The sequence below is a fragment of the Alkalimonas mucilaginosa genome, assembly GCF_036327005.1.
Lineage (GTDB): Bacteria > Pseudomonadota > Gammaproteobacteria > Enterobacterales > Alteromonadaceae > Alkalimonas > Alkalimonas mucilaginosa.
On the sequence record NZ_JAUGZK010000012.1, the window covers coordinates 57,672 to 115,342 of the forward strand.

54 protein-coding genes (2 of these 54 cut by a window edge) are annotated in these 57,671 nt (G+C 53.7%); 14 read left to right on the top strand and 40 right to left on the bottom strand.

Annotated elements, in window-relative coordinates; genetic code table 11:
* Together QWF21_RS14250 and QWF21_RS14255 are read left to right on the top strand one after the other, a co-directional pair.
* Positions 1-1,061, top strand: partial view of an ABC transporter permease gene (locus QWF21_RS14250; protein WP_330088711.1) — the end only. Its footprint begins 1,360 nt before the window's first position; only the last 1,061 of its 2,421 coding nucleotides appear in the window; its start codon lies beyond the left edge, outside the window; its stop codon occupies positions 1,059-1,061.
* 44 nt (positions 1,062-1,105) lie between these two features.
* Positions 1,106-2,203: an MBL fold metallo-hydrolase gene (locus QWF21_RS14255; RefSeq protein WP_330088712.1), complete on the top strand. Its 1,098-nt coding sequence runs from the start codon at positions 1,106-1,108 to the stop codon at positions 2,201-2,203.
* Between the two features lie 61 nt (positions 2,204-2,264).
* Here QWF21_RS14255 and QWF21_RS14260 read toward each other — a convergent pair whose 3' ends face one another.
* On the bottom strand, positions 2,265-2,531 hold the full coding sequence (locus QWF21_RS14260) for a superinfection immunity protein (RefSeq protein ID WP_330088713.1): 267 nt from the start codon (positions 2,529-2,531) through the stop codon (positions 2,265-2,267).
* 68 nt (positions 2,532-2,599) lie between these two features.
* Positions 2,600-4,033, bottom strand: coding sequence for an amidohydrolase family protein (locus QWF21_RS14265; RefSeq protein WP_330088714.1), 1,434 nt, complete (start codon positions 4,031-4,033; stop codon positions 2,600-2,602).
* A gap of 181 nt (positions 4,034-4,214) precedes the next feature.
* On the opposite strand from QWF21_RS14265, the gene QWF21_RS14270 reads away from it, so the two are divergent.
* Together QWF21_RS14270 and QWF21_RS14275 are read left to right on the top strand one after the other, a co-directional pair.
* The gene (locus QWF21_RS14270) at positions 4,215-4,739 is read left to right on the top strand and encodes an RNA polymerase sigma factor (protein WP_330088715.1); all 525 of its coding nucleotides are present in this window, start codon (positions 4,215-4,217) and stop codon (positions 4,737-4,739) included.
* Positions 4,729-5,328: a hypothetical protein gene (locus tag QWF21_RS14275; protein WP_330088716.1), complete on the top strand. Its 600-nt coding sequence runs from the start codon at positions 4,729-4,731 to the stop codon at positions 5,326-5,328. The genes QWF21_RS14270 and QWF21_RS14275 overlap by 11 nt, the downstream gene beginning before the upstream one ends.
* A gap of 19 nt (positions 5,329-5,347) precedes the next feature.
* Here the strand turns inward: QWF21_RS14275 and QWF21_RS14280 are convergent, their stop codons facing one another.
* The 4 genes from QWF21_RS14280 to QWF21_RS14295 form a co-directional block, all read right to left on the bottom strand.
* On the bottom strand, positions 5,348-6,667 hold the full coding sequence (locus tag QWF21_RS14280; RefSeq protein ID WP_330088717.1) for a sensor histidine kinase: 1,320 nt from the start codon (positions 6,665-6,667) through the stop codon (positions 5,348-5,350).
* Positions 6,668-6,770: 103 nt separating this feature from the next.
* A complete protein-coding gene (locus QWF21_RS14285) occupies positions 6,771-7,241 on the bottom strand; it encodes a Dps family protein (protein WP_330088718.1) in 471 nt (156 codons plus the stop codon).
* 289 nt (positions 7,242-7,530) lie between these two features.
* Entirely contained in the window at positions 7,531-8,322 is a 792-nt protein-coding gene (gene cysE, locus QWF21_RS14290; protein WP_330088719.1) for a serine O-acetyltransferase, read from the bottom strand.
* A gap of 147 nt (positions 8,323-8,469) precedes the next feature.
* The gene (locus QWF21_RS14295) at positions 8,470-9,717 is read right to left on the bottom strand and encodes a glycerophosphodiester phosphodiesterase family protein (RefSeq protein WP_407935299.1); all 1,248 of its coding nucleotides are present in this window, start codon (positions 9,715-9,717) and stop codon (positions 8,470-8,472) included.
* A gap of 238 nt (positions 9,718-9,955) precedes the next feature.
* Here QWF21_RS14295 and QWF21_RS14300 point away from each other — a divergent pair, with 238 nt between their 5' ends.
* Positions 9,956-12,295, top strand: coding sequence for a TonB-dependent receptor (locus tag QWF21_RS14300; protein ID WP_330088720.1), 2,340 nt, complete (start codon positions 9,956-9,958; stop codon positions 12,293-12,295).
* Positions 12,296-12,438: 143 nt separating this feature from the next.
* Here QWF21_RS14300 and QWF21_RS14305 read toward each other — a convergent pair whose 3' ends face one another.
* From QWF21_RS14305 to gspC, 13 genes are all read right to left on the bottom strand, one after another.
* Positions 12,439-13,572, bottom strand: coding sequence for a pyridoxal-phosphate-dependent aminotransferase family protein (locus tag QWF21_RS14305; RefSeq protein ID WP_330088721.1), 1,134 nt, complete (start codon positions 13,570-13,572; stop codon positions 12,439-12,441).
* A gap of 100 nt (positions 13,573-13,672) precedes the next feature.
* The gene (locus tag QWF21_RS14310) at positions 13,673-14,416 is read right to left on the bottom strand and encodes a type II secretion system protein N (RefSeq protein ID WP_330088722.1); all 744 of its coding nucleotides are present in this window, start codon (positions 14,414-14,416) and stop codon (positions 13,673-13,675) included.
* A 4-nt stretch (positions 14,417-14,420) separates the two neighbouring features.
* Positions 14,421-14,903 (bottom strand): type II secretion system protein M, encoded by a 483-nt coding sequence (locus QWF21_RS14315; protein ID WP_330088723.1) that lies wholly within the window; start codon positions 14,901-14,903, stop codon positions 14,421-14,423.
* Positions 14,900-16,090: a type II secretion system protein GspL gene (gene gspL / locus QWF21_RS14320; protein ID WP_330088724.1), complete on the bottom strand. Its 1,191-nt coding sequence runs from the start codon at positions 16,088-16,090 to the stop codon at positions 14,900-14,902. The genes QWF21_RS14315 and gspL overlap by 4 nt, the downstream gene beginning before the upstream one ends.
* On the bottom strand, positions 16,087-17,079 hold the full coding sequence (gspK, locus tag QWF21_RS14325; protein ID WP_330088725.1) for a type II secretion system minor pseudopilin GspK: 993 nt from the start codon (positions 17,077-17,079) through the stop codon (positions 16,087-16,089). The genes gspL and gspK overlap by 4 nt, the downstream gene beginning before the upstream one ends.
* Positions 17,076-17,729, bottom strand: a complete 654-nt coding sequence (gene gspJ, locus QWF21_RS14330; protein WP_330088726.1) for a type II secretion system minor pseudopilin GspJ — start codon at positions 17,727-17,729, stop codon at positions 17,076-17,078. Before gspJ ends, gspK begins: the two co-directional genes overlap by 4 nt.
* Positions 17,719-18,090 (bottom strand): type II secretion system minor pseudopilin GspI, encoded by a 372-nt coding sequence (gspI, locus tag QWF21_RS14335; protein ID WP_330088727.1) that lies wholly within the window; start codon positions 18,088-18,090, stop codon positions 17,719-17,721. Before gspI ends, gspJ begins: the two co-directional genes overlap by 11 nt.
* Positions 18,087-18,677 carry a type II secretion system minor pseudopilin GspH gene (gene gspH / locus QWF21_RS14340; protein WP_330088728.1) on the bottom strand — a complete coding sequence of 197 codons (591 nt, stop codon included), beginning with the start codon at positions 18,675-18,677 and terminating at the stop codon, positions 18,087-18,089. The genes gspI and gspH overlap by 4 nt, the downstream gene beginning before the upstream one ends.
* Before the next feature lie 15 nt (positions 18,678-18,692).
* A complete protein-coding gene (gene gspG, locus QWF21_RS14345; RefSeq protein ID WP_330088729.1) occupies positions 18,693-19,115 on the bottom strand; it encodes a type II secretion system major pseudopilin GspG in 423 nt (140 codons plus the stop codon).
* Position 19,116: 1 nt separating this feature from the next.
* Positions 19,117-20,337, bottom strand: coding sequence for a type II secretion system inner membrane protein GspF (gspF, locus tag QWF21_RS14350; protein WP_330088730.1), 1,221 nt, complete (start codon positions 20,335-20,337; stop codon positions 19,117-19,119).
* Positions 20,337-21,842 carry a type II secretion system ATPase GspE gene (gene gspE / locus QWF21_RS14355; protein WP_330088765.1) on the bottom strand — a complete coding sequence of 502 codons (1,506 nt, stop codon included), beginning with the start codon at positions 21,840-21,842 and terminating at the stop codon, positions 20,337-20,339. Before gspE ends, gspF begins: the two co-directional genes overlap by 1 nt.
* A 35-nt stretch (positions 21,843-21,877) precedes the next feature.
* Complete coding sequence (gene gspD, locus QWF21_RS14360; RefSeq protein ID WP_330088731.1) at positions 21,878-23,950, bottom strand: type II secretion system secretin GspD; 2,073 nt, start codon at positions 23,948-23,950, stop codon at positions 21,878-21,880.
* A gap of 29 nt (positions 23,951-23,979) precedes the next feature.
* On the bottom strand, positions 23,980-24,903 hold the full coding sequence (gene gspC, locus QWF21_RS14365) for a type II secretion system protein GspC (RefSeq protein WP_330088732.1): 924 nt from the start codon (positions 24,901-24,903) through the stop codon (positions 23,980-23,982).
* Positions 24,904-25,055: 152 nt separating this feature from the next.
* On the opposite strand from gspC, the gene hslR reads away from it, so the two are divergent.
* Together hslR and hslO are read left to right on the top strand one after the other, a co-directional pair.
* The gene (gene hslR, locus QWF21_RS14370; RefSeq protein WP_330088733.1) at positions 25,056-25,460 is read left to right on the top strand and encodes a ribosome-associated heat shock protein Hsp15; all 405 of its coding nucleotides are present in this window, start codon (positions 25,056-25,058) and stop codon (positions 25,458-25,460) included.
* A gap of 7 nt (positions 25,461-25,467) precedes the next feature.
* Entirely contained in the window at positions 25,468-26,319 is an 852-nt protein-coding gene (hslO, locus tag QWF21_RS14375) for an Hsp33 family molecular chaperone HslO (protein WP_330088734.1), read from the top strand.
* 8 nt (positions 26,320-26,327) lie between these two features.
* Here hslO and envZ read toward each other — a convergent pair whose 3' ends face one another.
* From envZ to QWF21_RS14390, 3 genes are all read right to left on the bottom strand, one after another.
* A complete protein-coding gene (gene envZ, locus QWF21_RS14380) occupies positions 26,328-27,644 on the bottom strand; it encodes a two-component system sensor histidine kinase EnvZ (RefSeq protein ID WP_330088735.1) in 1,317 nt (438 codons plus the stop codon).
* Positions 27,641-28,366, bottom strand: a complete 726-nt coding sequence (ompR, locus tag QWF21_RS14385) for an osmolarity response regulator transcription factor OmpR (RefSeq protein WP_330088736.1) — start codon at positions 28,364-28,366, stop codon at positions 27,641-27,643. The genes envZ and ompR overlap by 4 nt, the downstream gene beginning before the upstream one ends.
* Before the next feature lie 101 nt (positions 28,367-28,467).
* On the bottom strand, positions 28,468-28,683 hold the full coding sequence (locus QWF21_RS14390; protein ID WP_330088737.1) for a hypothetical protein: 216 nt from the start codon (positions 28,681-28,683) through the stop codon (positions 28,468-28,470).
* A 181-nt stretch (positions 28,684-28,864) separates the two neighbouring features.
* Between QWF21_RS14390 and greB the strand changes: the two genes are divergently transcribed.
* A complete protein-coding gene (greB, locus tag QWF21_RS14395; RefSeq protein WP_330088738.1) occupies positions 28,865-29,347 on the top strand; it encodes a transcription elongation factor GreB in 483 nt (160 codons plus the stop codon).
* A gap of 128 nt (positions 29,348-29,475) precedes the next feature.
* Entirely contained in the window at positions 29,476-31,791 is a 2,316-nt protein-coding gene (locus QWF21_RS14400; protein WP_330088739.1) for a Tex family protein, read from the top strand.
* 36 nt (positions 31,792-31,827) lie between these two features.
* Here QWF21_RS14400 and QWF21_RS14405 read toward each other — a convergent pair whose 3' ends face one another.
* The 9 genes from QWF21_RS14405 to bioH all read right to left on the bottom strand — a co-directional run bounded on the left by QWF21_RS14405 (position 31,828) and on the right by bioH (position 44,408).
* Positions 31,828-33,990, bottom strand: coding sequence for a winged helix-turn-helix domain-containing protein (locus QWF21_RS14405; RefSeq protein WP_330088740.1), 2,163 nt, complete (start codon positions 33,988-33,990; stop codon positions 31,828-31,830).
* Between the two features lie 91 nt (positions 33,991-34,081).
* A complete protein-coding gene (locus QWF21_RS14410; RefSeq protein WP_330088741.1) occupies positions 34,082-36,838 on the bottom strand; it encodes a TonB-dependent receptor in 2,757 nt (918 codons plus the stop codon).
* A 211-nt stretch (positions 36,839-37,049) separates the two neighbouring features.
* The gene (locus QWF21_RS14415) at positions 37,050-38,435 is read right to left on the bottom strand and encodes an alkaline phosphatase (RefSeq protein WP_330088742.1); all 1,386 of its coding nucleotides are present in this window, start codon (positions 38,433-38,435) and stop codon (positions 37,050-37,052) included.
* A 39-nt stretch (positions 38,436-38,474) separates the two neighbouring features.
* Positions 38,475-39,740: a M43 family zinc metalloprotease gene (locus tag QWF21_RS14420; protein WP_330088743.1), complete on the bottom strand. Its 1,266-nt coding sequence runs from the start codon at positions 39,738-39,740 to the stop codon at positions 38,475-38,477.
* A gap of 18 nt (positions 39,741-39,758) precedes the next feature.
* Positions 39,759-41,123 (bottom strand): L-serine ammonia-lyase, encoded by a 1,365-nt coding sequence (locus QWF21_RS14425; RefSeq protein ID WP_330088744.1) that lies wholly within the window; start codon positions 41,121-41,123, stop codon positions 39,759-39,761.
* Positions 41,120-42,283 carry a metallophosphoesterase gene (locus QWF21_RS14430; RefSeq protein WP_330088745.1) on the bottom strand — a complete coding sequence of 388 codons (1,164 nt, stop codon included), beginning with the start codon at positions 42,281-42,283 and terminating at the stop codon, positions 41,120-41,122. Before QWF21_RS14430 ends, QWF21_RS14425 begins: the two co-directional genes overlap by 4 nt.
* A 146-nt stretch (positions 42,284-42,429) precedes the next feature.
* On the bottom strand, positions 42,430-43,269 hold the full coding sequence (locus tag QWF21_RS14435; protein ID WP_330088746.1) for a putative metalloprotease CJM1_0395 family protein: 840 nt from the start codon (positions 43,267-43,269) through the stop codon (positions 42,430-42,432).
* A gap of 5 nt (positions 43,270-43,274) precedes the next feature.
* Complete coding sequence (locus QWF21_RS14440) at positions 43,275-43,556, bottom strand: excinuclease ATPase subunit (RefSeq protein ID WP_330088747.1); 282 nt, start codon at positions 43,554-43,556, stop codon at positions 43,275-43,277.
* A gap of 84 nt (positions 43,557-43,640) precedes the next feature.
* Complete coding sequence (gene bioH / locus QWF21_RS14445) at positions 43,641-44,408, bottom strand: pimeloyl-ACP methyl ester esterase BioH (RefSeq protein ID WP_407935298.1); 768 nt, start codon at positions 44,406-44,408, stop codon at positions 43,641-43,643.
* A 27-nt stretch (positions 44,409-44,435) separates the two neighbouring features.
* Here bioH and QWF21_RS14450 point away from each other — a divergent pair, with 27 nt between their 5' ends.
* Positions 44,436-45,152, top strand: a complete 717-nt coding sequence (locus QWF21_RS14450; RefSeq protein WP_330088749.1) for a ComF family protein — start codon at positions 44,436-44,438, stop codon at positions 45,150-45,152.
* A gap of 43 nt (positions 45,153-45,195) precedes the next feature.
* Here QWF21_RS14450 and QWF21_RS14455 read toward each other — a convergent pair whose 3' ends face one another.
* A complete protein-coding gene (locus tag QWF21_RS14455) occupies positions 45,196-47,742 on the bottom strand; it encodes a M14 family zinc carboxypeptidase (protein WP_330088750.1) in 2,547 nt (848 codons plus the stop codon).
* A gap of 127 nt (positions 47,743-47,869) precedes the next feature.
* On the opposite strand from QWF21_RS14455, the gene nfuA reads away from it, so the two are divergent.
* Genes nfuA through QWF21_RS14470 form a run of 3 tightly spaced genes read left to right on the top strand, consistent with a single transcriptional unit; the run spans position 47,870 to position 50,608 of the window.
* Positions 47,870-48,448, top strand: a complete 579-nt coding sequence (gene nfuA / locus QWF21_RS14460; RefSeq protein ID WP_330088751.1) for a Fe-S biogenesis protein NfuA — start codon at positions 47,870-47,872, stop codon at positions 48,446-48,448.
* 21 nt (positions 48,449-48,469) lie between these two features.
* Positions 48,470-49,510, top strand: coding sequence for a polysaccharide deacetylase family protein (locus QWF21_RS14465; RefSeq protein ID WP_330088752.1), 1,041 nt, complete (start codon positions 48,470-48,472; stop codon positions 49,508-49,510).
* 33 nt (positions 49,511-49,543) lie between these two features.
* Complete coding sequence (locus QWF21_RS14470) at positions 49,544-50,608, top strand: hypothetical protein (protein ID WP_330088753.1); 1,065 nt, start codon at positions 49,544-49,546, stop codon at positions 50,606-50,608.
* Here QWF21_RS14470 and QWF21_RS14475 read toward each other — a convergent pair.
* Genes QWF21_RS14475 through QWF21_RS14495 form a run of 5 tightly spaced genes read right to left on the bottom strand, consistent with a single transcriptional unit; the run spans position 50,605 to position 54,402 of the window.
* Positions 50,605-51,246, bottom strand: coding sequence for an SCO family protein (locus QWF21_RS14475; RefSeq protein WP_330088754.1), 642 nt, complete (start codon positions 51,244-51,246; stop codon positions 50,605-50,607). The two genes, QWF21_RS14470 and QWF21_RS14475, sit on opposite strands and share 4 nt — an antisense overlap.
* Positions 51,236-52,150, bottom strand: coding sequence for a heme o synthase (gene cyoE, locus QWF21_RS14480; RefSeq protein WP_330088755.1), 915 nt, complete (start codon positions 52,148-52,150; stop codon positions 51,236-51,238). The genes QWF21_RS14475 and cyoE overlap by 11 nt, the downstream gene beginning before the upstream one ends.
* 2 nt (positions 52,151-52,152) lie before the next feature.
* Entirely contained in the window at positions 52,153-53,160 is a 1,008-nt protein-coding gene (locus tag QWF21_RS14485; RefSeq protein ID WP_330088756.1) for a COX15/CtaA family protein, read from the bottom strand.
* Positions 53,157-53,681, bottom strand: coding sequence for a hypothetical protein (locus QWF21_RS14490; RefSeq protein ID WP_330088757.1), 525 nt, complete (start codon positions 53,679-53,681; stop codon positions 53,157-53,159). Before QWF21_RS14490 ends, QWF21_RS14485 begins: the two co-directional genes overlap by 4 nt.
* Complete coding sequence (locus QWF21_RS14495) at positions 53,674-54,402, bottom strand: SURF1 family protein (protein ID WP_330088758.1); 729 nt, start codon at positions 54,400-54,402, stop codon at positions 53,674-53,676. The genes QWF21_RS14490 and QWF21_RS14495 overlap by 8 nt, the downstream gene beginning before the upstream one ends.
* Positions 54,403-54,428: 26 nt before the next feature.
* Here QWF21_RS14495 and QWF21_RS14500 point away from each other — a divergent pair, with 26 nt between their 5' ends.
* Positions 54,429-54,638 (top strand): DUF2909 domain-containing protein, encoded by a 210-nt coding sequence (locus tag QWF21_RS14500; protein ID WP_330088759.1) that lies wholly within the window; start codon positions 54,429-54,431, stop codon positions 54,636-54,638.
* A gap of 33 nt (positions 54,639-54,671) precedes the next feature.
* On the opposite strand, the gene QWF21_RS14505 is transcribed toward QWF21_RS14500, so the two are convergent.
* The 3 genes in view from QWF21_RS14505 to ctaD are tightly spaced (at most 9 nt apart) and all read right to left on the bottom strand, a layout consistent with a single transcriptional unit that may run on beyond the window.
* Complete coding sequence (locus QWF21_RS14505; RefSeq protein WP_330088760.1) at positions 54,672-55,550, bottom strand: cytochrome c oxidase subunit 3; 879 nt, start codon at positions 55,548-55,550, stop codon at positions 54,672-54,674.
* 2 nt (positions 55,551-55,552) lie between these two features.
* The gene (locus QWF21_RS14510; RefSeq protein WP_330088761.1) at positions 55,553-56,116 is read right to left on the bottom strand and encodes a cytochrome c oxidase assembly protein; all 564 of its coding nucleotides are present in this window, start codon (positions 56,114-56,116) and stop codon (positions 55,553-55,555) included.
* Positions 56,117-56,125: 9 nt separating this feature from the next.
* Positions 56,126-57,671 carry the 3' portion of a cytochrome c oxidase subunit I gene (ctaD, locus tag QWF21_RS14515; protein ID WP_330088762.1) on the bottom strand. The gene runs 41 nt beyond the window's last position, so the window shows 1,546 of its 1,587 coding nt (coding positions 42-1,587); its start codon lies off the right edge, out of view — the gene reads right to left on this strand; it ends in the stop codon at positions 56,126-56,128.

Sequence of the window (57,671 nt, forward strand, 5' to 3'; positions counted from 1 at the left end):
AACGCGACGCACGCCTGCTGGTGCACAGCATTGCCAACGAGCACTTGTTTTGGGCCGAGCAACAAAGCCTGCTAAGCAGCCTGCAACGCATTGAGGGGGTGCAAAGTACCAGCCTGCTGGATATGCAGCTGACCGACACCATTTCGCAAGCGATGTCGATTCAGTTACCTGGCCAGACCGCGGATACCAGTTTGCCGCCCATTCCCCAGCTGGGCACCGGTTTTAATATCGTGCAAACTGCCGGCTTTACGCTGCTGGCAGGACGGGATTTTAGCAGCGACTACCAAAGCGATTGGTACCAGCAACACGACGACCAGGCCACCGCTGCCGGTATCATTACCGAGACCCTGGCCCGCCGGGCCGGCTTTAACAACCCTGCCGATGCCATTGGCCAGCAGTGGCTGTTGCAGAACCATCTGGCACTCACCGTTACAGTCGTCGGCGTTATTGCCGATGTCCAGGTGGGTGCAGCCACCCGCCAGCCCGAACCCTTGTTGCTGATATGTGGCCGCTCGCCGATGCACATCGGCCATATTCTGCTGCAACTGGACCCACTGCAGGCCATGCAAAGCCGGCTGCAGATTGAGCAGCTGCTGACCGAGCGCTTGCAGCGCCAGGATATCCGCTTAAGCTGGCTGGATGATGATTACACGGCGTTATACCAAAACCAGCAGCGCCAGGGCACCGTCATCGCTATCTTCGCTGCCTTGGCCATAGCACTGACCTGCGTTGGCTTGTTTGGCCTGGCTGCCTTTAGCGCCGAGCAGCGCTCACGTGAAGTGGCCATGCGCAAAGTGCTGGGTGCAGGCTCCTTCAATCTGGTCAATCTGCTGGCCAATGAATACCTGAAGCTAATGGCCATCAGCGCTATGCTGGCCATCCCGGCCACCTATCTGGCACTGGATGCCTGGCTGGCCGGTTTTAGTGTACGGGTAACCCAAAGCCCCTGGCTTTACCTGCTGGCAGCAGCCATTACCTTCGCCATTTGTTGGTGCACAGTGGCGACTTTGGCCTGGCAGGTTGCCAGCCGCAAGCCTGCCATGGTATTACGACAGTACTAAACGGAACCTATGCCCCGATGAAAATGAACTTAAAAGGACGATGGATGAAACTGACACTCGGCTCACTGGGGTTGCTGCTTGGCAGCGCCCTGCTCCTCCAGGCCTGCAGCACCCCCAATACCGTGCAGCAACTGATCAGCGAACAAGCGGTGATTGTGCAGGTGAAAGAAGGCAAATACCAGGGGCGTTACCGCAACCAGTACCGCATACGCCTGGGTGAGCGAGAGTATCCGGTGAGCTGCGAGGAAGATTGCTACCCGGCCCATCCGGCGGTTGCCTGCCAAAGCCATGGTGAAAACTGCCAGTACAACGGCGAGCAACCTGTGCCTGAGCTTGGCAGTGGTTTTGCGGTGCACTGGCTGGGCCATGCCAGCTTTCTGGTGAAAACACCGGACGGCCAGCAACTGCTGTTTGACCCGGTATTCGGCCAGTTCGATTGGCCGGTTAATTGGGCCTCGCATTTGGTCGGCATTATCAAAAGGCCTTATACGCCAAGCCTTTCTGCCGAGCAGTTGGCCGCCACCGATGCTGTGCTCTACTCGCATTTGCACTACGACCATTTTAGCCATGCTGCCATTCGCCAGATTGGCACAGAGGCGCGCTACTATGTGCCGCTGGGTATGGCCGATTACCTACCAAAAGGTGGCTATCAGGTGCTGGAAAAAGCCTGGTACACCGGCAGCGAGCTGGGTGAGCTAACTCTGCATCTGGTGCCGGCGCATCACTTTAACAGCCGTAGGCTCTTTAATGATGACGACCGGGCTAAATGGGGTGGCTGGGTGGTGGAGCATCAGGGCCATACCTTGTTTTTTGCCGGCGATACCGGCTACTCCGAGCATTTTCGCGACATTCAGCAGCGCTATGGCGATATCGATATCTGCCTGCTGCCGATAGCCTCTTACCATCACGAGGAGCACAGCGACTGGTATCGCAATGTCCATACTACGCCGGAAGACGCGCTGGTCGCTGCCGAAGAGCTGGGGTGCAAGGTGATGATCCCCTGGGGTTATGGCAATGCCAGCTGGCAGATGGGTGATATCAGCTCGCACTCACCGCTGCTACGCCTGCTGCATATGCAGCAGCAGATGCAAAGCACGGTGCCACTGCATATTCTTAATGAAGGGGAAAGCGTTGCTTTGTAGCTAAGTGCTTCCCTGGCCCTACCTTATCCCGGCTGAACGCTTCGCTCCGCCGGGATAGTTGTTAAGCAACTGGCTTGAAGCGGGCCTTGGCAGCCAGCTTGTCGCCAAGTTTACCGGTAACGGCCCAAACGCAAAGGGCTACCCAGGCAATCCAGGAGAAACCGGCCGGGATATTCAGCAAAGCGATTTTTCCAGCATGCTGGCGGTTAAATAGCAAGGCCAGCAGGCTGGGTAAAAACCACACCAGCAGAAAAAATAAGCCAAACAGTAGCAAGGTAACAGCATTCATTTGTTGGATGGTCGCAAAAAAGTTTTCAATCGTACCCATGGGTCTCTCCTCGTTTCATTGCAGTGCATTGTCAGATTTATAAATAGTTATCCAATAGCATTCAGTGTTCACAACTCAAGGCTGCTCAAGGTGGTTAGTTTTTCTTTCAATGCCTCCACCTGCCAGCGCTTGCCTTGTTGCACCACAGTGTGCACTGTACTCAATGCGTTCAGATCGGTGACAGGGTTGGCACTAACCACAATAAAATCGGCCAGATACCCTTCAGCCAGCTGACCGGTATCAGCAAGACCCAAGTGGTGAGCACCACCAACGGTAGCAAGCTGCAAAACCTGCCAGTTGCTCAGGCCGGCAGCCTGGCTGAGTTGCAATTCACGCAGGAAGAAAGGACCGCTGCTGACGCTGTCGCTGCCAATGGCCAGCGGCACACCAGCATCGTACAAGCGTTTAAAAAACTCTTTTACTTTAGGCAGTTGTTGCTGTGCAATGGCAAAGTCTGCTGCGCTCCAGTCATAGCTGGGTCCCGCCATCAAAGCTCGCCAGCGTCGGCGGGTTTCGGGGTGGAACACCCACATCGCATCCTCAGGGTAGAGCGCGTCCAGCTCACGGGCAAAGTAAAACAGCTCATTCACCACCAGAGTTAAATCGACCCGGGTTTGCTGCTGTGCCAGCGTCTGGATCAAACGCTGCATCGGCTCACTGTCGTAGTCGACATGCTGGAACCAGCTGTAGATAAATCGTTGGTTAAACGGATTTTTCCGCTCAGCCAGATACGCCGCCCTGCCTGCGCCGGTTAATAACTCTGCACTGGTGGGCAGGGCATGCGTTAATACATCAATTCCGAGATCTGCCGCATATTGCCAACTGACACCATCCAGGTGCGCCACTGTTTTTAACCCGGCCTCGCGCGCCAGCCGTACCCCCATGGCTACTTCACCCGGCGTCAGTCCGGTATACAGCTTGATGTAATCCACTCCCATGGCTTGTTGGCTGGCAATCTCCGCCCGCCAACTGGCCTCATCGGTTGGGTGAACCGAGCCTCCCAGAATAGGCGTTGGCTCAAACACATAGCCAGCGTAATGCAGCCTCGGCCCAGGCCAATACCCCGCTTGCTGCTGCTGGACATAGTCGGCATTGGCGACAGGATCACCGGCCGGGCTAAAGGCTGTGGTTACTCCGGTTGCCAGGGTGCTAAGCGCATGATAGCGGGTGATTTCGCTATGACCTTTCATGGTAATTACTGGCGTGCCATCCCGCATTTCAACCCGGTGTGGCCCGGCCGTTAAGTGCAGGTGCACATCAATCAGACCTGGCAGCACATAGTGTTTCTGCAAATCAATTTGCCTGTTGGCTGCAGGTAAGCCGTCTGCCTGCGCCTGCCCCATCTTGACGATTCGACCATCTTGCACCAACAGCCAGCCATGGTTTAATTGCTGCTCAGTAGCAGGATTGATTAACGTCGCATTGTGATACAACACTGTTTCCGCATCGAGCTGCGCCATCGACAAAGCAGCCAGCAAACAAACTAATACTGATTTTTTCATCCTGAGGTTCCTGTAGTTGAATCTAGTTGGGTGTATTTTCTTGTGAAGTCGTGCGGTAGCTGCGAAGCGTTACAACATTTTTTTTATTTTTTTATGTAACACTTCGCCGTATCAGGCAGACTGACTAGCTAACAACTGAGTCGTTACAAAGAACAACAAAAGCGTGGGCAACGGGGATTTTTTGAACAGAACCGATAACAACGAATGGACGCCAGAGCAGTTTTTACTGCAACTGTGGCAAGACAATCAGGGTGCTATCAGCCGCACCTTGCTGGCTTCTGAAGCCAATGCTGCCGCCAGAGAGGATCTGAAACAGGATATTTTTCTGGCACTGCATCAGTCGATGACCCGACTGCAAGCTGCAGAAAAGCCGCGCGCTTACCTGTTCCGGATTGTGCACAATGTCACCGTCGATCACATTGCCCGGGCGCAGCGCAGCAAATGGCAGCCATTGGATGCAGACACGGAACAGCTGTTGCTGCAGGACTGCCCGTCCAACGAGGTGAGTACCAGCCAGCAAAGCCAGCAACTGATGCAGGCAGTACGCCGTTTATCACCGGCCAACCGGCAGGTGATCCTGCTGGCGATGGAGGATATGGATGCGCCGGAGATTGCAGACATTCTGCAGCTGAATCCAGGCACAGTCCGGGTACGGCTGAACCGCGCTAAAACTGAATTGATGGAGTTGATGCAACATGACCGATGATAGTGATTTCATGGCCCTCAAAGCGAGCTGGCAACAACAGCCGGCCACAGCCGTTCCCCCACCGAACGCCGCCGACTTAGCCAAGGCCAGCCAGCGCCAGCACCAGCAACGGGTGCTGATGATCGGGGAGTGCCTGGCTGCGCTGGTGATGGCTGCCAGCGCTTGTTGGTTGCTGCTTAGCATGCCGAATTGGCTGGGCTATATAGCAGCCACTTTTCTTGGGCTGGGTGCCATCGGTGCGGTTTACATCAGTTGGCAGGTGCACCGGCCAATCCTGGCGTACGACAACTGGAGCAGCCACGGCTTGCTGCAGTTCCGGCTTCGCAGCTGTCAGCTTAGCTTGCGCTACTACCGTTACAACCAGTATTGCTGCGCTGCGCTGCTGCTATTTACCGCGCTGCTCTGGCTGTTATCGGCCTGGCAACCGGCGTTAACCCCGATGGACTTACTGCTGTTTTACAGCCTGGTGGCGTCCCCGCTGTGCCTGTATGGGATCTACCTTTTGCAGCAAAAAGTACAGCAGAAAACCCTGGAACTGCAGCAACTCACCGATTTAACGCGGCAGTTTGCGTCGGATGACTCAGTTTGAGATCAGCGGGTAGTGGAGCTTATGGCTGCAAATCGCAAAAACTGTAATCCAATGCAAAGCCCCGCTTAGTAGCCGGTAGCTGGACTTTACCACCCAGTTGCCCAGTGACCAGATTGTACAAAATGGATAGTCCCAGCCCGCTGGCACCTTGCGCCCGGGCTGTGGTGTAAAAAGGCTCAAACAGATGGCGTCGGACTTCGTCACTGATGCCACACCCATTATCCCGGTACTGCACCCAATAGCCATCGTCCTGCTGCCGTACCTTAATGGTAATTTTATGCGGGCCAGGCTGACCGGCAAAACCATGTTGCAGGCTGTTGAACACCAGATTGGAGAGCACTTGCACATGGCTGCCAGGTACCGTGGTCACCCGCCAGGCAGGATCTGCCTCAAGCAGGATTTCAACACCAGCCTGGTCCGTAATACCTGTTAAGGTGGCTAAAATCTGCCGGTAGTAATGCGCAATGCCGATTTGATGCTGCTCGGATGAATGTTGATCGGCCGAAGTCCGTTTAAAGTTTTGGATAAGATCCGCCGCCCGCTGCAAGTTACTGGTGAGCAATGGCAACGTTTGCTCCATCGCAAGGCAATACTGCTGCACCGCCTTTTTACTGAGCTGGTTGCTACGCACTGCCAATGCAAAGGACTGGAACTTTTGTTCCACAATGCCCTGAGCTGTCACGGCCACGCCAAGCGGGGTATTGACCTCATGCGCTATGCCCGATACCAACTGCCCCAGTGCCGCCAGTTTTTCCGACTCCACCAGTTGCTGCTGCATGGTTTGGATATCCGCCAGGGCCTGCTCCAAATCAGCTGTGCGCAGTTTGATTTTCTGCTCCAATTGCTGATTCAACTGCTGCAACTGCCGCTCAAAGTCCAGTCGCTCCATTTCGGCTTCTATACGACCACTGAAAATGGTAAAGAGGGTAGTGACCTGCTCCGGCTCAGACACCGGCTGGCGGTACATGGCCACTACGATGCCCATCACCTTGCCCTGCAAATCATGCAATGGCGTGCCAACATAAGCTTCAACGCCAAGATCAACCAACAACTGATCTTGCGGGAACAGCTGCTGAATACCACTGGAGTAGATGCAATAACTGTCATCCGCGGCATTGGCACAGGGGGTGTGTTCGAGTGAGTACTCCATATTATCGACCAACTGGCCATCCACCACCAGGGCCAGGGTCTGTGAGCTGTAGGCCGCATGATCCAAACGGGCAATAAAGACAAAATCGGCCTTGATCACCTGGCTTAACTGCAAAGTCATGGCCTGAAAGAAAGCCTCGCCCCTGGTGTTGGCGACTCCTTCAATAATTTGCCGTAGCTGGTTGTCCATGCAATAAGGCCTCTTGTCAGCCGTTCAAGCCATGCCTGCTGACCTGGCTAGTTGGAGTATAGCCAAAATCAGCGACGGCAACGGCAGCTGCAGCGCTGCTGGCTTATTTATTCAGCACCCGCAACATCCAGGCGGTTTTTTCATGCACCCGCATCCGATCGGAAGCCAGCGCAGCGGTGGATTCATCATCCCCGGCCTGGGCATGTTTTAATACCTCACGGCAGGTACGCACTATGGTCTCATGGCCTTGAGTCAAAAGAGCAACCATCTCTTTGGCAGCCGGTACTCCATCCACTTCTTTGATGTTGCTTAAACGGACAAACTCTTTGTAAGTACCAGGCGCAGCGACATCCAGCGTACGAATACGCTCGGCGATATCATCCACCGCTACCGCCAGCTCGGTGTAGTGCTCTTCAAACATCAGGTGCAGTTCACGAAACTGTGGGCCTGTGACATTCCAGTGGAAGTTGTGGGTTTGCAAATACAGGGTGTAGGTATCCGCCAGCAGGTGTTTCAGGCTCTCGGCAATGGTCTCACGATCCGCCTTGGTGATACCGATATCCATTTGTGTCATAAGGCATTCTCCTTCAGATTGGGGGAATTAGCCATGCCGGCCTGGCGCCGGCATGGCACTGGTTTGCTGATTAGCCTAGCATTTCGAAAGCATTTAGGCCATGACTCAGGTCATAACTCAGCTTGAAAGGCCGTTAGAAACGCCAGCAGGAACAACAGCTCAGCATGCCTGGCTAAACCAATCCTCATGTTCATGGTGCATACGGATGATAGAAATGCTGTGGTCGGGGAGTTGCTGGTAAATCACCAGATACTGGCCGATGGGGTGTATGCCACAGAACGCTGTGCTGCTATTTTGAAATGACGGTACTGTGCAAAAAGTTCTGATCCATCGACTCGGCCGGGCACTCGCAACTGCTGCCAATGATTTTAGCAGGCACCCCAACGGCTGTGGTATGCGGCGGGACCGCATCCAACACCACCGAGCCGGCACCAATACGGGCGCCTTCGCCAATTTCAATATTGCCAAGGATCTTGGCACCCGCCCCTATCATCACGCCAGGACGGATTTTTGGGTGGCGATCGCCTTGCTGATTGCCGGTACCGCCTAAGGTGACGCCCTGCAGAATCGACACATTGTTGCCAATTTCGGCCGTCTCCCCGATCACAATGCCGGTGGCATGGTCGAACATCAGGCCGTGGCCAATGCGGCAGGCCGGGTGGATATCGACACCAAACACTTCCGAGCAGCGGCTTTGCAGAAAGCGCGCCAGCTCTTTGCGATTTTGCCGCCATAAGCAATGCGCCAGCCGGTGGGTTTGAATGGCGTGGAAGCCTTTTAAATGCAACAGCACATTGAGGTAGGTGTCGGCTGCCGGATCACGGTCCAACACCGCTTTGATATCATGAGCGACATGGGTCAGCATCTCGTCGCAATTGACAAAGGCCTGATCGAACAGCTCCCGGATGGTAAAAGCAGACACCACCGCATCGGACAACTTGTTGGCGACAATAAAACTAAGCGCCGAACCCAGGCAATCGTGATTCAGCACACTGGAATAGACATGACTGGCGAGCAAAGGCTCTTTGGTAACCAGCTCAAAAGCTTCCTGTTTTAACTGTTGCCAGATCTCATGCCGCATACGCTTGCCTCGTTGTGTTGCAACCGCTGCCAACCCAGACTGGCAGCGGCTTTTAGGGCTGATACGATACCGGATCCGCGACAAACTGGCAATGGTTCAGCTATAAAAAGACATCCAGACATCTATTTATCTCTGCCATCTACAACCCTACAGCATGCAATTGGCATACAAGGTGGTGGTAGCCGGCCAATCGGAGAACACGCCGATGACACCGACCTCCTGCGCCAACACATGCAACAGTTGCAAGGCGACGCTGTCATCGGTGGTGAGATCCGCAATGCTCTGATAGTACCAGCCGCCGCCTTCATCCAGCCGGCCGGAACGCTCCAGCGTCCAACTGATGATCTCCAAACCAGCAGCGCGCGCCGCTTTGGCATAAGCCGAGGGCCGGATCTGCCCATCTTGGCTGGTAACCAGTACCCAAAGTGGTGGCGCGATAATGTTCAGCCCAGCGGCTTTAAGCTCTGCCATAGCGGGTTGCCAGCTGTCAGGCTGCATCGGATCAAAGGCCGGGTCTTCATAGCGGCCATCCAGCCAGACTGCTTGCCTGGCGTATTCAGGCTCTGCCTGCAGCCAATACAGAATGTCCTGCCAGTCGAACGATTGCAAAAACACCTGCTCCGGCGGTACGCCGGCGGCTTTGTACTCATTCACTAACTGTTGGGCATACTGCTGCTGGCTGTACTGCCCCTGAAACGGCATCGGCACTTCGGCGGCTTTGAGTTCCGGCGTCATTTTTCGGCCCAGTTGCTGAAACAATGCAATACTTTGCTGATGCGACAACACCGCCGGACAGGAACCGGCATACAGATCGGTGCGCCAGTCTGCAGTGCCTTGCAGATACTGCTGTGCCGTCGTTGCAGCGGGGTTAACCCCATCCATTTTGCCGCACAGCGTTAAATACTCCGCCAAATCGATATCACTGGTACAGCAGCGGGCACTGGCTTGCTGACCAGTTGCCGCATCGGCCGGACTAAAAGGCTCGCTGCAACGCGCTGCCAGCTCCGGGCGCACTAAAATATCGGTGGTCTGGTGCAAATCACACTGGGCATGGCGACACACCAGTTGCCGATCGCGGGTAAAGGTGACATCGCATTCTAAAATGCCAGCCCCCATCTGTGCAGCGGCCCGGTAGGACGCCTCGGTATGCTCCGGAAACATCAGCGGCGCACCACGATGGCCAATGGAAAAATCATGCGGTTGAAAAGGCCCCTGACAGCGCTGCAACTGTTGCTTCAATGCCCCGTCAGGCAACTGCGCTACCAGGTATGCCGGCCGGGGCCCCAGCTCAACCCACTCCATCCTCTGTTCTGGTTGAGCGACCAGTTGCTGGCAACCCAGCAACAGCCAAAGACTCAACCCCAAACCCCAGCCTGGAACCCATCGCTTGCTCATCATGCCTCTCTCCGCTTCGGCTTAAATCGCGCAGTCTGACCAACAAAAATGACAATCGGATGACACTGCAGACAAAAAGTTACACTATAACAATTCATGATAATCTAAAGTAAAAAGTATTCCGCACAATTCACAAAACTGTCATCTTCAGCCGCCATACTGCTCCGCCGTCGGGATCTGATCCGACCACAAAATAATGATAACCACAAACACAATTCATGTTCAGACGGAGAGCCTCGTGCAGTATTTTAAAACCAAACGCCTCAGCCTGGCGATTATCGCCGCTTTAACATCCGCCACCGCTTATGCCGGTGAAATGCAGCAAACAGCACAAGACGAAGCGATGGAAGTCATTTCTGTACTGGGAAAACGGGTCAGCTATGCCAACAACAGTACCGATGACAGCATGAAAAACCAACAGGCACCGATAGGCAATGTGATGGATTTGATTGACCATCTGCCGGGTATCAATGTCGGCCAGGGCGATGCCTTTGGTGGTGATGACTACACCACCACCATCAGTATGCGTGGTTTTGTGATTGACCGGGCCGATCAGCAGCTTGGCATCACCATTGATGGCATCCCGAATGGTGGCTCGGCCTATGCCGGTGGCAGCAAAGCCAACCGTTTTCTGGATATTGAAAATACCCGTTTTGTTGAAGTAGGCCAGGGCAGTGCCGATATTGCTTCTGCCTCACTGGATGCGCTGGGTGGCACCATCAATTTTGTCTCGGCCAACCCTGAGCTGGAGCGTGGTGCCCGCTTTGCTTACACCACCGGCAGCCACAATGCCCGCCGTTACTTTGCACGTTTCGATACCGGTGAGCTGTTTGGCCATACCAGTGCCTATTTCAGCGTGTCCGACAGCTTTAATAACCGCTGGATGTTATCTGGCAGCAATGGCCATGCCGATCGTTTGCATGTTGAATTTAAAAGTGTCACCGAACTGACTGATAGCCGCTTCACTGCTCGTTTGTCCTACAACGACGCCCATGAGGACAACTACCAACCGGTCTCACTGGCGCACTTTAACAAAACCCCACGCTGGGATGGCCTGACCAACGTCTGGACCGGCGATCCGGATATCGATCAAAACTTTGCCGAGGCCTGGTCGACGCTGCGGGAGAACACCCTGTTTTATCTCAAAGGCGAATTTTATCTGACCGATGCATTGGAGCTGGATATCACCCCTTACCTGCACCTGCAAAATGGCCGCGGTGACTGGCTGCCGCCTTATCAGGTGTTTGCCGCCGATGCCAATGGCAATCGCATTGCACGAGGCAGTGGTGCCAGCCAAACCACCTACACCCATGTCGACAGTGCCGGTAATCCGATCCTGGATGGCAATAACGACCAGCCCGGTGCGAAACGGGTGTCATCGTACCGTCATACCCACTACGACAAAAGCCGTTATGGCGCGACCGCCAACCTGAGCTGGGAGCTCGGCACCCACCGGCTGCGTACCGGTCTCTGGCTGGAATCGCAGCAGCGCAATCAAACCCGAGACTGGCATGAAGTCATTGACCCACAAGTCTACCACCACTTTGATGAACGCCCGTACTGGGTGCACTTTGATGATGATTACCGCCACAAAGTCGCCAAGTTTTACCTGCAGGATCACATGACCTTTGGTGATTTGCAGCTGACGCTTGGCCTGCAAAAGTACCTGGTGGATATCAGCCGTACCGATAACCTCAATGGCCGGGGTAAAGACAGCCTGGACAGCGACTCCTCCTGGTTACCCAGTGCTGGCCTGGTGTATGGTTTGACGGACCGGCTGGAAGTGTTCGCCGGTTATTCAAAAAACTTCAAAGCCATTGCCGACAGTATTTTGGAAAGCCAGAAAGCGGCAGATTTACAGGACTTGCGTCCGGAAACTGCCACCAATATGGATCTTGGGTTGCGTTACTTTGGTGATACCTTCAGCATCTCTACCGCACTCTACAATGTCCGTTTCAATGACCGGGTGGTGCTGCTGCGCTACGCGACAGCAGAAGATGGTACTCCGAATTATCTGGCAGCCGGGGATGGTAATTTTGACAACGTCGGAGGTGTCCGTGCCCGCGGTCTGGAAAGCAGCCTGAGCTGGCGCTTAAGCCAGAACCTCAGCCTGACCAGTTCCCTGACGCTGAATAAGGCCGAGTATTCGGAAGATGTACTGACCAGTAAAGTAAACCCGGCTGGTGAGCCGGTGCTGGTGCAAGACTACCGCAAAGGCGATAAGATTGCCGGTATTCCGGAGCAGATGCTGTCGGTGGCGCTGAACTACCACGACGGTAACTACCGGGCAGGTTTTAGCGGCAAGTACACCGGCAGTTACTACGGTGCTGCCAAACACAGCTTCAACGCTGCTGGCAGTGAGGTTTGGAACCGCGACAGCATTTCCGGCCACACCATTTACAATGCCTACCTTGGTTATGAAAAATCGCTTGGCAACGGCGGTTTATTCCAAGGCGTGGACCTGGCTTTTGTGCTGAACAACCTGACCGACAAAAGCTACATCACCGGTGGCAGTGAAGGGGCTTACCTGATTGGCGCTGGCCGAACTGCCAGCTTTACCGTTAGTTTAAGCTTCTAATCGTCCTGCTATAGCGAAACGCAAGCGCACAAGTTACCCCTTGTGCGCTTGTTGCTGGCCCAGCTTGCTATGTTGATACAGCATTAGGCTAAGTATCTACTTGCGGGGTCACCTCTGCTGCTGCAATGTCTCAATCACACCGCTTATTCACTCAGCACATCCGACAGCGCTTTTAAGCAAAGTGCAATAGTTTCCCGCCTTGCGCCATAGCCCATCAGGCCGATGCGCCAGGCTTTGCCAGCTAAATCGCCCAAACCTGCGCCAATTTCCAGATTGTAATCCTGCAGCAAGCGGCTGCGCACTTCGGCGTCATTGACTCCGGCCGGGATCCACACCGAGTTCAGTTGTGGCAAGCGGTGAGCTTCATCGACCACAAAGTTCAGTCCCAGCGCTTGCAGCCCAGTTTTCAGCTCCTGATGCATGGCGGCATGGCGTTGCCAGGCGTGCTCCAGCCCTTCGCTGGCAAGCAGGCGCAGGCTTTCATGCAACGCATAAAGCGCATTGACCGGCGCGGTGTGGTGGTAACTGCGTTTAGCACTACCGCTCCAGTAACCCATCACCAGGCTTTGATCCAAAAACCAGCTCTGCACCGGCTGCGTGCGGTTTTGCATCCGCGCTACCGCGCGTGGGGAAAAGGACACCGGTGATAAACCCGGTACGCAGGACAAGCACTTCTGGCTGCCGGAATAAATCGCATCGATGCCCCAGGCGTCTACTCTAAGTTCCACCCCGCCCAGCGAGGTCACCGCATCAACAATGGACAAACAATCAAAACGCTGCGCCAAAGCACAGAGCGCCTGCGCATCCGATAGTGCGCCGGTTGAAGTTTCGGCGTGGACAAACGCCAGGAAATGCACCTGCGGGTGCTTTTTTAATGCCTGCTCCACCACGGCGGGATCCACCGGCTCGCCCCAGGGAAAATCCAGCACAATGGCGCTGGCACCGCAGCGCTCGACATTTTGCCGCATGCGCTCACCGAACACACCATTACGGCATACCAGCACCGTATCACCCGGCTCCAGCAAGTTTACAAAGCAGGTTTCCATACCGGCAGAGCCCGGTGCAGAAACGGCCAGCGTCATCGGGTTTTCGGTTTGAAAAGCATACTGCAGCAGGCTGCGCAGCTCATCCATCATGCCAATAAACAATGGATCCAAATGGCCAACGGTCGGCCTGGCCTGGGCAGCCAATACCTCGGGATACACATCGGACGGACCAGGCCCCATCAAGATGCGGCGCGGCGGGGTAAAAGACAAGAATTGGGGGGCTGGGATCATCAGAGTCTCCTGCAACAAAAGCGGAAAACCCCTAGCCTAGCAAAGCCCGCTTCATTTCGCTGCTGATTGCGCTTGATAGCGGGCATTCATTGCTGAAATACTAAAAGCGGATCCGAAACCGGCCTTCGGCATCGGGGGCACCAACAAACTGCATCGCCTGGTGCACTTCTTCCGGCATCGAGGCATCGGGTTTTAAGGTACCATCCACCGAGAAACGTCCTGCCGCTTGCAGCCTGGCAGTCACATCCAGTCCCAATGGATTTTGGCCATCGGTGATCAGCACCAAGTCACCATCATCACAGGCCAGGCTGGCAAAAATATGCTGCAGATCAATCCAGCCGGTCGGCGGTTGCAACCGTGCTTCTTGCCAGCTGGCCTGGCCGCTCAGGGTTTTGCACCAGGGAGCACCCTGCTGGTACTGTTCGATATCCAGCATCAGGGTGCCGTCGGCCCCAACCGGCAGCGGCAAACGCAGCATAGGCGCAAGTTCACGCACCGGGTAGCGCAACAGCGTATCTTGCAACTGCAAACCACTGAAACCATAGCGCAACTGGCCTTTGATATAAGCCTGGTCCAGCTCTGCCAGCTCACCGGCTTGCAATTGCACTGCCAGCCGGCCGGTCAGTAAGCGCCAGGGGCTCAGTTGCCACTGCACTTGCCGTAGCTCCAGGCCCTGATACGATAGTACCTGAATCCGGCCTTGCCAGGCAGTACCCTGCACTGGCCCTAACTTTAGCCCGGCTGGCAGCGGTGCCAGCTTAAGCCACCAACTGGCAGGGGTTAACACCAGCAGGCACAACAAATAACTCACTACCCCCACGACCAGCAGTTTCTTTATCGACATAACCTTATTCAACCAAAATTCGTCGCACCTGCACCATGCCCGGCTGGTTGGCCGCGCTGACATCCAGATTCACCAGTTGCAAACCGTGCTGATAGTGCAGTGCATGCAACCAGCTAACCAATTGTTCGAAGCTCACATCGTCCAGCACCAGCTGCATTTGCTGATTTTGCGGCTGCATCCGGCTGACGCGAATACCATGCTGACGGGCACTGGTTGTCAGCACCTGCGACAAGCTGCCGCTGCTGCGTTCCACCGAGCCACCGGCCTGTTGCAACTGTGGCATCACCGAGTGCAACCAGTCCAATTGCTGTTCGGCCTGCTGCAACGCCAGTAGATTGCGCGCTTTGCTTTGATGCACCGGCTGCCAGATCAGGTAATAAAATACAAACACCAGCACAGCAATGCCGCACGCCAGCATCAGCCGTTGCTCACGTTGCTGCAGCCCCCCCCACCATTGCTGAAATTGCTGCTGCAGTTGCTGCTTCATGCTGCTTTCCTCATACTAACCGTGCCCTGAACCTTGCTGCCATCGTTGCTCAAAGCCCCTTGATCGACCTGATAGCCGGCTTGTTCCAACTGGTTTTTTAGTCGCTCAAAACTTTGAAACCCTTCGGCTTTGGCCTGAAAACGCAGCTCGGTACGCCTGGCATCGAAGCGCAGATTATCCAATTGCATATCCGTTACGCTGGCCAGGTTGTTCTGCAAATCCAGCAACAAGGCTAAAAAGTGCTGCTCTTGCTGCGACAAGCCAGCTTGCTGCAGTTTGCGCTGCACCAAAGTGCGTAAATTTACCACCGACTCTCCGGGGAAAGCCGCCTGATAGGTTTGCACCGCCTGTTGTTGCAGGGCTCTTGCTTGCTGACCATAGCGCCAGCCTTCCACGGCCGTCAGGGTCAGATACAAGGTCAGGCTAATACCAGCCAGCACAGCAGCGGGCCGCCACAGTTGCCAGCTTCTGTTGATGGTTCGCTTGGGCGCGTATTCACCCTGCAGCAAATTAAGCACTGGCTGCTGTGCTTGCCGGGCGAGCAGTGCCAACGGCAACTCTGGCTCAGCCAGTTGATGCGGTTGGGCAATGTAGCCTGGCCATGGGCTGTAGCTGGTAAGTTCTGGCAAAGCCGCCAGTTCCAGATAATCCGGCCACCAATCCTGCTCAATGCTGGTCGCCTGCCAATCGCCCTGGCGCAGCAACCAGCTGCCGTTTAGCTCAATGGCGGCTGGCAACGACTCCGTCGGGAGCAACAACGCATCCGGCACCAACTGGCGTGGTTGAAAACCTGCCTCGGTCAGCCAGCTGAGCCATTGTTCAAGCTGAGCTTTTTTGCAAAGCGCCACTTGCTGCAGATACTGCGCGTCGTCTTTACGCACTGCACCGAGCGCCAACCACAGCTGTTCAATGTCTTCGGTGACATCATCCTCCAGCATATACGGCAAGGCCTGCAGGATCTGCCGACTGGGCTTGGCCGGCAGAGCCACCTCTTTTAGCACCACATCGGCCGCAGGCACCAGGACCAGTACCGGACGGGGGCCCAGCCGCTCGGCCAGTTGTGCTAAGGCATAGGCCGACGGCAGGTCGCCGGAGGCAATGATCTCCTGCGCCGGGGCGGACCATACCAACCAGCTGACGGCTTGCTCAGCCCGGCTGCCAAGACGGATCAGCAATTGTTCACTCATCCTGCACCTCCTAAACGCCGGGCCAGCACAGTCACACCTTTACCATCCTGCACTTTGAGGATTGATTGCATCTGCATGCCAGTCTCCTGATAGCCAATTCGGGCTGTTAATCGATAATAGTCCGACTGGACCGTCACCAGCTCTTTAATACTTTCTTCCACTTCAATACCAGCCAGGGGGCCTGAGCCCCAAAACTCGTCAATACTGCTAAAACCATTGTCGGGACGACTGGCAATAAGCTCCAGCGCCGCTGAAGGATCCAATTCGGCAATAATGGCACTTAACAACACCGCCGTTTCCTCGGTTAGCGTATTCACATTGATGCGCAGCTGTTGCTCATCCGGGATCACACACACATAGGGTTCGAGCAATTTGTAATCATCCGGTGTCACATCCAAAATGGCCCGCAGCTCTGTGACCGACCCCATCAGGGTGTTGCCGGTATAGTACGGAAAAGGCAAAGCCGCATAATCGTCATCTTCGGCACTGCCAGCTGTGCGCAATAAGCTATCGTCATCCAGCCAGTCGGCAACCCGCGCCATAAGGTATTCAGCGGGCATCGACAAATCTGCTGCCACCAACTCCAGCAAACGCTGAAAGCTTTGTTGTTCAACCGTTGCTTCGGTCTGTACCTGCCCGGCCGCAGCCGGCGCCTGATAAAGCGCATTCAGATTAAAGCAACTACGCAGATCCGTGATCACTCCACTGATGGTACCATCCGGTACCGGCAATTGCGCCCCCTGCAGGGCCCAGTCCTGCCCCAAGTGGCTGGTTTCCTGCCCCTGTAAAGAGCGGCGCAGCACCTGACGGGCAAAAGCTTCTGCCCCCATAGCGTACCAAAACGCTTGCTGCTGCTGCTGCATATTCAGCTGCCGCTGCAAATTCAGCTGCAAGCGGCCGCTCATTGATGTCGCAATCACCACAGCAATGGCCACAATCAACAGCACGATGATCAGGGCTACGCCTTGCTGTCGTTGCAGATCGTTCATCGGATGGTCTCCGCCGGCTGCACATTGCCGTCCGGCAACAGAATCACCCGCTCTATTTCCCCCAGCTCGGCGTGCAGCAAGCGCACCCGAACTGCCGCAGGCCAGAGCGAGTCCGCCCAACGCTCTTCCCAGCGCTCGCCAACCAGGTAGCGAAACTCCAGCTCGGTAATGTCAGCCAACAACACCTGCACTCTCGGTTCGGTACCGGTAACGGCATCCGGGTACAGGGTGTACAGCCGTTGCAATTGCTCTTCTTGCAAGCGGTAACCGAGCGATTGCAACTCACTGCGCGGTAAAATCATGCCAGGGTTGCGCCAACCGTGCTGGCTAAACGCTATCGCATCGGCGTCACTTTCCAGCAGGAAACGCCCGCCCAGCAAGCGCTCTTTGCGCGGCGCTTCACCCTGTATGCGAATATGGCGGCTGCTGATTTGCATCAGATCACGCTCCAGCACCATCAAAGCAAATTGTACTTTTTGCAAACGCTCCGCGGCCTGTCGCGACAAGCGGTCGCCGGTTGTCACACTATTGAGCACTGCAAAAGAGGCCATCCCGACCATAGCAAAAATCGCGATGGCCAGCAGCATTTCAATAAAGGTAAAGCCAGCGCTGTTTCCTTTCCGGCAAGCGACTGCGCAGCTAGTTGGCATGCGGCCGCCCGATAAAGGTAATCAACCGGTACAGTGTTTCATCCGGCTGCTCTGCCAGGCTCACGCTCAGCTCCACCTGGCGTAAATCATCATCTTCGACCTGACTAATACGCTGCTGCCATTGCCAGAGCCGGTTCGCCATTTCCACCTCACCCCGGCTCTGCTCTGCCGGCGGCCAATCGGTTTCCAATTGCAGCAATACCAACTGATTGGAAGCGACATAGCTGGCAAAAGTGGCGTCCTCCAGCATGGCTATTGAGCGGATATGTTCAGTCACAGTGCGCATCACCGCCAGGCCGGCCGTGGCAAAAATCGCCAGCGCAAACAGCACCTCAATCAGGGTAAAGCCGCGACGCATCATGGTAAGCTGCTCCCAACCTCAGAACGCTGGATCGGTATACTAAACTCCCCGCGGATTTGCACGTACCAGTAAGGCCGCTGGCTTTCATCCTGCAGTACCAGTTCAAAAGGGGTAATTTCACCGGACGATAAAATAAAAATATGCGGCAACACCGCGGCTTCCTCATCATCCGTTTGCATATGCTCCAGCCGATCAGAGTCCCAATTCAGGGAGCCCAGCAAACTATCTTCCTGCCAGGGCAAGCCTTCCAGCTCAAGTTTCAGTTGCTGATGCGGTGCCAGATCATGCCAGCCCAGTGATGCCGGCGTGTCGGCCGGCTGCCAGATATCCTCCTCTGGCAGGTACACCAAAAACTGATAGCCACTGGGGGTAATCTGTACCCCCCACTCCTGCTGGCGCATCAATGCCGTTTCAGCAGCATAATGAAACAGCTGCTGAAAACGGTACGCCTCTTTTTCCAGTTGATCATCCCGGCTATCCCAGGAAAAATTTACCACCACAGCACTGACCAGCAAGCCAGATAATAACAGCACCAAGATAACTTCCAACAGGGTAAGCCCCTGGCTGTAGCGTTGTGACGGCATCATCGGCTGGCTCTGAATTTATTGCTTGTCAATGTCCCAGTTGCCGACATCATCGTCGGTACCTGGAATGCCGTCCGGCCCCATGCTAAACACATCAATGCGGCCAAACTGGCCCGGACTTGCCAGTTGATAATCGCGGCCCCAGGGATCCCGCGGTAAGCGACGAATAAAGCCACCTTCCGGGAAGGAGCGTGGTACCGGCTCTGTGGTTGCAGGCTCAACCAAAGCCCGTAAGCCTTGCTCGCTGGTTGGATAGAAACCATTGCGCAACCGATACATATCCAGTGCATTTTCCAACTGCTGAATATCAACCACGGCTTTTTGCCGATCCGCTTCTTCTTTATTGCCCATCACATTGGGCACAACCAGGCTGGCGATGATGCCTAAAATGACGATCACCACCATCAGTTCCAATAAACTAAAACCCTGCTGTTTGTTCATATTACCCACCTACCATATGATTAAGTTCTAAAATCGGCAGCAAAATTGCCAGTACAATTAAAAAAACCAGGATCGCCAGGGTGATCACCACCACCGGCTTGAAAATTTCCAGTGTCACCGTCATGGTCATTTCGAACTCCCGATCCAGCGTATCCGCTGTGCGGATTAACATGGTATCGAGTTGACCGCTTTTCTCGCCACTGGCGATCATATGCAGCATCATCGGCGGAAACAGCTTGGTTTGCTCAAGCGCATTGCGCAACGAGCTACCTTCCCGCACCCGCAAAGTTGCATCCGCCACCGCCTGCTTCATATAACTGTTGCCCAGTACATCACCGCTTATGCGCATCGCTTCAAGCAAAGGCACCGCACTGGCATTCAAAATACTAAGGGTGCGGGCGAAGCGGGCGGTATTGATGCTGCGGATCACCTTGCCAAACAAGGCGCTGCGCAAAATCAACTGATCGTAGCGATAACGCATCTGTGGCCGACGCAATAACCGTTCGACCAGCACAGCCAGCAATAATATCCCGAGCAATAACCAAATACCGTAATCGCGTACCCAGTCGCTGGCCGCAATCATCACGCGGGTAAGCAGTGGCAGTTGTTGCCCCATATGCTCAAACTGTTCCGTAATTTGTGGCACCACCGCTACCAGCAAAATTGCAATCACCGAGATTGCCACCATCACCATCACCACCGGATAAATGGATGCCATCAGAATTTGATTGCGCATATGCTGACGTTGCTCGGTGTAATCGGCCAGCCGGTTGAGTACCTGATCCAGATGGCCGGACTTTTCACCCGCCGCCACCATGGAGCGGTACAAATGATCGAACACATGCGGGAACTCGGCCAGCCCTTCGGCCAGGCTATAGCCTTCTACCACCTTGGAGCGCACACCCATCAACATATTTTTCAGGCGTGGCTTTTCGCACTGCTCAGCCACCGCCAGCAAGGCATTTTCAATCGGCAAGGCGGCTGCCACCAAGGTCGCCAACTGACGGGTAATCAGTGCCAAATCGGCGGTTGGAATGGAGCGTTTAAAAAAACTTTTGCTGCTGGCGGTTGATTTCTCCTGCCTGGATGCCAGCTCCACCGCCAGCGGGGTTAGCTTGCGCTCGCGCAGCAGCTGGCGAGCCTGGCGGGCATTATCGGCTTCCAATACCCCTTTGCTTTTTTTGCCGCGGCTATCCAGCGCCTGGTAACTAAACGCTGCCACTACAGATCCTCACGGGTGACGCGCAGCACCTCTTCCAGCGTGGTTTGGCCGGCCAGCACCTTATCAAAGCCATCACGGCGGATACTGGGACAATTTGGCCGCACATACTTTTCAATGCTTTGTTCACCTTCGCGGTTGTGGATCATTTCGCGGCTGTGATCATCAATCACCAGGAGTTCATGAATACCGGTCCGGCCACGGTAGCCGGTAAAATTGCACTGGTCACAGCCGGTGGCCCGGTAGATAATGGCCTCATCCTTTTTCTCGACCCCAAGCAGCTTACGCTCTTCTTTGTCCGGGCTATGGGCCTCTTTGCAGTGCGGACACAAGGTACGCACCAGCCGCTGCGCCAACACACCCAGCAAGCTGGATGACAACAGGAAAGGCTCGATCCCCATATCTTCCAGCCGGGTAATGGCTCCGGCAGCAGTATTGGTGTGCAAGGTCGACATCACCAGGTGGCCGGTTAAGCTGGCCTGTACCGCTATTTGCGCCGTTTCCAGATCGCGGATTTCACCTACCATCACCACATCGGGATCCTGTCGCAAAATAGCCCGCAGCCCGCGGGCAAAGGTCATATTCACTTTGGTATTGACCTGGGTTTGGCCGATGCCTTCCAGCTCGTATTCGATGGGATCTTCCACCGTCAGAATATTGCGATCTTTGGTATTGATTTCGGTAAGGCCGGCATACAGGGTGGTACTTTTACCAGAACCGGTGGGGCCAGTTACCAGTAAAATGCCATGAGGCTTTAAAATCAGTTTGGAAAATTGCTGCTGAATGGCTGGTGTCATACCCAGGTCGGCCAGATTCAGATGGGAAGTGTTTTTATCCAGCAAACGCAATACCACCCGCTCACCATGGCTGGATGGCATGGTCGAAACCCGTACATCCACCGCCCGGCCAGCAATTTTTAAACTGATACGGCCATCCTGCGGCACCCGTTTTTCCGCAATATCCAGCTTGGCCATAACTTTAATACGCGACACCAAAAGGCTGGATAACTTACGGTTTGGCCGTAGTACTTCGCGCAAGATACCATCAACCCGAAAGCGCACCACCAGGGCTTTTTCAAAGGTTTCAACATGGATATCGGATGCACCCAGCTTGATGGCCTCACCCAGCATGGCGTTGATCAGCTTGATAATGGGCGCATCGTCTTCGTTATCCAGCAAGTCTTCCGTTTCCGGGATATCTTCTGCCAGCGAGGCTAAATTTACCTCGTTGCCTATGTCCTGCATAATTTGCTGGGCTTCCGAGGAATCCCGCTGATAACTGGCTTCAAGCAGACTTTCAAACTCTGTGGCGCCCAGTTTCTGAATACGAAAAGGTTCGCTCAGCATGCGTCTTACTTCCAGCACCGCCTCGGGCTTAGTAGCCGGCTGCACCGAAAGCACAAACCCCTCCGGCAATTGCTGCAGCAATACTGCATGACGCTTGGCAAAGGCAAAAGGCAGGCGGATGCGGGTGCTGACCGGTTGCACCTCCACTATCTCATCATCCATCAGCTCATCAAGCTCCTGAGTCAACACATCACTCATCAGTCGCGCTTCCCTTCCTGCTGCAGGTACTCATTAAAGCTGGGCGGTAAAATCAGGCTGTCATCCCATTCTGGCAAAACGGTCTGAGGCGTACGTGGCATCAGCGGGATCCCTCGCTCATCCCGGATCATTTGTTCGGCGCGAATGTAATTGTACTTGCGCTGACTAATGCTGGACATGGTCGCGCCATCGCGCACGATGGAGGCGCGGATAAAGACCATCAGGTTGCGTTTGCGCTTGCTGACACTGGTGGACTTGAATAAGTGGCCCAGCACCGGAATATCCCCCAGGATTGGTACCTTGGACACACTTTCCTGCACATCTTCATCAATCAAACCACCCAGCACCACCACAGCACCATCATCCGCCATTACCGAGGTGCGAATTTCCCGCTTGTTGATGGTGATATCGACTGCCGTGGCACCCCCTATGCTGGAGACTTCCTGCTCTATCATCAGTTGCACCGCATCGCCTTCGTTGATTTGCGGTGTCACTTTCAGCTTAATCCCCACTTCCTGCCGGTTCACCTGCTGGAAGGGGTTGGTGTTGTTGGAGCCGGTGGTAGAGCCGGTAATCACCGGCACTTCCTGACCGACCAGGAAGAAGGCTTCCTGGTTATCCATAGTAGTAATATGCGGCGTGGCCAGAATATTGGAATTGGTGCTGGTGCGCACTGCCTGCAGTAAAGCCCCCCAGTTGCCTTTGTACACACCCAGCATGGCGCCGTTTAGGCCTTGTAGCGCTTGTGCCAGTACCGAGTAATCCCGCGGAGAGTCTTGCGTCACAGTGTCAAAAAGTTCACCAGTAACAGGATCTCTCGTTCTGGTAATAGTGCCGCGAGTAATTTGCGATGCCACCGCAGCGCCAGCAGCAACATCGACAATAGGTACCACATTGCCGGTGCGGAAATTGGTGCCGCCACCTTCAGCATGAATCCACTGCACCCCTAAATCGGTGCCGGAACCATCAAAGACTTCGACAATAATGGCCTCGACCAGTACCTGGGCGCGGCGAATATCGAGCTGGCGAATGACTTCTTCCAGTGAGCGCAGCAAGTCCGGTTGGGCGGTGATAATCACCGCATTGCTGTCGGCATGGGACTCAATGCTGACGCCTCGCCCCTGGGTGCTGCGCCGTCCTTGTGGTTGTTGCTGCTGTGAGCCTGCCACTTCGCTGACAATGCTTTCCCCAACGCTTTTTAATACCGGTACCAATTCTTCCGCTTTAGCGTACTTCAGGTAAAACACCCGGGTATTGCCACTGGTTTCCAGCTCGGCATCCAGCCGGCGCACCAGCTCCACCACCCGCTGCCGGGCCTGGGGTTCCCCACTGACCACCACACTGTTGGTGCGCTCATCGGCCACAATGCGCGGGATCAGGAAATCCGGTTGCTCACCGCGGCCCTGCGAGCGGTAAATGCTTTCCAGCACCCGCACCATTTCGCTGGCTGAACCATAATTCAGCCGGATAATCTCGACTTCCTGATCGCCCGCTCTGTCGACCCGCTGAATAATATCCACCAGCCGATTGACCACCGCAGCCGGTCCGGTCATCATAATCACGTTGGAGGGATCGTAGTTCACCACATGGCCACTGCCGGCCTGGTTGCTGAATTGACGCAGCAAGGGGGCCAGTTCACGCACCGAGACATTTCGTACCTGCACCACCCGGGTGACCATTTCATCGCCCACTCCGGGATTCTCATCCCCAACCACCGGGATATTGGAGGTTTTGGCGTCTTTGGCCCGTACCACTTTCAAAATGCCGCTTTCCATTTCCACCACGGCAAAGCCATAGACTTCCAGCACATTCAGAAAAAACTGGTAGTACTGCTCGGCATTCAGCATCTCGTAACTGCGCACATTGACCCGGCCACGCACCTGAGGCTCGACAATGATGGTGCGCTCCAGATTCATGCCAACAATATTGATAAACTCATTGATATCGGTGCCCCGAAAATTCGGCGAATACATCACCTCATCGTTGCTGTACACGGAAAAGCTAAGCGCGGCAGCCAAACTGACTACGGCAAGTTTACGGCCAAGCCGTGTAATAAAAGACCCTGACTGCATGTTGACTATCACCATCTGCTGAATCGTTATTATTGGGACAGGTTAAACTGAATGTCGATCAGTTCACCATCCCGTTCTACCCGCACCGAAGCATCGGTTGCTTCGCGCAATTGTCCAAGCACCTGATTGGCCTGCTGTAAATCTGTCAAAGGTGTACCATTGATTTCTACCGCCAGATCATTTGGCCGGAAACCAAGTCGCTGGAAAAGCCCCGGATCCCGGCCTGGCATCAGGCGAAAACCGGCCAGCTGCCCGTCCCGGTGATGCGGGGTAGGACGAATAAAATCGAAAAAGCGGCTTGGCTCTGCCAGCAGCACTTCACGCTGCGCTGCCAGCTCGGCCTGATCCAAGGATGGGGCCTCCGGCTGCGGGCTGATCATCTGTGGCTCCTCGTCCTGATCTTGCCGTCCCAGGCCCAGGTTGGCTTCGGCAATACGGGTAAACTCTATGCCATCCAGCATCAGAGTTTCAAAACGACCCGTCACCTGCAGCAAGACCCGATCATTAAATACCTGGTACAAGGTAGCATTGGTGCCTTCAATTTCCTCCCCTACCTTATACGCCAGTTCGGAGCCACGGCTTTCGATCACAGCACTGCCTTCGTTCGGATTCACCCCCGACACCAGACCGGTTAACTTGACATTCAACCGGGTCTTCGGGGCTTCGGTCACTACCGGCTCCGGCCGCACTTCGGGCTGTGCACTCACTTTACCGAATAAGGAAAAGCTGAGTAGGCGTTGCAAATCGGTGCTGCGGCCTGAGGGCGCTGTGCTTTGACCGGTTGCAACCTGCCAGGGTTCCGCAGCAGGCTGTGGGAGCAGTTGCCAGCTCAGGCGAGCCAGCAGCCAGCCCAGCAGCAACACCAGAACGACAGCCAGCACACGGCTAAGCAGTGCTTGTGGCAAACGCTGAATATGTTGATTCAATTGTAAGGAAAGGGACTGCCAATTCATCGGTCATATTCTTATAATAGAAGACGGCTCATCTTACTGAGTTGTCGCTCAGACAACAAGGGGCACGACAAAGTTTCACAGCTTGTTAACTGCAAGCCCGGTGCAACTGACCTACTGTATAACAGATGAGAGCAAGCGACCAGAGGATTATGATGAACACAACACAAAGCCAGCAACCACAAAGTGTACGATTGGACAAATGGCTGTGGGCCTGCCGTTTCTACAAAACCAGAACCCTGGCAAAAAGCATGATCGATGGCGGCAAAGTGCATTATAATGGTCAGCGCTGCAAAGCCAGCAAATTGGTAGAAATTGGCGCCACCATTAAACTGGCGCAAGGCTACGATGAGAAAACCGTACGGGTTACGGGAATAGCCGAAAAGCGGCTGTCGGCTCCTCTGGCACAAGCCCTGTATGAAGAGAGCAGCGACAGCCTGGCCCTGCGGCAAGAGCGTGCTGAACTGCGCAAAACCAATAGTTTGTTTGCGCCGCACCCTGAAACCAAGCCCGACAAAAAGATGCGGCGGCAATTGCTGCTGCTCAAATCCCAGCAATGAGAGCCCTATGAGTTCAGATACCTTATTCCGATTTCTGTTTAAAGACCGCAATGTTCGCGGTGAAATTGTCGATTTAGCCGGTAGCCTGCAGCAGATGCTGCAAAACCACAATTACCCTTACCCGGTCAAACAACTGCTGGCCGAGATGGTAGCGGCTACCAGTTTGCTTACCGCCACCTTAAAGTTTGAAGGGGATATTTCAGTTCAATTGCAAGGCAACGGCCCCATTCGCTACGCCACCGTCAATGGCAGCGACCAACAAGTGTTTCGTGGCGTGGTCCGTCTGCAGTCCGAAGTGCAGGGCGAAGGCCTGAAAGCACTGGTAGGCGATGGTTATTTACTGGTCACCATCACCCCCCATCAGGGCGAACGCTATCAGGGTATCATTCCGCTGACAGGTGACAGCTTAAAAGAAACCCTGGAAGCCTACTTTATTCAGTCCGAGCAATTGCCTACCCGCGTCTATTTGTATACCGATATGCAATCGGAGCAGGTGAAGGCCGCCGGTATGCTGTTGCAAGTGTTGCCGGTAGAACAAGAGAAATCGCGCCAGGACTTTGATGAGCTGGTGATTCTGGCCGATACCATTACCGCCGATGAGCTGCTGCAGTTACCCGCAGCTGAAGTGGTACACCGCTTGTTCCATCAAGAGCAGGTCGAAGCCTTCCCGTTGCAGCCAGTCCGGTTTGAATGTGGCTGCTCCCGCACAAAATGTGAGTCTGCCATTATCAATCTGGGCGCTGGGGTGATCCAGGAGCACATTGCCGAAGGTCAATTGGATATTCAGTGCGAATACTGCCTGACCAACTACCGGTTTGATGCAACCGATCTTAGCCAGTTGCTGCTGTCTATCCAGTAGTCTTTCGCTCAGCGGTCAGACTTTGCCTTGAGCGGCAGGTACACCCGCGCAACCAGGCCACCATGAGCATGGTTGTGCAGGGTGATTTCACCGTGGTGCATATCGATGATTTTTTTGATGATGGCAAGCCCAAGACCTGAGCCGCCCGAGCCCCTGGCGCTATCGCCCTGGGTGAAAGGTTCAAACATTGTCTGCATGTTGGCTTCGGGGATACCTGGGCCGTGGTCCCGTACCTGCAGGAATACCATGCGCCGACCTCGCTCGAAGCCAGTGCTGATTTCAATATCGCCACTGCTGTAGCGCAGCGCATTTTCCAGCAAATTATTTAATACCCGCTTGATGGCAATACGCCGCAGTGGTGCCTTAGGCAGGCCGGCAGCCAACTCATGCAGCAGTTGCCGCTGCTGCAAATGCTCCGATTCCAACAGCTCTTCGATCAAGTCATTCAAAGAGACCCACTGCAGGCTTTCGTCTTTGTGGTGACGGATGTAATCCATAAATTGATCGATGATGGCATTCATATCTTCGATATCATTGATAATACCATCACGGATCCAGGCATCCTGCTCGGGCAACATCTCGCTGGCAAGCCGGATACGGGTTAGCGGAGTACGCAGATCGTGCGATACACCCGCCATTAACAAGGCTCTGTCCTGCTCCAGATGTTTGATGCCGGTGGCCATCTGGTTGAAGGCTCTGGTCACGGCACGGATCTCACTGGAACCTTTTTCAGCCAGAGGCTCCGGTATTTCACCCTGGCCAACGCGCAGCGCCGCCTGCTGCAGGCTTTTCAGAGGACGGTTAAGCGTTCTGGCGAACCACCAACCGCCCGCCACACTCAAAAAGCCAATCATTAACAGGTAAAACGTAAGCAAAGAAAAGTTGCTTTCGTCCAGGCCTGCCAGTGGAATACGGATCCAAAAATCCGGTGCCTGCGGTGCCCGCACCCAGAACGCAAGCTGCTCCCCCTGCTCAATTCTGACTTCGGCAGGCCCTCCCAACTCTTCTGACATATCAGCCGACATAAACTGGTAAAAGCGCGCGTTGAGCAAACCATGCGCTTCGGCCAGCGCTTCCGGATAAATGTCGATGTCGGTTGCTTGCTGAAAGCGCTCAGCCATGGCTTCAGTAAGCAAAGGCTCATCCTGATTAAAGTCAATAAATACCACTTTAATTTGCTTGGCAATCAAATGGTTGATTTGTTGTGCCGTCGGCTTAATCACATGAAAAGCGACGGTCACATACGACACCAACTGATTAATCAGCAGCAATAAACCTATCAATAGAACGGTTTGACCAAAGGCACTTTTTGGCAATAGCCTCACGAGCTAACGGCTCCATCCGGGACAAATACATAGCCAAGGCCCCAAACGGTCTGAATGTAGCGCGGATGGGCAGGATCATCTTCCAGCATACGCCGCAGCCTGGATACCTGCACATCAATGCTACGCTCCATTGCGGAATAATCCCGGCCTCTGGCTTGGTTCATCAGTTTATCCCGCGACAAAGGCTCACGTGGGTGACTAACCAGTACTTTTAGCACAGCAAACTCACCACTGGTCAGCGGTAGTAGTTGTTCTCCCTTGCGCATTTCCCGGGTGGCCAGGTTAAAGCGGAAAGGACCAAACGCAACGATGCTTTCCTGCTGCGCCGGTGCGCCGGGCAACTCTTTGCTTTTGCGCCGTAACACTGCCCTGATCCGAGCCAGTAGTTCCCGGGGGTTGAATGGTTTTGGCAGGTAGTCGTCGGCTCCCATTTCCAGGCCGATGATGCGATCAACCTCATCGCCTTTAGCTGTCAGCATAATGATCGGAATTTGATTGTCTTGCTGACGGAGTTTGCGGCAAATACTCAGGCCATCTTCACCAGGTAACATCAAATCCAGTACCATCAGGTGAAAATGTTCCCGCTCCATTACCCGCACCATCTGCTCGTAATCGGCCACTGCCCGTACCTGAAAGCCTTGCTCAACCAGGTACCGCTCCAGCAATGCGCGTAAGCGTACATCATCGTCTACAACCAGAATTTTTGTGGTTTCCGTCGTCATACCCTAGTACCCAGCCGTTTTTTGCCACTATAAACCAAAACAAACCCGGGGTAAGCCCCGGGTTATGAAAACAGTGTTACAAGATTTTTCCAGGTTCTGTGTTACTGCTTGTGCTGTTGCTCCCACTCTGCACGTGGCACTTTTTTCATAGGTGGATTTATCCACATCAATTGATTGGGCACAGCACTATTACGGCTGGATGTTTCGATCTGCTGCATCCGCTCATAGTCTTTCACCCAGACATATTCGGTAACTGGCGTGCTGGCACAGCCAATCAGTAACAACAGGGGTAGTAAAACAACGCAAAGCTTTTTCATCTTGCACCTCCAGGATGGCGGCTCCACTTTCAGTATAGTTCATTTTTTGAGCATCCGACCATTGCCACCCACGATTGTGACAAATAGCCATTTGGCCAAGATAAACCGCTTTAAAATGTCGCTACCTGCCCCCACCTAGTCTTAATGTGTCTGTCATCCACCTACCACAGTACGCTTTACTATGAGAACAAACTTAATCAGCCGGCAGGGTTACCAGCAGCTTCAGCAGGAGCTGGATCAACTCTGGCGGGTGCAGCGCCCCGAGGTCACCCAAAAAGTCAGTTGGGCTGCCAGCCTTGGTGATCGCAGTGAAAATGCAGATTACCAGTACAATAAGAAACAGTTGAGAGAAATTGACCGGCGCGTGCGCTTTTTGCGCAAGCGGTTGGAGGTACTGCGCCCGGTTGATTACGCACCAGAACAAGAAGGACGGGTTTTCTTTGGTGCCTGGGTAGAGGTCGAAAATGATGACGGAGAAAAACGCAGGTTCCGCATTGTGGGGCCAGATGAAATCTATGGCCGACGGGATTACATTTCCATCGACGCCCCCATGGCCAGAGCCTTGCTCAAAAAACAGGTAGATGACGAAGTTGTCGTTGCCACACCAACAGGCAATAAACGCTGGTATATCAATGCAATAGAGTATGAATCTGTACAGGTATAGTCAGGTTAAGCATTTGCCATTGGATTTTTCCTGTCAGAACAGGGACAATTTAGCCACTTTCATTATACAACTGCCTGCTTATCCCAGGCCGACACCAGCCCCCCTACGGCTGGCTACAGGAATCACGCATGACCTTAAAGCTTGAACAACAAATTGCTGCCGAAATTTCTGCCCGCCCCGAGCAGGTGCTGGCGACCATTCAATTGCTGGATGATGGCGCCACTGTGCCCTTTATCGCCCGTTACCGCAAAGAAGCGACCGGCGGCCTGGATGACACCCAGTTACGGACGCTGGAACAGCGTTTGTCTTATTTACGCGAACTGGAAGAACGACGTCAGCTGATTTTAAAAACCATCTCCGAGCAGGGCAAGCTAAGTGCCGAGCTGCAACAGGAGATCCTGGCCGCCGACAACAAAACCCGGCTGGAAGATTTGTACCTGCCTTACAAACCCAAACGTCGCACCAAAGGCCAGATGGCGATTGAAGCCGGCCTGGAGCCATTGGCTGATGCCATTTTGGCCGATCCTAACCAGGATCCGGAACAGCACGCAACCAGTTACCTGAATGCAGCAGCCGGTTACAACGACAGCAAAGCGGTGCTGGAGGGAGTCAAATACATTTTGATGGAGCGCTTCGCCGAAGACGCCAATCTGCTGGCCAGGTTGCGCCAGCAGCTAAGCCAGCACGGCGTGCTAAAAAGCAGCCTTGTTGCCGGTAAAGAGAAAGAAGGAGCTAAGTTCCGCGATTACTTCGAGCATAGCGAGTTGTGGCGTCAACTGCCATCGCATCGTGCACTGGCCATGTTCCGCGGCCGTAATGAAGGCTTCTTGCAGCTGCAACTACTGCCCGACAGTGACGAAGCCCAGGCGCATGCCAATTGCATTGCGCTGGTAGCTAACCACTTTAATCTGAGCAACAAAGGCCGGCCAGCTGATGCCTTTTTACAGACCGTGGCGCAATGGACCTGGAAAGTGAAACTCTATCTGCATCTGGAAAATGATCTACTCAGTGAGCTGCGTGAGCGCGCCGAAGCAGAGGCCATCAAAGTGTTTGCCCGCAATATGAAAGACCTGCTGATGGCCGCGCCAGCTGGCCTGCGGCCAACCATGGCGTTGGACCCAGGCCTGCGTACCGGTGTCAAAGTAGTGATGCTGGATGAAACCGGCAAATTACTAAGCAGCCAGACCATTTTCCCGCATGCGCCGCAAAACCACTGGGACAAGTCGCTGCGCACCCTGCTGAACCTTTGTCAGCAATTTAAACCAGAGCTGGTTGCTATTGGCAACGGGACAGCATCGCGTGAAACCGACCAGTTGGTCGCTGAATTGATGCAAAAGCATCCGGAACTGAAACTGACCAAGATCATGGTATCGGAGGCTGGTGCTTCGGTTTATTCCGCTTCAGAGTTTGCCGCTCAGGAATTTCCGGATCTCGACGTTTCCTACCGTGGCGCTGTTTCCATTGGCCGCCGGCTGCAAGATCCATTGGCCGAGCTGGTAAAAATTGAACCGAAAGCCATAGGGGTGGGTCAGTACCAGCACGATGTGAACCAAAGCCTGCTCAGCAAATCACTCGAGGCTGTGGTAGAGGATTGTGTGAACGCCGTTGGTGTCGACCTGAATACTGCTTCCGTTCCCCTGCTGAGCCGGGTAGCTGGCCTGAATAAAACCCTGGCGCAAAATATCGTGTTGCACCGGGAACAACATGGTCGCTTTAATAACCGCAAAGAGTTGCTGAAAGTAGCCCGCCTTGGCCCTAAAGCTTTTGAACAAGCCGCCGGCTTTATGCGTATCAGCGCTGGCGACAATCCGCTGGACAGCTCCGGTGTGCACCCGGAAGCCTACCCGGTGGTAGAAAAAATACTGGCGCAACATCAAAAGTCGGTGCAGGACATTCTGGGTAACAGTAGTTTTATCAGCAAACTGAAACCCGAGGACTTTGCCGATGCCCACTTTGGGATCCCTACCATTAGTGACATCTTAAAAGAGCTGGAGAAACCGGGCCGGGACCCACGCCCCGAATTTAAAATGGCCAGCTTCAAAGAAGGTATCAACACCATCGACGACTTGAAGCCAGCCATGCTGCTGGAGGGTGTAGTCACCAACGTTACCAACTTTGGCGCCTTTGTTGATATTGGCGTACATCAGGATGGTCTGGTACATATCTCATCCTTGTCCGACACTTTTGTCAGTGATCCACACAAAGTGGTCAAGGCCGGTGATATCGTTAAAGTCAAAGTGATGGATGTGGACAAAGAGCGCAAACGCATCGCCCTGACCATGCGAATGGACGAGCAACCGGGTCAGGCTACAACAGCAAAAACCCCGGTCAGCAAAGGAAAAATCCAACAGCCACGTGCTGCCAAGCCAGCGAAAACAGCAGCTCCCGCCAACGCTGCTATGGGCAATGCCTTTGCCGATGCGCTGGCGAAACTAAAGAAGTAACAAGCCAGGGTGGTATCGACACAGATACCACCCGGATTACTCCGCTGCAGTTAACAAGCCATGGCGCAACCGCATAATATCCACTCGGGGTTGCTGATCAATTTCCAGATAGAGCCGCTGCACATCGGCCGCATAACTAAAGGTGTTGTTCTCACTGATTTGCTCTGGCGACAGTTGGATCCTATCGGTCAGGATACCACTGTGCCAATCCAGATAACGCAGCACCAACTGCTCGGTGCTTTGCTGCAGAAAATACAGGCCGCTGCTGTCTGCGGTCCAGGCGTAGCTTGAGGTAAAGTCTTCGCCACTTAGCAGCTGCAACTCTTCCCCATCGGCGCTAAGTTGCCACAAGCCCAGGTTACGCCCTTTGGTGAAAAGCAGCCGCTCAGCATCCCACATCTGAGCCAACAAGCCGCCCTGAAAAGTGAGTTGTTGCACACTTTGGTCATGGCGATCAAAGCGGTATAGATTGCGATTGGAACTAAAGATCACAGCACTGTCGTCGTACCACCAGCTAGGCCGCACATGCCAACGCAGCCCGGTGTTTAAACTGGTTAACTTGCCGGTCGCCACCTCCAGCAAGGTGAGGGTATCGTGATCTTCCCCAGGGAAACGAGCTACAAAAGCGACCTGATCTCCTGAGTGCGACCAACGGGGGTATTTCACCCTGCTTTGTAAAAAAGTCAGTTGACGGCGATTCTGCATCGAAGCATCTGCCATCCATACTTCGGAGTAACCCGATTCATTGCTGATGTATACCAGAGCACCGCGCTTGCTGTTGTAATGCGGATTTTCAAAACGGTTATCCGATACCGTCAGTGGAAACAGTGCACTGACCAAACGCGGATTGATCGGTAGATATGCCAGTTGGGGCGCACTGCTCATGCTGTGAAAGAAAACCTCCCCACTGGCAGAGATCCGGCTTTGACCACCAAAGTCTTCCAACCCAAGGTTGGTAGTGGTACCACTTGCTAAGTCCAGCACAAAGCCCTGCCGCTGCCCATGATGCAAGGCTGCATACAGCACCTTATCCCCTGCGGGATGCCAGCTGATACCAATAATATCCTCTTCCCCAAAGGTTAACTGGCGTTCATCGCCGGTGGTCAGGTTGCGGACAAAAAGCTCTTCCGATAAGCGGTGCAACCGGCGGGTTAGCAACAGCTGCTGTCCATCCGGTGAGAATGCCAGATCCCGCACCCGGGCATCGCAGTGGTTCTGGCAGGCAATAGGCTCTACCCTGGCTTCTGGATTCAGCAGATCCAACTGGTAAAGGCTGTTGCCTTCATCGGTATAAGGCCCGCTAAATACCAGATAACGCCCATCGGGTGATACATCCAGATAGACCCTGCTATGCCGGCTGCAACTGGCTAACGGTTCCTGATTCAGCGTCACCACATCCAGGCGTTTAATGGCGCAGACCCCGTCTACCGGTCTGCGGCTGGAGTAATAGAGGTAACGATTATCCGGTGACCACACCATGGCACCATCGCGGTTTTCACCAAACGTCAGTTGCTTAAAATCATTCGCACGGCTCAGTTCCACCAGGTAAAGATTGGCTGCCTGATCAATTTTTTGCCAACTGAATGCCAGCAAACGACCATCCCGGCTTAACGCCGGATACATGGCCCGGCCATCACCCCGGGTAATGGCATCGAGCTGCCAGGCAGGTGCCGGCTTGCCGGCTTCAGAGTTTCCGGAAAATGGCCACTGCCACCAGAGCAAGCTTGCCAACAACACCCCAGCTCCCAAGGGCCACCAGCGCCACCAGGATGCCTCAGGTCCACTTTGTACTTGCACCGCTGGCCGGCTCTGGGGCTGCCCATTCATGTTGGATGCTGCAGCGGTAAAGTGCGGGGCTATATCCAGCCGATAGCCTTTTTTCCGCACCGTTACGATGCAATCGGGCAGGCCCATTTGCTGCAATTGATGCCGCAATTGCCAGATGGCATTGGTCAGGGCTTTCTCACCCACATAGTTGTTTCCCGCCCATACTGAGTCAATCAGCTCTTGCCGACTGACCAGCCGCGGGTACTGTTGTGCCAAAAATGCGAGGACCTCTATCGGTTTGAGCTGCATACAAACGGGCTCAGCCTTGCCATCAGATAAGGTCAGGCTGGCTTGATCCACCAAAATAGCACCAAGATAAAAGCAACTGCTCATCGGCTGTATGGGTACCAGAGGTTGTAGGTCGGTTAACATGGCAGACTGTAACAATTTTTCCTGCCCCTCTCAACAACAGCAATCACTGAGGTTGCCAAGACTCCCGGAGTGGGAGCCTTGGCACTGGTGATCAGAACTGATACCGTACGGCCCCATAAAAGGTCCGTCCAACCACATTGTAGCCGCTGTTGGTGCGGAAGTACGGTTGGCTGTTCCGGCTGGGGTGTCCTTCGACATACTGCGGTGGCATGGTATTGGTTAAATTATTAATACCCAGTGTCAAACGCAAATTGCGATTAAATTGATAACTGCCATTAAGATTCACCCTGGTGTAAGGTGCTAACTTGCTCCATACCCGCTCGGTGTATGCATTGTTATCCTCGTCACGCAAAGTCCAGGTATGCCAGCCTTCGGCGCTGCCAAGATAGTGCCAGCTCAGGTTCAGATTTAAATCATTCAGGCTGTAACGCACCGAGGCGCCCGCTTTCCAGGCTGGCAGATAGTCATCTTTGGTTTCATCAATGCGCTCGGCTTCGGCAAAGGACTGGTATTCTTTCTTCAGAGTATGGGAAAGATCTGCTTTCCAGCGCAGTCGACCATAGTCGCCTAAATCCATCCGGTACTCGACTTCAAAATCTATACCTTGCGATGCTTCATACGAACTATTGATTTCACCACGGCGCACACACAAGATATCCAGATAGTCATTGCCTTGTTGCTGCTGCATGATGTAACCAAGGCTTTCCAACTCACGGCAATTACTGGCCTGGCCCGTCATGTCATAAGCCGGGTTCTCCAGCACCCGCTGTACCGACTCCCGATAAACAGCCCCTGTTAACGAGATGCGCCAGTAATCCAGGCTCATGCTAAGATCGTCGGTCAATTGAGCCACTACGCCAAGATTAAAAAATTTGCCTTTTTCCTCTTCCAAATCAACATTACCGGCGGTAATGGACTCAAACTGATCGGTCACATCCGCTGGATGGTTTGGGTCGATGTGTTGATTGGTACTGGTAAATGAACGGCTGGGGCCAGCATACAACCGATGCAAATCCGGCGCCCGAAAACTTTTACCGCCATTAAGACGGAACAAGGTATTCTCGGTCGGCCGGTACACCAGGCCAGCTTGTGGGGTTAAAGCCCCGCCAACATCGGATTGATCATCATAACGGTCATAGCGCAGTGCCAGGCTGGCTTCCAGCTGCCCCCAACCGCCAGGCTGATCCAGCAATGGCAATGCCAGCTCACCGGCGGTTGCATACCGCTTGCGATCACCGCGGCCTTGCGTGCCCCCCTGTCCCAACAGATTATCGTTCAGGGTATGCTCGTCTTTGTGATCAAAGTACCATTCCCGCGCCCATTCGGCCGACCAGGCAAATTGCACAGTGCCTGCGGGCAATTCAAATAAATCACCGGTTAACACTGCAGAAAGCTGGTTCATGCCAGAGCCTGCATCGGTCAGGGTTTCAGCATACAAATGCTCCACCTGGGCTGGTGTCATTTTATCCAGTGGGTACCATTTATCCGGGTTGGCCGAGTCGGCCGGATCAAAACTAATCACCTCAAGCAGACGATCAGCCCGCATTTGGTTGCGACCAATCCGCTCAAAAGTGCTCTTACCATAAGCCCAGCTCAGTTCAAGATCGTAATCACCTACCCGCCCCTGTAAACCGATGGAGCTATTCAGGCTCTTTTGCAAGCCAGTGTAATCGCGGCGTTGGCCGTAATCATCCAAGCGGCGATACACCCGAAACTCCCGGCTCTGCTCGAAATCACTGGCATCGTAGCTGTAGACACCTGGGTTATTCTGATCCATGTAGAAGGTTGGGCTAACGCTTTTTTGGCCATTGCCACGGGTCGTTTCGCGATCACTGCCCTGCAGCATGATGTTGTAACTCCAGTCGGAGTTCAGCTCTCCCTGATGATTCATCACCAGGTTCCATTCTCTCTTGCCGGTATGCAAACTGGCATCTCGGTCCGAATCATAGCGACACTTATAACGACTTTCGTCATCGTTCCAGATGCCATAACTGCCAAACAGCTCCTGACACTGCTGCTCATTGGCCATAATGTATGTGGTCGCAGAACCCGACTGCCCCTGGTTGTGGAACACCCGACTGTAATCGCGCAAGTAAGCCGAGGTAGAGCTGAAAGTGTCGGTGCCATCCGGACCACCCACCTGGGTAAAATCGCGCTGGCCACGGCGCAGCATCTCATCATCCCGGTATTCCAGTACAAACATGGTCTGACCAAGACGGCTGTTCATGCCGTGCGTGAGTGTGGCCCGGCTTTTATCCCGCCCCCCTAATTGTGGATTTTCATGACGAAGATCCAATTGAGTTCGCTCAAAGGTGCTTTTCAGAATAATATTGACCACACCACCAATGGCATCGGAACCGTATATCGCCGAAGCACCACCACTTAAAATTTCGATGCGCTCAATGGCACTGGTTGGAAAGGTTGAAGTATCGACAAAGTTGCTGGAGCCACCGGTTGCCGTTGGGTATTGCGGTACCCGTTTGCCATTAACCAGGACCAGAGTACGGTTGGCTCCCATACCACGCATATTGATGGTGTTGGCTCCCTGGGTCCAGCTGCTTTCATTGCCCTCAATGGTACGGCCAGAGTTAAACACTGAGGCTTGCAGCAGCTCTTCGACGCTGGTAAAGCCACTGGCTTCAATCTCTGCAGCGCTGATCACCGTCACTGGGGCCACTCCTTCCAGATCCGTGCGCTTAATTCTGGAGCCGGTGACTTCTATCCGCTCTACCGTCTGTTCGATAGTGTCGCTGTCTGCGGCGTATATCGGGCTGGCTGTACCCAGCCCTAGCAAGCCACCGGCCATCGCCACCTGAATGGCCCACGTCAGTTGTTTCTTTCTGGTCATGATTTCAGTTCCTGTTCAATACACATTGTTGCTTTGTTATTTTGTAAGCGGGCGACTGCAGCCTGCCCACCGCCTGATGGCTTGGTCAGTCACTCCAGGGAGATGAAGAAAAACTGACCATTCCATCATTACCCGACAGGGTTGCAACACAATGCTTGCAGGCTCTTTTCTACACCGCTTCTATCTCTTTTGAATATCTATTGTTTATTTATCAATCAGTTGAAATGATATTGTCATCATTTTTCCCGGCATAGCGCAGCACATACTGCATCAGTTGCCGGGCAATATCGGTGTTGTCCTGAAAACCGGCGAAGTCTTGTTGCCACTTCCCATAAGCCAACACCGGTACATCCGCTGCAGTATGGCCAGTCGTGGTCCAGCCGGTATGGCTGGCCCGGTTGATCTGTTCAGTCAGCGCAAAGCGGAAAGCCCGCCGATCCAAGGTCCGCGCGGCAAAAAGCGAGGCTTGAACGTCTTCAGGCAACTCAATCGCGGTTAGCTCCATCCAGCGTTGATAAAAAGCTGCAGCACTGTTCAGCGCCTGAAGTTCTTCTGCCAACGCTGCTGCTGTCATTTGTACTTGCATGATCACCTGTGGTAACCAGGCATAAATACCATCGGCACCAATCGACAGGCCGCCGGTTTCGTGATCCGCCGTAATCACCAGCAAGGTATCCGGATGCTGATCAACAAAGTGCTTCGCCACCGCAACCGCTTCGGCAAAGTCGGCCATTTCAGCCATGGCGCAAGCAATGTCATTGGCATGGCCACACCAATCAATCTGGCTGCCTTCTACCATTAATAAAAAACCCTGTTCATTGGGTGCCAGCAGTTTCAACGCTTTTTCCGTTAAGCGGGCCAGCGGCCTTGGCTCCGGGTTGTTCAGTGCCGATGGCAAGCCTTTTTCCGCCAACAAGGCCAATGCGGGCTTTTGTGTTAGCTGGGCCAGGTCCTGCCAGTTATCAGCATACTGATAGCCATTGGCTTTAAACTCAGCCACCAAATTGCGATCTTCACGGATAAAATACTCAGTACCACCGCCCAGAATCACATCTGCAACGATCTGACCATCGACCCGGTAATCCAGGTACATATCCGCAATGGCATCGTAATTACGCCGGCTTGGGTTATGTGCCAGAAATCCTGCAGGGGTAGCATGGTTCACCTGGGAGCTGGCAACAATGCCATTGGCTTTCCCCAGCCGCTTGGCCAATTGCATCATGGTGCCGATTGGCAGATGTTGCTGGTCGACCGCGATAGCACCATTGAAGGTTTTCACTCCCGTTGCCAGTGCTGTTGCCGAAGCAGCGGAGTCGGTGACAAAGGTGTTATCCGCCGGATAAGTGCTCGAGATACCAAGCCACAACTCGTCAAAAATAGTGGCTGCAACCTCAGCCGAAGGTTCTGTAGCCAGGTAGTAACGGTAAGCCGTCAGGTAATTGGCCCCCATACCATCCCCTATCATAAAGATAATGTTTTTAGGCGCGGTTGCTTCCCCGACCTGTCGCTCTGACGTTGGTATCTCAGTGCTGGTTAAGCTGCAACCAAGCAGCAGCGAGCTGGCCAGCAAGCCAGTCAAACAAGATGACATCTTCATAGGTTCTCCTTAAGTGTGCTGCGCGGACAGCAGCGTGCGTTACTGCAGTACCCGGATGGATTGCAAACGCAGTTGATCCAACGCCATATGGCTGTGACGGCCCGAACCGACCTGGCCACGAAAACGCAATTGAAACGCCGCTGTGGCCTCAAGTTGAATGCAGCTCTGACTCCAGGGGCTGTCTGCCTGATGCTGCTCACCAGCCATCTGCCAGAGGGTGTGCCAATCGGTTCCCGGTTGCCGTTGCTGCAACTGCAATTGCCCCATGGTGGCGCCATGCATATGGTAGGAAAAACAAAACTCCACCTTATTTTCCGAGTCCAGCCGGAACCAGGGGCTTAGCAGATGTGCAACGGCACCAGCACCGACACTGCCATTGAGATAAATAAAGTGTCGTCCATCAGCCGCGCCATGCTGGGGCCCACTGCGTCTGGTGCCGGTTGAAGGGGCTACTGTCCAGTTGGCATCATCGGTTACTACATCATTAAGCCAGCTGAATTGCTGCCAGGGTGCGGGTTCAAAACTTTCGTACAAGGGCAAAGCCGTCAGGGTCGGCATCTTTTGCTGATAAACTCCCCCTACCTGATGGCCAAGATAAAAACGGTCATTAATTAACGTGTGCTGCATGCGGCTTATCTGCTCGGGCGAGAAGTGCGTTCGGCACTCCGAGCGGCCGCGTGACATAAAGTTTCGGCCATCAGGTACGGGATCCAATGGCTCCTTTCCTATGTACTCGCAGCTTTGCGGATCGAAATCCCGGCGGCTTTCCACAGGATCGTAGGGGGTGTCGCACAGCAAATCGCCACTGTTCCAGCAGAAGGCTCCGAAGCGTGAACTGCTAAAGGTATGAAGTAAACCAAAGTAGTGCCCAACTTCATGGATCAAAGTGGTGTAAGGCAGGCGTGAAGCCCGCACAAAAACATAATCACGCTGACGGAACGGGAAGTTAGCCCGGCCATTGCCACTTAAAGAGTTCAGGTGAAATACATTGAGTGCGTTGGACACTGTCAACTCATCCAAGCTCTGCCAATAACTGTCACTATCCCAGCCCTGATACCAGTCATCCCTGTCGATGTAACGAATTTCCATACTGAAAAAAAACAATCCGCTGCCTGCAAAAGCCTGATTTAATCGCTGCATGGCCTCGGCAATCGTTTGCTCCGATACAACCGCTTCTTGCCCCTGACTATCCCGGCTAACATGGTGCACCACCGGAATAGATGCTGCTGCCAGGGCAGATACCGGCAGCTGCAACAAAATAAAGGATGCCAACCACATCAGAATGACACAACAATACAACCGCATACACTGCTACTCCAACAATCAACAATAGCTCACGGCTACTGCCAGGCCACCAAGAGAAGTTTCTTTATAATGATGATGCATATCCCGGCCGGTGGCCTTCATCGCTGCCATCACTTTATCCAGCGATACCAGGGCTGGGTGCTGATTACGCAATGCCATACGGCTGGCATTGATCGCTTTCATCGCTCCCATCGCATTGCGCTCAATGCAAGGCACCTGTACCAGGCCAGCGACCGGATCGCAGGTAAGTCCCAGATGGTGCTCCATACCAATTTCCGCGGCCATCTCAACCTGCGCAACTGTACCGCCCAGCACAGCAGTCAATCCCGCAGCAGCCATGGAGCATGCAACCCCGACCTCGCCCTGACAGCCCACTTCAGCCCCGGAAATTGACGCGTTTTGTTTAAACAAGCCGCCAATGGCGGCAGCTGTCAGTAAAAACTGCGCCAAGGTCTCTTGCTGAAACGGCTGCACAAATTGATGGTAATAAGCCATCACTGCCGGCAATACCCCGGCAGCTCCATTGGTGGGAGCTGTCACCACCCGACCGCCGGCAGCATTTTCTTCATTAACCGCCATAGCGAAAGCATTCACCCAATCCATACAACGCATCGGATCGATGGAGGCCTCTGCCAGCAAACGCTGTTGCAAGGCAGCTGCCCGGCGTTTTAGCTGTAAACCACCCGGCAAGTCCCCATGCTGGGACAGCCCTCGCTGCATACAGCTTTGCATCGCCTGCCAAATCGCCTGCAGCTGTTCAGTCAGGGCCTGCCGGGATCTGAGTGCTTGTTCATTGGCCCACATTAACTGGGCAATGCTCTGGTTGTGCTGCCGGCAAAGCCGAAGTAAATCAGCGGCACTGCTAAAAGGGTAAGGTACGGCAGGACCCGTATGCTGAGATGGCTGTTGCAACTGTTGCTCTGTCACAACAAAACCGCCACCTATAGAGAAGTAAGTCTGGCGCAATACTTCGTTGTCCCCAACCAGGGCATGCAACGACATACCATTGGGGTGCAGTGATAAGTTTTTATCCCGGTGCAGCAGGATGGCCCCGGCTGGAAAGGCGATGGGCTGACAGCCGGCCAACATCAACTGTCCACTGCGCTCTACTTGCTGTAATAAAGCAGGCACCTGATCCGGCACCACTGCCTCTGGTGTCTCACCCAGCAAGCCCAGAATCACCGCCCGATCAGAGCCATGCCCGATGCCTGTCAAGCCGAGGGAGCCATACAGCTCTGCCCGTATCGCCGAGACCTGAGTGAACAGCTTTTGCTGGCGCAATAAGTCAATAAAGTGCAAAGCCGCCCGCATCGGGCCCACGGTATGGGAACTGGATGGGCCTATACCGATGCGAAACAACTCAAAACAACTGACAAAACTCATTCTTCCACCTCGGCTACGGCTGAAAACACCGGCACCGGCAAACGTTCGCCAGTCATAGTTCCACGATAAAACTGGCCCTCTTGCCACAGCAGCAGCTCGCCGCTTTCGCCGCGTTTGATATTGCTATCGACCGAGTACACCCGGCCATCAAAGTGTTGATAGACGCCATCCATGGAGGTATGACCCACCACCAGATGGTGCACTCCTAAACGTTGCACCAGATCTTCGACCTGAGCAGCAGTAACTGCATCCCGCTCACGGAAGTAGCCACGAAACCAGAGCGGTCCCAGGCGGCCATAAAGAAAGGCCAGCAGTGGTTGTTCCATCAGCTCTGCCCGGGGAATCCCCAAAGATTGACGATAGGCTTCATTGACCTCTTGCCGGCTCATACCCAGCGCCAGATAATCCGGGTGGACGCCAGCATGCATAATCAGCATATCATTCAGCTGTACCAGCACGGGTTTGCTGCGAAGCCAGCGCCCTAGTACGGTGTCGTCATTGAAGAGTTCGCTGTAGCTTACCCCCAGCAGTTGTTCAACCTGGCGGTATTTGGGATGGATGTAGCGTAAGTCGTTGTACAGTACCATGGTCTCATGGTTACCAAGCAGCAGATGCAAACGACCACCAGCAGCCTGAGCTTGCTGATCCAGCCGGTAAAACAGCCACAATAACTCGGTGACTTTGTCGCCGCGGTCCATCAAATCCCCGGCCAGTACCAGGTGGCCATCACCAAAGCTCCAGTTCAGTTCACTGTCCAGGATCTGATGCGCTTGCAGCAGTTGTACAGTTACCTGGTACTGGCCATGCAAGTCGCTAAAAATAGCAACCCTGGGTGCTGAGAACTTTATGTCGAGGCTGTCAGCGCTATTTTTATCATGCAACATCACAGCTTCACTTTGAGCACAACGTGCCGGGATCTGATTGGTCTGGGCGAGATTTAATTGCTGTTGCTGTACACTGCCCCGACAAATCCAACTGACTTGCAACGCATCTTCGGTGAGGTAACGGGCATAGGGGCCATCCTGCAATTGCAGCAAACGTAGATCCTCCACCGGTGCGGCTTCAGCCTCCAGCATGGTGAATAGCTGCAACAACAACAGGTAAGTTACTGTTGCTAACGCAATCAGCAACAATGGCACAATGGCACGACGCATAGCCATGGAACAGCCCTCCAGATACAAAACGAATGCTCAGCTGGCAGGGTGGAATAAAGCAGGATGAATCACCAGTGCTGAAGCTCCATTCTGCAACTGGTGATTGTCTTTTCTTTATCTATTTTTTATTTTTCAGTACGTTATGAAGTGATTTATACTTGTTGAAGCAGGCTGCTGAGTGAAGGCCGGGTGGCTTGCTGGTAGAAGCCGGCAATCACCTGACTGCGACGTTGCAATGTTTCGGTATCAGAATTGGCTGCAGTACCGGCAGTTGATACACGGATTTGCTCCTCGGCCGCTCTATTGGCCTTAACACGGCGCGGTGTTGCAGGTTCATCGCTGCGGGCAATAGCCTCTCTGGCCATCTCCGCTCTGGCGGCCAGCATCCGCCGGCTGGCCTCGGCGGCTATACGCCGATCGGCCGCTGAAGGCTCTGCGGGTGCTAATGCTGCTGCACGGACTTGCTGCATTTTTTGTGCTGTGGCCTGAGGATTGTCTGGGATTTCAGACAAATCAATTTGTACTTCACCGCCTACAGCGTACTGATTACCATCCGGGCCACGTTGATAGGTGTAGCTGGGGGCACTGGCGTATTGACCACCAACAGCCGCGTGCGCCTGTTCATGAGCGCGCACTTCCCGATCTCTGGCACGCAGTTCACGCAGTGCTTGTTGCTCTTTTTGCTCTGCTGCTTGCTGACGTTGTTGCTCATCGTCGGAGCGGCCTTGCTGATCCTGCGCCGCATCCTGTTCCCGACCACGCACAGCCGTATTGGTTTCGGTGTCGGCTGGCTCATTGCGCTGCGGGCTTTGACCGGGCTGTAACTGCTGCTGCCTCTTATCATCGCTAACCACTGGCTTTTCAGCCGAAGTTTTAGCCGCTTCCTGTACCGGCTCAAACAGATCCCGTCGCTGATTATCCCGTCGCGCCATCTCCGTTGCCGGATTGGCGGTATTCAGGCTGACATTAGGATAATTCGACGTGATTAGCATAGCAGCTAAGCCTTGGTGTCAATCAAGCTACCAAGCATACTGCTGGCCGTTTCAATGGAACGAACATTGGCTTGCGCCAACCGTTGCTGCACCACCAAATCAACCAGACTGGCTTCCAAACTGGGCAAGGTTGCCGCGCCCGGCGGTTCAGTATTGGCGAGGCTCTCTGCCACAGCCCCGGTCTGGGGCCGGGTTTGCCGGTTGATAGCAAGGGTACTTTGCGTGATACCATCACTGGCTGACTGCAGCCCCTGCATGCCAGAGGCAAAAGCCGATTGTATGTTCATACCTACCCCGCGTCACCTGACTACAATGGTTAATTATTAACCATTTTGAGTCAAAAATAAAGCTTGCTCGCCATGGCGCAGAGGTTAAGCCGGTAATTGCTGCCGGATCGACCTGAGCCAGGCCGTACTTTCTGTTGGATGCGAGATAAAAGATGCATGCGAGGCATGGGCAAAGCAATGCGTTTTGGCCGTCGGCATGAGCAGCTGCAGGGCTTGTTCTGCTCCAATCGGTACCAGGGTATCCAAACGACCAAAGGCAGCGTATACCGGTAGTGGCAATCGGGCCAATTCAGTTCGCAAATCAGAGTCTTGCAGCAGTAGCAAACCACCGCTAACGGCTGCTGGCGATGGAGCAGGCAATTGCAAAATAGCATGGCGTAGCTGCTTGATATCCTCTTTGGCACTTGGACTGCCCATTGCCTGTATCGCCAGAAAACGCTGAATCGTCAATGCCATGTCTTTACTTAACTGCTGCTGGAATTGCGTAAAGACCTGCGCCGACATGCCTGGCCAATCCGGTTGCGCCATAAAACAGGGGGAAGCAGCCAGCAACGCCAGTGCCCGCACTTGCTGCGGATAGCGCCGGGCCAGCTCAATGCCAACCAAGCCTCCGAGTGACCAGCCACATACCACGGCTCTGTCTGGCAGTTGTGGCTGCAACAGCATACAAATCGCAGCTAAACTATAAGGCTCAGGGCAGCCTGGGCTCAGACCAAAGCCCGGTAAATCCAGGGTATGTACTTGCCAGTCAGGCTGCAGCAATGGCAACCACTGCTGCCAGACCGCCTGATTCATACCCCAGCCATGCAGTAAAACCAGATCCGGCTTGCGCAACTTGCTCACGTAAAGCATACTCCATAAAAACACAAATAAACAATTATGCTACAAAAAGTCCTGCATCAACTAATGCCCAATCGCTGCTTGTGGTGCGATCTGCCAGTTCATAGTCCGGGCCAGCAAGTCTGCAATTGTTGTGAAGCAGCTTTGCCTGGTTTTGATATCGAGTTTTATCAAGGTAATTTGCTGTGGTTACCTGCCGTACAACAAGGCTTACCGAAGCTGTACGCCGAACGCTTGCTTAGCCTGAGCTGGTACCAACCACCTTTCGATTATGCCATCAGTCAGTGGAAGCTCCAACACCAGCTGGCTGCAGGACATTTTCTGCTGCAACAATTCCGACAGTTAGCACAGCGGTATCAGGCGGCCGGTTTTCCGCTACCCGACTGTCTTTGCTACATACCGATGCCGGCCTGGCGCTATCTGCGGCGGGGCTTTAACCAGGCCGAATTGCTGGCTCAGACACTGGCACAAACCTGGCAAGTACCAGTGCTGCCACTGCTGCAACGCCAACGTAGCGGCCAGCACCAACGGCTGCTAAAACGTGCGCAGCGTCAGCACAACAGTAAGCGGTTATTTCAGCTTAATCCGGCTTTTCGCAAGCAACTGCCGGAGCTTGGCCGGATCGCACTGGTGGATGATGTTATTACCACTGGTAGCACAGTGCAGCATGCCTGTCGCTGCCTGCAGCAAGGCGGTGCAACTCCGCTACAACTCTGGACTCTGGCGATTACAGCCAAAGACCGCAGAGCGCGCTGACTGGCATACTGCGCCGTTCGCTCTTACCAGTTTCCAACCCCGCTTACTCTTCGTCTTCAGCCTGACCTCTGGCATTGAAGGCATGCCCCAGATACATGGCATTGACCAGCAAGCGGCTGCTGCCCTTAAAGTAGCCACGAAATACCGGGTTATCCGTCATGGCAATCACCCGGCCCCGACCATGATTATGAGCCAGCAGTACAGCCGACTGAGCAATCCGGGGGACAAACTCAGGTGCCGTATAACCCGCCAAATGTGGCTGCTCACTGTACAAGGCAACGTTCACAAAAGGCGCAGACGATGGCTGCAACAGCAGGGTACTGTTTTTAAACACCGGTAGGCGCTCTCGCGGCAAACCAAAGGTCAGCGGATGGGTAGGATCCAATTCAGCTTCAAAAATAGCACCGGCGATACGCTGCCTGGCCGCTAGCGCTTCCTGATCACCATAACGCAACCCCTGATGCGAAATCATCCGGTTCATTTCTGCGGGCTGCCACAGTTGGGCTTGCAGTACATCGTGTTGCACCAGCCAGCTAAGAGCGCGCTTTTGTCCCCATAAAATACCGCCATTATTCAACCAGCGCTTTAAGTGTTCCTGCTCGGCACTGTTCCAGGCCTGATAATTACCATCTGGCAACACAATATGGCTGTAACGGCTTAGATCAATGCGACTAAAGCGCTCAGGCTCGACCATGCTTGGCGAAATACCGGCCAGCCGCTCTAAGTTGTACCACAACTCACCTGCTTCGGTTGAGTTCATGCCCGGCCCGGCGATAAGCAGCACTTCCGGCAATTGCACCGGCACAAAACGAAAGCTACCTAAGTCACTGCCCTGCGGTGTTAAGCCGGTTTGAATCGCGGCTACGGGTAAGGCAAAGCGCTGTTGTGCCGCTTGCAAACGGGCAAACCAGTCAGGTTGTTGCTGCAAGCCTGCAGGAATGAGTACCGAACCGGCAATAAAGGACTGAGGTCCGTCACTGGTAATGGCGGTAAAATCAGCCTGGGCCATCTTCACTTTGATGCCAGCTGCCAGTATGGTCTGCAACAACAAAGGCGCACGCTGATCCTGCCAGGAAAACGCATAGGCATAAGCGCCAGCTTCCGGCGCAACCACAGCCTGGATCACTTCAACCCAGGGTTCACTGGCCAGAGTACGGCCCGGATCACGCTGCACCCGACGAAACTCAATGTTGTAGGCATACGGCAAGGTCCAACTGGAAACATCGTAAAAGGTATTGTCCGGAAAGTTTCTCCGGGTGCTAAAAGCACCTTTAAGCAAGCGGTACTGAGGTTGTTGCAAAGGGACATAATAACTTTCCCCCGCTTTGTAGCTGTACTGGCCATCCTGCCAGTCTCGCGCCAGCGGATACACCTCGATTTGATGCTGCCGCAACAACCGCAGCAAGGCATGCAGCCGGCTTTTATCCTCAGACTCGGTTAACATGTAACCACGAAAGCTCTCCTGCCTGGCCTCAGTTTGCCCTAGCCGGAAAAAGTCCTGCTGATACCGTAGCAACTCAGTACGGTACTCCACCGCACCGCGAATAGTTGATAAAGACGTCAGCAACTGATTACGGATGGTGTGCTCAAAGGTAAGAACACCATGGATGGACTCCTGAGCGTGGCCCCGGCTACTGGCTTGTTCATACAAGATCCCGATAGCACCCGTCACATCCGGATAAGTTGAGCCTTTCCCAATGTAAAAATCGTCAAAGCTTTCTTCGGTGTAATACAACTCTTTCGCCTGATCCAGGCTGGCTGCATGGAACTCGGCCAGGGTGCGGGTTAGCTCAAAGTTGCGCTCGGGAGTCAGCGGATAATTACGGCTTGGGATCCCTGGCTGAAAGAAATAGGTGCTGTTGGTACCCATCTCATGAAAATCGGCCAGCACTTGCGGTAACCAGCGGTGATACTCGGCAATGCGGGCCTGGCTTTCGGGGTGTTGCAACAACAGCCAGTCACGATTTAAGTCAAACCAGTAGTGGTTTGGCCGACCATTGGGCCAGGGTTCCACATGCTCCCGGTGCTGCGGATCAGCTACCGGAGTACGGCCACGATGCATATTCACCCAGTGTGAGAAACGGTCGTGCCCATCCGGGTTTAGGCTGGGCTGTATTAAAATCACCGCCTCATCCAGCCATTGCTGCACTTCTTGCTCTTTGGCCGCAGCCAGATAATACGCCAAAGCCACAGCGGCATGAGCAGCACTGGGTTCATTGCCATGTACGCCATAACCTAGCCAAATCACTACCGGAGCATCCGCAGCCAGCGCCTGCCCCTGACTTTGTGCCAAATTTTGCTGACGAATACTGTCAAGCCGAGCCAGGTTGTGCTCGGAGGAGATCACCAGTTGCAGCAAAGGGCGCCGCTCATGGCTGTAGCCAATTTCTTGCAGAATCACCCGCGGGGATTGCGCCGCCAACCGTTCAAAATACAGTTGTATTTGATCGTGACGCCAATGCCATTCGCCCATAGCAAAACCTGCCGTTTGCGCTGGCGTTGGGATCTGTGGATCCAGCATACTTTCCGGCCAGACAGCAGATAGACGAAAACTGCAGGCAAGCAGCAGAAGAAGCAGGATTTTTTTCATAACAGACTCTCCAAAGACACTGTACTTAGTGTCCAATAAAGTAGGGACAAACTCAAGCTGGGCTGGAAACCGGTTGCAAGGAAGAGTATCATAGCTTATAACCTAGTAAATTAGTCAGGTACTACCGATGATTTCTATTTCCGAAACCGCCCAAGGCCATTTTGTCAAACTGCTGGAGAAGCAACCGGCAGGTACCCATATTCGCGTTTTTGTTGTTAACCCCGGTACCGCCAGTGCGGAATGCGGCGTTTCCTATTGCCCACCGGATTCGGTCGAAGACAGCGATATTCAACTGCCTTTTAATGGCTTTTCAGCCGTGGTTGACGCCGAAAGCCAATCTTTTCTGGTCGATGCTGAAATCGATTTTGTTACCGATCAAATGGGTTCGCAGCTCACATTAAAAGCGCCGAATGCCAAAGTTCGCAAGGTGAGTGACAATGCGCCATTGCGTGAACGGGTACAATACATGATTGATGCCGAGATTAATCCACAGCTAGCCAATCATGGCGGTAATGTTAGCGTGGTGGAGCTGAGTGAAGCAGGTGTGGTCGTGCTGCAATTTGGCGGTGGCTGCAATGGTTGTGCCCAGGTTGATTTGACTTTAAAAGAAGGCATTGAAAAAGAGCTGCTAAATCGCTTTGCCGGTGAACTGACTGGTGTGAAAGACATTACTGAACACCAGCGTGGTGAACATTCCTACTACTAAGACGATTTTTGAGGTGCGGCCATGAAACTCACCCTTCCTACGCTTTTACTGCTTGGGTTGACAGCACTGCTGCCAGCCCATGCGGCCGTGATTTTGATCTATCATCATATCGCTGATACAACGCCCAGAGTCAGCAGCACTACGGAAGATGAACTGCGCCAGCATTTGACGCATCTGCAGGAACATGGCTTTGAAGTCATAGGACTGGATATACTGCTTAACAAACTGCAAGCTGGCGAGTCGGTACCGCACAATGCTGTCGCCATCACCTTCGATGATGGTTACGCCAACAATTACACCGCTGCGCATCCTATCCTGATGGAGTTTGGCGTGCCCTATACCATCTTTATCAGCCCCGGCGATATCGATAGTCGTACCGGTCCGGTGTTAAGCTGGGAGCAGATCCGCCGCATGAGTGACGATGGCGTGCTGGTCGCCAACCATGCCATGCAGCATGAAAAAATGGCTCAGCCTGAGCCGGGGGAGTCCGAAGCGGACTGGCTTAAGCGGATGCAGCAAAACATACTGGATGCTGAGCGCCGTATCAAAGAAGAAACCGGCCAAAGCCATCGTTACCTGGCTTACCCTTATGGTGAATTCAGCCCGAAACTGGAGGCCTTGGTCAAAGAGCTTGGCTTTATTGGTATTGGCCAGCAATCAGGTGCGGTCGGCCCCAGCACCAAGCTCACCCGGGTGCCGCGCTTTCCTGCCGCCGGGCGTTTTGCTGAGATGTCGGATTTGGCACAGAAACTGCGCACTCTACCTTTTACCATCCTAGAGCATGTGCAAGCCGATCCTATAGTGCAAAGTGGGCAAAATCCGCCTACCCTGTCGCTGCGTTTGCAAGTCGAGGATTTCCGCCCCTCGCAGCTGCGCTGTTATGCCGGTATGGAAGTGATCGAACCAAATTGGCTGGAGGATGGCCAAACCTTTGTTGCCAGCGCCAGCAAACCGATGAACCGAGGTCGCAGCCGCTACAACTGCACAGCCCCATCCATCAGTAAAGCCGGCTACTTTTACTGGTACTCGCAGCCCTGGCTTTATGGCCGCTCCAGCGATTAGTCGCTGGATGCAGCACCAAGCAAGGACGTCACTATGACCGCTTGGCTGCTTCTGCTTGTACTTAGTTCTCCGGCTCCTGATACCGCATCACTCTATTGCCAACGTGCGGATAGAGCCGCCTTTTCCGAACAGGCCACAGTTGCTGTCAAGGATATTCGGTACCATCCACGCTATTGCCTGATGGCAAAGCGCGAGCCGGCTGAAGGGGCTCTGATTACCCACAGCGAGCATGCTGGCCGTATGATCCGGCGACTGAGCAGAGCGATGCGACAGCTCACACCAGAGGATCAAGTAGCCTTGGCCGATGCGGTGATGTATCGTGCCAGCCGACGTTTTTGGCTTTCGGTGCCACCCCATAGCCAAGGCAGTGTTGTTGCTGCCGCCCTTCGAGAAAACGACCGCGTGATGTACTTTGGGCTGCGGTTCTTTCAGCCAGAGCAGCAGGTGTTACTGGATGACTGGTGGGCTTATCTGCAACAAGGTGATTTTCAGCGAAGCTATCAGCCGCATATTACCCGGCTGGCGGAGTCTATCTTGTATAATGAGCTCGCCAGAGCCCGCGCAGCAGCTGCAGAGCGTCAGCAGTTTCACTGCAGCCTCGGGACAACCCTATCGGACCTTCCGGGCCACCGGGCGGTTTTTCCGGCTTTGTTTTCTCCGCGCTATTGCCTGATGCTGAAACCAAGCACTGCAGAGGCTCAGTACCTTGCTCCCCTTACCGTAGAAGGCTTAGGCACGCGCTTTATGGATGCCCTGACCAAACTGGAGACGGTAGAGCAGCAAGCCAATTTTATTGATCTCTTCCTGCGCACGCTTAGCCGGCTCAACTGGACCAGCATGGAGCTACCCGCACAGCATGCAGCAGAACAAGGGACTATCCGGGTGCATTTTGCCAGCAACAGGCCTGAACGACTGCAGCAGCCTTACCTTGAAATTCAGCTATTTGGCGAGGAAACTAATGCAGAGCTGGCACACACTCTGCTGCAGTTGCAACTGACAGAGCAATTTCGCTATCCCTGGCCAATACCCAGGCTGGTTGATTTAGTGCTTTTTGCCAGCGAGGCCGAGCAGCCCAGAGCACCGGCCCCAGCAGATTAACCCCGTCTGAGCTGGCGAATAACCCAGGGGAAATCGGCCAGCAGATCCTCACTGCGCACTGTTGGTACCCGCCCTTCTGCCAGCTCTGGCTTGAACATAGCCACCAACTGACCTTTGGGATTGATCAAGACAATGGAAGCACTGTGATCCACCAGATAATACTCATCGGTGGTGCTGGACATGGCATACATCAGCCCTAACTGACGCACAAAGGGAAACAGTTGATCATGACCGGCCGTTACCCCGGTAATGGCTGCCTGCTGGAAATACTGCACATAGCTGGCCATTTGCTGTGGTGTGTCGCGATTCGGATCCACCGACACAAACCAGATATTCAGCGGTTCCGACACATGCTGTTGCAGCTCATCATGCAAACCGGCCAGTTGTGCCAGCGTCAGCGGACAAATATCCGGGCAGTAAGTATAGCCGACAAAAGCCAGGGTCCACTGACCATACAGCTGCTCGCGGGTCACCGCAGAACCGGTATGGCTGGTTAAGCGGAAGTCAGCCAGAACCCTGGGTTGAGGATACAGCAAGGTATGCTCGGGCGTATGGCTGGGCTGTAGGAAATGGTAACCGACAAAGCCGGCAACCAGCGCCAGCAAGGCAATCAGCGGATAAAATATCTTATTGGCCATAGATAGGTGCTATTTTCAGATAGTGGTCCAGCAAGAGTACCAGAAAAAGCACCATCAAATGAACAATCGAAAAGCGGAACATGGCCATCGCCTGGCCTGCGGTATCGGCAAACTTTAAACGCCAGGCGTGCTGCATAAAGCGCAGGTTCAGCAAACAAGCCCCGACCAGATAAATCAACCCCGTCATCCCAACCACATAAGGCAATAGGCACACAATAAACAGCATGATGGTGTAGAGCAAAATAGCGCTTTTGGTAAATTCGATGCCATGGGTCACCGGCAACATCGGCATATTGACCTTGGCGTAATCATCGCGGCGGTGAATAGCCAGCGCCCAGAAATGCGGTGGCGTCCAGGTAAAGATAATCATTACCAGCAAAAGTGCATAACCGTGCAACTCACCAGTAACCGCAGTCCAGCCCAGCAGCGGCGGCATAGCGCCGGCCAGGCCTCCAATCACGATATTCTGTGGTGTAGCGCGCTTTAAAAACATGGTGTACACCACCGCATAACCAAACAGGCTGAGTAACGTCAGCCAAGCGGTTAACGCATTCACGCCCAGATACAGCATGGCAAAGCCACTGCTTGCCAGCACCAGAGCAAAAGCGATGGCCTGGCTGGAACTGATGCGCCCTTTCGCTACCGGCCGGCTATGGGTGCGCGCCATTTTGGCATCAATTTTCTGATCGACCACATGATTTAAAGTGGCTGCGGCAGCGGACAATAAACCGATCCCGAGTGTTGCCAGCAGCATCATGGCTAAATCGGGTAAACCTGGCGCTGCCAGCATCATACCCACCCAGGCTGTCAGCACCAGCAAAGCCACCACCTTGGGTTTGGTCAGTTCGAGATAGTCGCGCCAACTGGTAATAGCATGGCGATTCAGTGGTTTAGCAATGGCCATGATCAATTCTCCTGTGCCCTGGTACGGTGACGGAACTGATACAGGATCAGCACCATGCATAGCAATAAATTTGCCCCGACAAAATTATGGGCCACTGCATTGAGCAGTGGTAAGTGCAGCACAACATTAAGCACCCCCAATACAAACTGTAGTAGTAAAATTGCCGCCAGCGCCAATGCCAACTTTTTCATCAATGTCATTTTGGCCCGTCGCCAGAGCAAAACGCTGAACAAACCCGTGATCAACAAAGTGATACCAGCACCAATACGGTGAAAGGCATGAATGGTCTGACGAGCATCTTGTGACATCACGCCAAACTCATAATCGTCATAGCCCAGATGCAAGCTAAAAGCCTCACCCAGCGCCAATCGGCTGGCCCAGCCTGGTTCACAAACGGGTAACTCGAGGCATGCCAGGGCCGCGTAGTTGGCTGCAGTCCAGCCGCCAAGAGCAATTTGCAGTGCCACCACCACAGTGGTTAGTACTGCCAGAGGTTTTAATTTTTGTAACTGTGGCTCCATGCCTTGCAGTAGCTGTGGCCGCAGTTGCAACCAATACAGGCCGAGTAAGCAAAGCAAAGTGAAACCACCCATCAAATGCGCCATCACCACGATAGGTAACAAGCTCAGTGTTACCGTCCACATGCCAAGCGCAGCCTGGAAAATAACCAGCGCTGCCAACATAGTTGGCAACAGGCGAGGCACCTTGAGTTTGCCAAACCAACTGATAAAGAAGATAGCAGCAATCATCAGCCCCAAAGTACCGGCAAAATATCGGTGGATCATCTCATTCCAGGCCTTAAAGGGCTCCAGTGGCCGCTCCGGAAAAGCCATTTCAGCCTGAGCGATGCGACTTTCTGTCATCGGTACCTTAATAAATCCGTAGCAGCCGGGCCAGTCCGGACAGCCCAGCCCCGCATCGGTGAGCCGGGTATATGCACCGAGAATAATCACCAGCATGGTCAGCAAAATAGTCCAGCTGGAAAGTTTTTGCAGCAATGTCTTGTTCATACCCGGATCCGATCGTAGTTCATCAGTTTTAATAAATCAGTGCGAATATCACGGGCAATGTCTGCCGGTGCATGATCCGCATCTGGCAATGGATAACGCAGCAATACCAGTCCTTGCACATCGACGATGACGATGTAATTCTGAATAGCAACAGCGTCGGCAGGTGCAGGAGTTTGGCGCTGAAATACCGGAAACTGTTGCAAAACTGCTTCCGCCGAGCCATCTGCCAGCAATACCGGCTGCACCTGAACTTGCTTGCGTCCAAGCCCGATAAATAGCTGCTGTACCGTATGCAGTGCCTGTTCACACTGTTGCTTGCACTGCTCAGCAGGCACCACCGCCAGACGCCAGACTTTTTCGTGTGCCTCAAGCGCAGGCAGTACAAAGATTTCCTCCGACAGCCACTCCCCTTTACTGACAGTACCACCTTCAAACCAGCCAAAGTGCAACGCCAACTTTGCCAGCAGCAATGGCAGTAAACACAGAGGCAGGAAAATACTCAGGAATTTCGTTTTATTCATTGGTTTCCTCTTTACGCAAACTGGCAGCCAGTGCCACACCCAGTACCGCAACCGCCAGCAAAAACCATTGCAGCGCATAGCCACGGTGTTTTTCCGGTAGCATTACCACAGGTTGATAATGCGACAGAAAGGGGCTCCCTTCCATTTGGTAAATTACCGCAGGCAATGCTGGCTCAGGTAAGTAGGGGTTTAGACTCTCCAGTTCAATCTGTTGGATACGCATTGGCCAATCCGTGCCAGGTTCCAAGTTTTGTCCCAACCTGAAGCTACCAAATGAGGTTCTGAGCACTCCTCGCACAGACAATTGTGCCGGAATCGTGATCTCAGGTAACTCAGTGCGGTTCTGTGCCGCCTCTACCCAGCCCAGATTCACCAGTACCGGCAGATCAAAGCGATTAAATTGCACCGGAATAATCACATCATAACCAATCCGGCCCTGCACAATTTTGTTGTCCTGCAACCATACCATCGGAGAAAGCCAGCGTCCTTCGTCGGCAAATTGCACCAGGTCCATATCCTGCAAAGGGTGCTGGCGTAGTTGCAGCCAGTCCAATGGGCCTTCCGCTTGCCAACTGGCCAGTTGTTGCAGCTGAGTGGCTTTTTCGCTGGCACGGCTTAGCTGCCAGCAGCCAAGCTTGATTAAAACGGCAAATACCGTCAAAGTGATTAACAACCAGACGGGATGCACCCGCACAGCGGCCCCTGCAACATTAAAATGCATCACACCAATCCAGGAGATCAAACATTATGTGGTTAAAGCTTGTCATCATCGCACTACTGCTCTTTATTGTATTTAATTTATTCCGTGCGCTCTTTACGATGTTGCGTAGTGACCCCGGCACTGTCCGTATGAGTCAGTTTTTAGGCAAACGGGTGCTGTTCTCTGCCCTGGTTTTGGTACTCATTCTGCTAGCCATGGCCACCGGCATCATTACCCCCAACCCTCGCCCCTATTGAGTTGACAATGGCTGGGGTATGCACCCCAGCGGATCACAACACATACACCAGACAGAACACAATTAACCAAACCACATCGACAAAGTGCCAGTACCAGGCACCCGCCTGGAAGGCAAAATGTTTTTCCGGTGTGAAATGTCCTTTGATAACCCGCATCAACACAAAAAACAGGATCAAAGCACCTAGCAATACATGCATGCCGTGAAAACCCGTCAGTAAGAAGAAGGTGTTGCCGTAAACGCCGGAATCAAAGCGCAACCCCAGATCGCGATAGGCATGCACGTATTCATAGCCTTGCAGACAAAGAAAGATCATCCCCAGGATCAGGGTAATAGCCAACATGCCAGTCAGTTGACTACGCTTATTCTGCTCTAACCCGGTATGAGCAAAGTGCAGGGTAATGGATGAAACCACCAGAATCACCGTATTGATAGCAGGCAAGCCCCAGCCCATGGCCTGAGTTTCCGTACCACCTGGCGTGGTCAGAAGAGGCCAGACAGCCTCAAAATTTGGCCACAAAATAGCACCGGTCATTTCGTTGTTGCTGGCACCACCCAACCAGGGCACGGCAATAAAACGGGCGTAAAACAAAGCACCGATTAAAGCCGCAAAAAACATAATTTCGGACACGATGAACCAGCTCATGCCCTGCTTAAAAGAACGATCCATCTGCGGACTGTAAAGCCCTGCCATCGACTCATCCACCACATTTTTAAACCAGCCATACAGCATCACAAATAAAATTGCGATGCCAAACAGCAGCATATAACCGCCCCAGCCACTCTGGTCTTTGCTCATATCAATGACAAAAAAGCCCGCGCCAAGCGCAATAAAGAACAAAGCAATGGCGCCAACCAGCGGCCAGGGACTTTGATCGGGCACATAATATTTTTGGTAGCCTTCGTTATTCATTGTTATTCCCCAAATTCTGTTGCAATGTCCTGGCCGCTGTCCTGCCACTGGCTGGTAACATCGTACAGGGTATAAGACAGCGTAATGGTACTAAACTGTGCTGGCAGCGCCGGATCGACATAAAACTGAAGTGGCATCAGCATGTCGTTGCCACCGGCCAGGTACTGCTGGGTAAAGCAGAAACACTCTATTTTATGAAAGAACAGTGCTGCCTGACCCGGCGATACTGACGGTACGGCCTGGCCAACTATGGCCCGACCGGTTGGGTTCTCGGCCAGATAGTTCATAATATGGATCTCGCCCGGGTGCACCCGCATCCGGCGTACTTCCGGTTTAAAAATCCACGGCATTTGCTGATTGGGCCGGGCGATAAACTCAATGGTGATCTCCCGGCTGGTGTCAATAATGGCCGCTTCTGCCGATACCGGCTCGGACGCCGTTTTGCCATTGATGCCGGTGATGTCACAAAATACATCGTACAACGGCACCAGGGCATAACCGAACGCAAACATGGCGACCACCAACAAGCTAAGCTTGCCAATCAGGGTGCTGTGCTTCGCATTCATCACCGCCTCCTACTTGATCTCTGGTGGGGTATCAAAGGTATGGTATGGCGCCGGTGACGGTACCTCCCACTCCAGCCCTTCGGCTCCTTCCCATGGCTTAGCAGGTGCTTTTTCACCACCGCGCGCGCACTTGATCACTACCCACAGGAAGATCAACTGCGACAGACCAAACAGGAAACCACCAACGCTGACAAAGGCATTAAAATCAGCAAATTGCAACGCATAGTCTGGAATACGGCGCGGCATACCGGCCAAACCAACGAAGTGCATTGGGAAGAACAGCAGGTTGACCGAAATCAACGAGCACCAGAAATGCAGCTGGCCCAGCTTTTCATCGTACATATGGCCGGTCCATTTCGGTAGCCAGTAATAGACCGCCGCGACGATAGAGAACACCGCACCGGACACCAGCACGTAATGGAAGTGTGCCACCACAAAGTAAGTATCATGGTACTGGAAATCGGCCGGTGTAATCGCCAGCATCACACCTGATAAACCACCTATGGTGAAGAGCACAATAAAGGCCAGCGCAAACATCATCGGCACTTCAAAGGTCATGGCACCGCGCCACATGGTGGCCACCCAGTTAAACACCTTCACCCCGGTTGGTACGGCAATCAACATGGTGGTGTACATAAAAAACAGCGTCGCGAACACCGGCATACCGGTAGTAAACATATGGTGCGCCCAAACCAGAAACGACAAGATGGCAATACTGGCAGTGGCATAGACCATAGAAGCATAACCAAACAGTTTCTTACGGGCAAAGGTAGGTACAATGGCTGAAACAATACCAAAGGCCGGCAAAATCATGATGTACACTTCCGGGTGACCGAAGAACCAGAAAATATGCTGGAACAACACAGGATCACCGCCACCGGCCGCATCAAAGAAGCTGGTGGCAAAGTACTTATCGGTCAGCACCATGGTGACCACACCTGCCAGTACCGGCATAACCATAATCAGCAGAAAGGCGGTAATGAGCCAGGTCCAGACAAACAATGGCAGCTTCATCCAGGTCATGCCCGGTGCCCGCATATTGACGATAGTGACAATGACGTTGATGGCCCCCATAATGGATGAGATTCCCATAATGTGTACCGAAAATACAAATAACGCAGTACTATCATTGCTGTAAGTGGTAGATAAAGGTGCGTAGAAGGTCCAGCCAAAGTCCGGGCCACCGCCAGGCAGAAACATCGAGATAATCAGGATCAAAAAGGCAAACGGCAGGATCCAAAAGCTCCAGTTATTCATTCGTGGCAGCGCCATATCCGGTGCCCCAATCATCATCGGGATCATCCAGTTCGCCAGGCCGGTAAAGGCTGGCATCACAGCACCGAACACCATGATCAAACCATGCATGGTGGTCATTTGATTAAAGAATTGCGGGTCGACAAATTGCAAGCCTGGCTGGAACAGCTCCAGCCGGATCACCATGGCCATAGCGCCGCCCAGGAAAAACATCGCCAGGGCAAACATCAGGTAGAGACTGCCGATATCTTTATGGTTGGTGGTAAACAGCCAGCGCTTTATGCCCGTTGGCTTGTGATCG

Bases quoted from the DNA above. Each gene is read 5' to 3' on its own strand.
- QWF21_RS14255 (WP_330088712.1), top strand. From the start codon at position 1,106: ATGAAACTGACACTCGGCTCACTGGGGTTGCTGCTTGGCAGCGCCCTG.
- hslR (WP_330088733.1), top strand. From the start codon at position 25,056: ATGAACACAACACAAAGCCAGCAACCACAAAGTGTACGATTGGACAAA.
- QWF21_RS14305 (WP_330088721.1), bottom strand. From the start codon at position 13,572: ATGATCCCAGCCCCCCAATTCTTGTCTTTTACCCCGCCGCGCCGCATC.
- QWF21_RS14310 (WP_330088722.1), bottom strand. From the start codon at position 14,416: ATGTCGATAAAGAAACTGCTGGTCGTGGGGGTAGTGAGTTATTTGTTG.
- QWF21_RS14275 (WP_330088716.1), top strand. From the start codon at position 4,729: ATGACCGATGATAGTGATTTCATGGCCCTCAAAGCGAGCTGGCAACAA.
- QWF21_RS14505 (WP_330088760.1), bottom strand. From the start codon at position 55,550: ATGAATAACGAAGGCTACCAAAAATATTATGTGCCCGATCAAAGTCCC.
- hslO (WP_330088734.1), top strand. From the start codon at position 25,468: ATGAGTTCAGATACCTTATTCCGATTTCTGTTTAAAGACCGCAATGTT.
- QWF21_RS14405 (WP_330088740.1), bottom strand. From the start codon at position 33,990: ATGTTAACCGACCTACAACCTCTGGTACCCATACAGCCGATGAGCAGT.
- ompR (WP_330088736.1), bottom strand. From the start codon at position 28,366: ATGACGACGGAAACCACAAAAATTCTGGTTGTAGACGATGATGTACGC.
- QWF21_RS14390 (WP_330088737.1), bottom strand. From the start codon at position 28,683: ATGAAAAAGCTTTGCGTTGTTTTACTACCCCTGTTGTTACTGATTGGC.
- bioH (WP_407935298.1), bottom strand. From the start codon at position 44,408: ATGCTTTACGTGAGCAAGTTGCGCAAGCCGGATCTGGTTTTACTGCAT.
- QWF21_RS14280 (WP_330088717.1), bottom strand. From the start codon at position 6,667: ATGGACAACCAGCTACGGCAAATTATTGAAGGAGTCGCCAACACCAGG.
- gspD (WP_330088731.1), bottom strand. From the start codon at position 23,950: ATGCAGTCAGGGTCTTTTATTACACGGCTTGGCCGTAAACTTGCCGTA.
- QWF21_RS14510 (WP_330088761.1), bottom strand. From the start codon at position 56,116: ATGAATGCGAAGCACAGCACCCTGATTGGCAAGCTTAGCTTGTTGGTG.
- QWF21_RS14490 (WP_330088757.1), bottom strand. From the start codon at position 53,681: ATGAATAAAACGAAATTCCTGAGTATTTTCCTGCCTCTGTGTTTACTG.
- gspH (WP_330088728.1), bottom strand. From the start codon at position 18,677: ATGATGCCGTCACAACGCTACAGCCAGGGGCTTACCCTGTTGGAAGTT.
- QWF21_RS14410 (WP_330088741.1), bottom strand. From the start codon at position 36,838: ATGACCAGAAAGAAACAACTGACGTGGGCCATTCAGGTGGCGATGGCC.
- QWF21_RS14260 (WP_330088713.1), bottom strand. From the start codon at position 2,531: ATGGGTACGATTGAAAACTTTTTTGCGACCATCCAACAAATGAATGCT.
- QWF21_RS14430 (WP_330088745.1), bottom strand. From the start codon at position 42,283: ATGGCTATGCGTCGTGCCATTGTGCCATTGTTGCTGATTGCGTTAGCA.
- QWF21_RS14285 (WP_330088718.1), bottom strand. From the start codon at position 7,241: ATGACACAAATGGATATCGGTATCACCAAGGCGGATCGTGAGACCATT.
- cyoE (WP_330088755.1), bottom strand. From the start codon at position 52,150: ATGGCCATTGCTAAACCACTGAATCGCCATGCTATTACCAGTTGGCGC.
- gspL (WP_330088724.1), bottom strand. From the start codon at position 16,090: ATGAGTGAACAATTGCTGATCCGTCTTGGCAGCCGGGCTGAGCAAGCC.
- gspK (WP_330088725.1), bottom strand. From the start codon at position 17,079: ATGAACGATCTGCAACGACAGCAAGGCGTAGCCCTGATCATCGTGCTG.
- QWF21_RS14465 (WP_330088752.1), top strand. From the start codon at position 48,470: ATGAAACTCACCCTTCCTACGCTTTTACTGCTTGGGTTGACAGCACTG.
- QWF21_RS14295 (WP_407935299.1), bottom strand. From the start codon at position 9,717: ATGAGCAAGCGATGGGTTCCAGGCTGGGGTTTGGGGTTGAGTCTTTGG.
- QWF21_RS14495 (WP_330088758.1), bottom strand. From the start codon at position 54,402: ATGCATTTTAATGTTGCAGGGGCCGCTGTGCGGGTGCATCCCGTCTGG.
- QWF21_RS14500 (WP_330088759.1), top strand. From the start codon at position 54,429: ATGTGGTTAAAGCTTGTCATCATCGCACTACTGCTCTTTATTGTATTT.
- cysE (WP_330088719.1), bottom strand. From the start codon at position 8,322: ATGCGGCATGAGATCTGGCAACAGTTAAAACAGGAAGCTTTTGAGCTG.
- QWF21_RS14440 (WP_330088747.1), bottom strand. From the start codon at position 43,556: ATGAACATACAATCGGCTTTTGCCTCTGGCATGCAGGGGCTGCAGTCA.
- gspG (WP_330088729.1), bottom strand. From the start codon at position 19,115: ATGAACAAACAGCAGGGTTTTAGTTTATTGGAACTGATGGTGGTGATC.
- QWF21_RS14450 (WP_330088749.1), top strand. From the start codon at position 44,436: ATGCTACAAAAAGTCCTGCATCAACTAATGCCCAATCGCTGCTTGTGG.
- QWF21_RS14455 (WP_330088750.1), bottom strand. From the start codon at position 47,742: ATGAAAAAAATCCTGCTTCTTCTGCTGCTTGCCTGCAGTTTTCGTCTA.
- QWF21_RS14400 (WP_330088739.1), top strand. From the start codon at position 29,476: ATGACCTTAAAGCTTGAACAACAAATTGCTGCCGAAATTTCTGCCCGC.
- QWF21_RS14415 (WP_330088742.1), bottom strand. From the start codon at position 38,435: ATGAAGATGTCATCTTGTTTGACTGGCTTGCTGGCCAGCTCGCTGCTG.
- QWF21_RS14435 (WP_330088746.1), bottom strand. From the start codon at position 43,269: ATGCTAATCACGTCGAATTATCCTAATGTCAGCCTGAATACCGCCAAT.
- gspC (WP_330088732.1), bottom strand. From the start codon at position 24,903: ATGAATTGGCAGTCCCTTTCCTTACAATTGAATCAACATATTCAGCGT.
- QWF21_RS14265 (WP_330088714.1), bottom strand. From the start codon at position 4,033: ATGAAAAAATCAGTATTAGTTTGTTTGCTGGCTGCTTTGTCGATGGCG.
- gspE (WP_330088765.1), bottom strand. From the start codon at position 21,842: ATGGATGATGAGATAGTGGAGGTGCAACCGGTCAGCACCCGCATCCGC.
- nfuA (WP_330088751.1), top strand. From the start codon at position 47,870: ATGATTTCTATTTCCGAAACCGCCCAAGGCCATTTTGTCAAACTGCTG.
- QWF21_RS14470 (WP_330088753.1), top strand. From the start codon at position 49,544: ATGACCGCTTGGCTGCTTCTGCTTGTACTTAGTTCTCCGGCTCCTGAT.
- greB (WP_330088738.1), top strand. From the start codon at position 28,865: ATGAGAACAAACTTAATCAGCCGGCAGGGTTACCAGCAGCTTCAGCAG.
- QWF21_RS14485 (WP_330088756.1), bottom strand. From the start codon at position 53,160: ATGAACAAGACATTGCTGCAAAAACTTTCCAGCTGGACTATTTTGCTG.
- gspI (WP_330088727.1), bottom strand. From the start codon at position 18,090: ATGATGCGTCGCGGCTTTACCCTGATTGAGGTGCTGTTTGCGCTGGCG.
- QWF21_RS14425 (WP_330088744.1), bottom strand. From the start codon at position 41,123: ATGAGTTTTGTCAGTTGTTTTGAGTTGTTTCGCATCGGTATAGGCCCA.
- QWF21_RS14475 (WP_330088754.1), bottom strand. From the start codon at position 51,246: ATGGCCAATAAGATATTTTATCCGCTGATTGCCTTGCTGGCGCTGGTT.
- QWF21_RS14315 (WP_330088723.1), bottom strand. From the start codon at position 14,903: ATGAAGCAGCAACTGCAGCAGCAATTTCAGCAATGGTGGGGGGGGCTG.
- gspJ (WP_330088726.1), bottom strand. From the start codon at position 17,729: ATGCCAACTAGCTGCGCAGTCGCTTGCCGGAAAGGAAACAGCGCTGGC.
- QWF21_RS14420 (WP_330088743.1), bottom strand. From the start codon at position 39,740: ATGCGGTTGTATTGTTGTGTCATTCTGATGTGGTTGGCATCCTTTATT.